34 protein-coding genes and 2 pseudogenes (1 of these 36 running past the window's edge) are annotated in these 57,671 nt (G+C 71.4%); 26 read left to right on the top strand and 10 right to left on the bottom strand.

What is annotated here, in order from left to right:
• The 7 genes from ACFVVA_RS32225 to ACFVVA_RS32195 all read right to left on the bottom strand — a co-directional run.
• Positions 1 to 2,704, bottom strand: the 5' portion of a protein-coding gene (locus tag ACFVVA_RS32225; RefSeq protein ID WP_387694287.1) for an SDR family NAD(P)-dependent oxidoreductase. The gene continues 2,696 nt to the left of window position 1, outside the view; 2,704 of the gene's 5,400 nt are visible here — the first part of the coding sequence; its start codon is at positions 2,702 to 2,704; its stop codon lies off the left edge, out of view.
• Positions 2,704 to 7,254, bottom strand: a complete 4,551-nt coding sequence (locus ACFVVA_RS32220) for an SDR family NAD(P)-dependent oxidoreductase (RefSeq protein WP_387694286.1) — start codon at positions 7,252 to 7,254, stop codon at positions 2,704 to 2,706. Before ACFVVA_RS32220 ends, ACFVVA_RS32225 begins: the two co-directional genes overlap by 1 nt.
• Complete coding sequence (locus ACFVVA_RS32215) at positions 7,251 to 11,867, bottom strand: SDR family NAD(P)-dependent oxidoreductase (RefSeq protein WP_387694285.1); 4,617 nt, start codon at positions 11,865 to 11,867, stop codon at positions 7,251 to 7,253. The genes ACFVVA_RS32220 and ACFVVA_RS32215 overlap by 4 nt, the downstream gene beginning before the upstream one ends.
• Positions 11,860 to 14,400, bottom strand: coding sequence for an amino acid adenylation domain-containing protein (locus ACFVVA_RS32210; protein ID WP_387694284.1), 2,541 nt, complete (start codon positions 14,398 to 14,400; stop codon positions 11,860 to 11,862). Before ACFVVA_RS32210 ends, ACFVVA_RS32215 begins: the two co-directional genes overlap by 8 nt.
• A gap of 65 nt (positions 14,401 to 14,465) precedes the next feature.
• Positions 14,466 to 15,038, bottom strand: a complete 573-nt coding sequence (locus ACFVVA_RS32205) for a class I SAM-dependent methyltransferase (protein WP_387694283.1) — start codon at positions 15,036 to 15,038, stop codon at positions 14,466 to 14,468.
• A gap of 320 nt (positions 15,039 to 15,358) precedes the next feature.
• Complete coding sequence (locus ACFVVA_RS32200; protein ID WP_387694282.1) at positions 15,359 to 17,350, bottom strand: carbamoyltransferase C-terminal domain-containing protein; 1,992 nt, start codon at positions 17,348 to 17,350, stop codon at positions 15,359 to 15,361.
• Between the two features lie 327 nt (positions 17,351 to 17,677).
• Positions 17,678 to 17,890 (bottom strand): acyl carrier protein, encoded by a 213-nt coding sequence (locus ACFVVA_RS32195; protein ID WP_387694281.1) that lies wholly within the window; start codon positions 17,888 to 17,890, stop codon positions 17,678 to 17,680.
• A 316-nt stretch (positions 17,891 to 18,206) separates the two neighbouring features.
• On the opposite strand from ACFVVA_RS32195, the gene ACFVVA_RS32190 reads away from it, so the two are divergent.
• From ACFVVA_RS32190 to ACFVVA_RS32100, 19 genes and pseudogenes are all read left to right on the top strand, one after another.
• Positions 18,207 to 19,130, top strand: coding sequence for a TauD/TfdA dioxygenase family protein (locus tag ACFVVA_RS32190; protein ID WP_387694280.1), 924 nt, complete (start codon positions 18,207 to 18,209; stop codon positions 19,128 to 19,130).
• A 277-nt stretch (positions 19,131 to 19,407) separates the two neighbouring features.
• Positions 19,408 to 20,481, top strand: coding sequence for a pyridoxal-phosphate dependent enzyme (locus tag ACFVVA_RS32185; RefSeq protein ID WP_387694279.1), 1,074 nt, complete (start codon positions 19,408 to 19,410; stop codon positions 20,479 to 20,481).
• A gap of 75 nt (positions 20,482 to 20,556) precedes the next feature.
• Positions 20,557 to 21,699 carry an acyl-CoA dehydrogenase family protein gene (locus ACFVVA_RS32180; protein ID WP_387694278.1) on the top strand — a complete coding sequence of 381 codons (1,143 nt, stop codon included), beginning with the start codon at positions 20,557 to 20,559 and terminating at the stop codon, positions 21,697 to 21,699.
• Positions 21,700 to 21,719: 20 nt separating this feature from the next.
• Positions 21,720 to 22,985 (top strand): condensation domain-containing protein, encoded by a 1,266-nt coding sequence (locus tag ACFVVA_RS32175; RefSeq protein WP_387694277.1) that lies wholly within the window; start codon positions 21,720 to 21,722, stop codon positions 22,983 to 22,985.
• 210 nt (positions 22,986 to 23,195) lie between these two features.
• Positions 23,196 to 24,932 carry an ABC transporter transmembrane domain-containing protein gene (locus ACFVVA_RS32170; RefSeq protein WP_387694276.1) on the top strand — a complete coding sequence of 579 codons (1,737 nt, stop codon included), beginning with the start codon at positions 23,196 to 23,198 and terminating at the stop codon, positions 24,930 to 24,932.
• On the top strand, positions 24,929 to 26,686 hold the full coding sequence (locus tag ACFVVA_RS32165; protein WP_387694275.1) for an ABC transporter ATP-binding protein: 1,758 nt from the start codon (positions 24,929 to 24,931) through the stop codon (positions 26,684 to 26,686). Before ACFVVA_RS32170 ends, ACFVVA_RS32165 begins: the two co-directional genes overlap by 4 nt.
• 49 nt (positions 26,687 to 26,735) lie before the next feature.
• Complete coding sequence (locus tag ACFVVA_RS32160; RefSeq protein WP_387694274.1) at positions 26,736 to 27,509, top strand: thioesterase II family protein; 774 nt, start codon at positions 26,736 to 26,738, stop codon at positions 27,507 to 27,509.
• A 32-nt stretch (positions 27,510 to 27,541) separates the two neighbouring features.
• Positions 27,542 to 29,209: a non-ribosomal peptide synthetase gene (locus ACFVVA_RS32155; RefSeq protein ID WP_387694273.1), complete on the top strand. Its 1,668-nt coding sequence runs from the start codon at positions 27,542 to 27,544 to the stop codon at positions 29,207 to 29,209.
• A complete protein-coding gene (locus tag ACFVVA_RS32150) occupies positions 29,206 to 29,901 on the top strand; it encodes a thioesterase II family protein (protein WP_387694272.1) in 696 nt (231 codons plus the stop codon). The genes ACFVVA_RS32155 and ACFVVA_RS32150 overlap by 4 nt, the downstream gene beginning before the upstream one ends.
• An 82-nt stretch (positions 29,902 to 29,983) precedes the next feature.
• Positions 29,984 to 31,180, top strand: a complete 1,197-nt coding sequence (locus ACFVVA_RS32145) for a cytochrome P450 (protein ID WP_387694271.1) — start codon at positions 29,984 to 29,986, stop codon at positions 31,178 to 31,180.
• Positions 31,181 to 31,214: 34 nt separating this feature from the next.
• On the top strand, positions 31,215 to 31,397 hold the full coding sequence (locus ACFVVA_RS32140) for a hypothetical protein (protein WP_387694270.1): 183 nt from the start codon (positions 31,215 to 31,217) through the stop codon (positions 31,395 to 31,397).
• Positions 31,397 to 33,109: an amino acid adenylation domain-containing protein gene (locus ACFVVA_RS32135; protein ID WP_387694269.1), complete on the top strand. Its 1,713-nt coding sequence runs from the start codon at positions 31,397 to 31,399 to the stop codon at positions 33,107 to 33,109. Before ACFVVA_RS32140 ends, ACFVVA_RS32135 begins: the two co-directional genes overlap by 1 nt.
• Positions 33,110 to 33,135: 26 nt before the next feature.
• Complete coding sequence (locus tag ACFVVA_RS32130) at positions 33,136 to 33,837, top strand: hypothetical protein (protein ID WP_387694268.1); 702 nt, start codon at positions 33,136 to 33,138, stop codon at positions 33,835 to 33,837.
• Positions 33,838 to 33,913: 76 nt separating this feature from the next.
• Positions 33,914 to 34,579, top strand: a complete 666-nt coding sequence (locus tag ACFVVA_RS32125) for a 4'-phosphopantetheinyl transferase (protein ID WP_387694267.1) — start codon at positions 33,914 to 33,916, stop codon at positions 34,577 to 34,579.
• Positions 34,580 to 34,637: 58 nt separating this feature from the next.
• The gene (locus tag ACFVVA_RS32120) at positions 34,638 to 36,026 is read left to right on the top strand and encodes a condensation domain-containing protein (RefSeq protein WP_387694266.1); all 1,389 of its coding nucleotides are present in this window, start codon (positions 34,638 to 34,640) and stop codon (positions 36,024 to 36,026) included.
• 36 nt (positions 36,027 to 36,062) lie between these two features.
• Positions 36,063 to 36,278, top strand: coding sequence for an MbtH family NRPS accessory protein (locus tag ACFVVA_RS32115; RefSeq protein WP_053690741.1), 216 nt, complete (start codon positions 36,063 to 36,065; stop codon positions 36,276 to 36,278).
• A complete protein-coding gene (locus ACFVVA_RS32110) occupies positions 36,275 to 37,027 on the top strand; it encodes a thioesterase II family protein (RefSeq protein ID WP_387694265.1) in 753 nt (250 codons plus the stop codon). The genes ACFVVA_RS32115 and ACFVVA_RS32110 overlap by 4 nt, the downstream gene beginning before the upstream one ends.
• A 57-nt stretch (positions 37,028 to 37,084) precedes the next feature.
• Positions 37,085 to 40,510, top strand: coding sequence for an amino acid adenylation domain-containing protein (locus ACFVVA_RS32105; protein WP_387694264.1), 3,426 nt, complete (start codon positions 37,085 to 37,087; stop codon positions 40,508 to 40,510).
• Positions 40,511 to 40,687: 177 nt separating this feature from the next.
• Positions 40,688 to 43,348, top strand: a pseudogene (locus tag ACFVVA_RS32100) (amino acid adenylation domain-containing protein); the annotation flags it as partial.
• Between the two features lie 282 nt (positions 43,349 to 43,630).
• Here the strand turns inward: ACFVVA_RS32100 and ACFVVA_RS32095 are convergent.
• Both ACFVVA_RS32095 and ACFVVA_RS32090 read right to left on the bottom strand, forming a co-directional pair.
• Complete coding sequence (locus ACFVVA_RS32095) at positions 43,631 to 44,935, bottom strand: condensation domain-containing protein (RefSeq protein WP_387694263.1); 1,305 nt, start codon at positions 44,933 to 44,935, stop codon at positions 43,631 to 43,633.
• Positions 44,932 to 46,137: a MalY/PatB family protein gene (locus tag ACFVVA_RS32090; protein ID WP_387694262.1), complete on the bottom strand. Its 1,206-nt coding sequence runs from the start codon at positions 46,135 to 46,137 to the stop codon at positions 44,932 to 44,934. Before ACFVVA_RS32090 ends, ACFVVA_RS32095 begins: the two co-directional genes overlap by 4 nt.
• 609 nt (positions 46,138 to 46,746) lie before the next feature.
• On the opposite strand from ACFVVA_RS32090, the gene ACFVVA_RS32085 reads away from it, so the two are divergent.
• The 4 genes from ACFVVA_RS32085 (at position 46,747) to ACFVVA_RS32070 (ending at position 54,756) form a co-directional block, all read left to right on the top strand.
• Positions 46,747 to 49,059 (top strand): amino acid adenylation domain-containing protein, encoded by a 2,313-nt coding sequence (locus ACFVVA_RS32085; RefSeq protein WP_387694261.1) that lies wholly within the window; start codon positions 46,747 to 46,749, stop codon positions 49,057 to 49,059.
• Positions 49,060 to 49,617: 558 nt separating this feature from the next.
• Entirely contained in the window at positions 49,618 to 51,585 is a 1,968-nt protein-coding gene (locus ACFVVA_RS32080; RefSeq protein ID WP_387694260.1) for a B12-binding domain-containing radical SAM protein, read from the top strand.
• A 739-nt stretch (positions 51,586 to 52,324) separates the two neighbouring features.
• The gene (locus ACFVVA_RS32075) at positions 52,325 to 54,124 is read left to right on the top strand and encodes an acyltransferase (protein ID WP_387694259.1); all 1,800 of its coding nucleotides are present in this window, start codon (positions 52,325 to 52,327) and stop codon (positions 54,122 to 54,124) included.
• A complete protein-coding gene (locus ACFVVA_RS32070; protein ID WP_387694258.1) occupies positions 54,124 to 54,756 on the top strand; it encodes a hypothetical protein in 633 nt (210 codons plus the stop codon). The genes ACFVVA_RS32075 and ACFVVA_RS32070 overlap by 1 nt, the downstream gene beginning before the upstream one ends.
• Before the next feature lie 853 nt (positions 54,757 to 55,609).
• Here ACFVVA_RS32070 and ACFVVA_RS32065 read toward each other — a convergent pair.
• Positions 55,610 to 55,747 (bottom strand): hypothetical protein, encoded by a 138-nt coding sequence (locus ACFVVA_RS32065; RefSeq protein WP_387694257.1) that lies wholly within the window; start codon positions 55,745 to 55,747, stop codon positions 55,610 to 55,612.
• Positions 55,748 to 55,871: 124 nt separating this feature from the next.
• Here ACFVVA_RS32065 and ACFVVA_RS32060 point away from each other — a divergent pair, with 124 nt between their 5' ends.
• The 3 genes and pseudogenes from ACFVVA_RS32060 to ACFVVA_RS32050 form a co-directional block, all read left to right on the top strand.
• On the top strand, positions 55,872 to 56,309 hold the full coding sequence (locus ACFVVA_RS32060; protein WP_387694256.1) for a hypothetical protein: 438 nt from the start codon (positions 55,872 to 55,874) through the stop codon (positions 56,307 to 56,309).
• A gap of 25 nt (positions 56,310 to 56,334) precedes the next feature.
• On the top strand, positions 56,335 to 56,625 hold the full coding sequence (locus ACFVVA_RS32055) for a hypothetical protein (RefSeq protein ID WP_387694255.1): 291 nt from the start codon (positions 56,335 to 56,337) through the stop codon (positions 56,623 to 56,625).
• 718 nt (positions 56,626 to 57,343) lie between these two features.
• Positions 57,344 to 57,671: pseudogene (locus ACFVVA_RS32050) on the top strand (hypothetical protein); the annotation flags it as partial.

Below are 57,671 nucleotides of genomic sequence, written 5' to 3'. Positions count from 1 at the left end.
GGAGCAGGACCTGGTCCAGCAACGGGTGCGGGCCGGGCGTGCGCCGGACCGCCGCCTGCGGGATCCGGGGCTCCAGCCAGTAGCGCTTGCGCTGGAAGGGGTAGGTGGGGAGGGGGATGCGGCGGCGCTGCTGCTGGGCGAAGTAGGCGGCCCAGCTGGGCCGGGCGCCGGTGAGCCAGAGGTTGCCGAGGGTGCGCTGGATGATCTCGGTGGCGGTACGGCGGTCGCGCTTGTGGGGGAGCGAGGCGAGAGCCGTGGCCTCGATGCCCGCACTGGTGAGGATGCGCCGGGCGAGGCTGCTGAACGTCTGGCCGGGGCCGACTTCGAGCAGGGTGACGTGCGGCTCGGTGGCGGCGGTCCGGACGCCAGCGGAGTACTCGACGCAGGCGCGGACGTGGTTGCCCCAGTAACCCGGGTCCACCGCCTGGCTGTCGGTGATCCACGTGCCGGTGAGGTTGGAGACGAACGGCACCTGCGGAGCACGGCGGTCGACGGCGGCGACGGCGGCGACGAACTCTCCGACCATCGGCTCCATCAGATGGGAGTGGAAGGCGTGGGAGGTGGCGACGGGCTGGGTGGCCCAGCCGTGTTCTTCGGCGAGGGTGGTGAAGGCCTGGATGGCGTCGTGGGGGCCGGAGACGACGCAGTCGCGGGGGCCGTTGTGGGCGGCGAGCGAGAGGCCGTGGGGCAGGGCGGCTTCAATGGTGGAGCGGTCGGCCATGACGTTGAGCATGGCGCCGGGGGCCTGGGCCTGCATGAGGCGGCCGCGCAGGGCGACGAGGCGCAGGGCGTCGGGGAGGGTGAAGACGCCCGCGACGCAGGCGGCGACCCACTCGCCGAGGCTGTGGCCGAGCATGGCGGTGGGGGTGATGCCCCAGGAGTGCCAGAGCCGGGTGAGCGCGTACTCGACGACGAAGAGGGCGGGTTGGGCCCACTGAGTCCGGTCGAGTCGGCTGTCCTCGGTGAAGATCACCTCGCGGATGTCCTGGTCGAGCTGCGGCCTGAGCAGCTCGGCGCACTCGTCGACGCAGGCGCGGAAGACGGCTTCCTGCTCGTACAGGTCACGGGCCATGCCGGAGTGCTGGGAGCCCTGGCCGCTGAAGACGAACACCAGCGGTGTGGCGCCGCCCGTGACGTGACCGGTGACGACGTTGGCCGGGTCCCGTGCCTCCAGAGCGGCCGCGACGGCTTCGGCGGAAGAGCCGGTGACGGTGCGGCGGTGCGGGAACGTGCGGCGGCCGGTGGCCAGGGTGTGGGCGGCGTCGGCGAGGTTGGGGTTCTCGCGGCGCAGGTGTGCGGCCAGCCGGTCGGTGGCCGCTTCGAGTGCCTCGGCCGTACGAGCCGAGAGGACCAGCGTCTCGGTCGGGCGCGGGCCGGCCGGAGAGGGATCGGCGAGCGGGGCCTCCTCCAGGATGAGGTGGGCGTTGCTGCCGCCGAAGCCGAAGGCGCTGATCCCGGCGCGGCGGACGCGACCGTCGGTGCGCGGCCAGGAGCCGGGCTCGGCCTGGACCCGGAAGGGGCTGGTGGCGAAGTCGATGTCGGGGTTGCCGCGGGTGTAGTTCAGCGAGGGCGGCAGCAGCTCGTGCTCGAGTGCGAGCGTGGTCTTGAGCAGGCCCGCGATGCCGGCGGCGGCGTCGAGGTGCCCGACGTTCCCCTTGACCGAGCCGAGGGCCCAGGACCCGGTGTCGCCGAACGCCCGTGACAACGCCTGCACCTCGATCGAGTCACCGATCACGGTGCCACTGCCGTGCGCCTCGACGTAGTCGATGTCCTCGGGGTCGACCTCCGCGGCGGCGAGCGCCTCCGTGATCACCTCGGCCTGACCGCCGACGGTAGGGGCGGTGAAACTCGCCTTGACCCCACCGTCGTTGTTGATCGCCGATCCCTTGATCACGGCGTGGACGGTGTCGCCGTCGGCCAGCGCGTCCTCCAGCCGCTTCAGGGCCACCACGCCGACACCGTTGCCGAAGACCGTGCCCCGGGCGTCCGCGTCGAACGGGCGGATGTGTCCGTCCGGGGAGAGGAAGGCCCCCTCCTGGTACGGGTAGCCGGTGTTCTCCTGCACCTTGTAGGAGACCGCACCCGAAAGGGCCATGTCGCACTCGTAGTTGAGCAGGCTCTGGCAGGCGGAGTGCAGCGCCACCAGCGAGCTGGAGCAGGCGGTCTGGACCGGGAAGCTCGGCCCCCGCAGGTCGAGCTTGTACGACACCCGGCTGGTCAGGAAGGCGAGTTCGAAGCCCAGGCCGACGTTCTCGCCCTTGATCGCCTCGCCCTGCTCCAGGTTGCCGAGGATGTTCCCGAGGTAGGCGGTGGTGCTGGCGCCGCCGAAGACGCCGGTTCTGCCGTCGTACTGGGCGGCGTCGTATCCGGCGTGCTCCAGTGCCTCCCAGGCCGTCTCCAGGAAGAGCCGGTGCTGCGGGTCCATGATCTTCGCCTCGCGGGCGGTGTACCCGAAGAACTCCGCGTCGAACAGGCTGATGCCCTCGAACCTGGGTGCGGCCTTGACGTAGTCGGGCCGGCCGAAGACCTCGGCCGGCACCCCGGCCGCCGTCAGCTCCTCGTCGGTCAGGGCGACGATCGACTCGACGCCGTCGCGCAGGTTCGACCAGAACTCGGTCAGGTCCCCCGCGCCGGGGAAACGCCCCGCCATCCCGATGATCGCGACGCCGTCCCGTTCCGGGAGATCCGTGAACTCATTGGTCATCATTCGCCCCTTGCCGTCCGACGCCGTTGCTGGTGCTGACGCCGGCGCTGCTGCATCTTCTCTCTGCGTTCCTCAAGTGCCTTGAGGCTGCCGCCCGTTGGCTGCTGCTCGGGCTTCTCGACCAGGCCGGCCAGGTGGGCCGCCGTCAGTCCCTCGTACAGGTCACCGAGGGCGAGCTTCGTGCCCAGCCGGGTGTTGATGGTGCTCACCAGCTGGATCGCGATCAGGGAGTTGCCGCCCAGATCGAAGAAACTGTCCTGGATGCCGACCTTCTCGATGCCCAGCAGCTCCTGCCACAGCTCGCAGATCGTGCGCTCGGTGTCGCTGCGCGGTGCCACGAACTCGGTGAGGATGTCCGGGCGTTCGTGCGCGGCGCCACGGGGTGCCGCGGTGGCGTCCTGCTCCAGCGAGAAGGCGTTCTCGAACAGCGCCGAGAGCTCGGCGGGCGACACGATGACCTGCGACTCCGAGACCCGGGCCAGGATCGTGTCGAGGGCCCACAGCCCTTCGGCGGGCGACATGGCGCGCTCGTCCACCTGCTCGGTGCCGGACGGCGCGGCGGTACCGACCGCCATGCCGATCTCCCGCCACGGACCCCAGTCGATCGAGATCACCCGCCGGGTGCGCCCCCGGTCCTGGGCGAAGGCGTCGAGGAAGCAGTTGGCGGCGCAGTAGTCGACCTGGCCGACACTGCCGATGTTCGCACCGTTCGAGCCGAACAGGACCAGGAAGTCCAGCTCCTGGTCCGCCAGCACCTCCTCCAGCACCAGGGTGCCGTGCACCTTCGGGCGCAGGACCTCGGCGGCCGCCTGGAGGTCCTTGAGCTGGATCAGGCCGCCACCGGCGACGCCCGCCGTGTGGAAGGCGCCGTGGATGGCCCCCCACCGCTGGGTGGTCCGCCGGACGGCCTCGCTCATCGCCGCCTGGTCGCTCACGTCGGCCCGGAACACCAGGAGCTCCGCACCTGCGTCCCGCAGGCGGACCAACTCCCGTACGGTATCGGCGAGTCGGCCCTTGCCCGGGTTGCCGGCGAGCCAGGAGTCCCACTCCGCGGCGTCGGGCAGCCGGGTACGCGCGGTGAGCGCGATCCTTGCCCCCGCTGCCGCGAGGTGCCCGGCCAGGGCCAGGCCCAGGCCGCCGGTGCCGCCGGTGACCAGGTAGACACCGTCCTTGCGCACCACCGGCGACTCGTCGAGTCGGGGCAGTGGCTGCGGCAGGTAGTGCTGGGACCAGCGGTGCCCTCCTCGGTGCGCCACCGTTTCCGTACCGGGCTCCGGATCGGCTGCCAACTCGGCCATCAGCTTCCCCAGTTGGGCATGGGTGGGAGCTGCCTGGCAGTCGAGGTCGACGCTGCGGCAGGTGGTGCCCGGCAGCTCGCGGGGCAGCACGCGACACGGGCCCAGCAGGGTGGCCTTCAGCGGCGAGAGCGGCTCGGCGCCGGTGACGTTGTGCAGGCCGTTGCTGAGCACCCAGATCCGGCGCGGCTCGCCGTCCGGGTGCTGGACGAGGGCCTGAGTGAGGCGGATCAGACTCTCGAAACCGTGCTGGAGACTGCCCTCCTCGCCCGGCGCGGTGACGCTCCAGCCGTGCACGATGTGGGTGGGCACGCCGGCAGGGCCGTTCCGCAGGGTGCTGATCAGCCGCTCGTAGCCGGAGCTGTCGGCCGGGTCGATGGCGTAGTGGCCGTCTCCCCGGTCGGACCAGGCGTCGGCCGCCGCCACCACGGTGACGGTGGCACCGGCGGCCCGCAGCTGCTCGGTCACCGCCTCGCCCACACCCAGGCCGTCGGCGAAGACCAGCCAGTGCCGGGTGCAGTCCGGCTGCTCCCCGGCCGGGAGAGGCGCCCGCTGCCAGGACGGGGCGTAGAACCACTGCGTGATGTCGTCGCGGCGCGCCGCGGCACGACCGGTGGCCCGGGCCGTCGTGGCCTGTCGGTCGAGCCAGTAGCGCTTGTGTTGGAAGGGGTAGGTGGGGAGGGGGATGCGGCGGCGTTGTTGGTGGGAGTGGTAGGTGGTCCAGTCGGGTGTGGTGCCGGTGAGCCAGAGGTTGGTGAGGGTGCGTTGGACGGTTTCGGAGGGGGTGCGGGGGTCGTGTTTGTGGGGGAGTGAGTTGAGGGTGGTGGCCTGGGTGGCGGTGTTGGTGAGGATGCGGCGGGCGAGGCTGGTGAGGGTTTGGCCGGGGCCGATTTCGAGGAGGGTGGTGCCCGGTTCGGTGGTGGCGGTTCGGATGCCGGTGGCGTATTCGACGGTGGCGCGGATGTGGTGGCCCCAGTAGGCGGGGTCGGTGGCCTGCTGGTCGGTGATCCAGGTGCCGGTGGTGTTGGAGACGAAGGGGGTGTTCGGTGCCTGGCGGGGCACGCCTGCGACGGCGGTGGTGAATTCCGTGATCACCGGTTCCATGAGGGGGGAGTGGAAGGCGTGGGAGGTGGTGACGGGTTGGGTGGCCCAGCCGTGTTCTTCGGCGAGGGTGGTGAAGGCCTGGATGGCGTCGTGGGGGCCGGAGACGACGCAGTCGCGGGGGCCGTTGTGGGCGGCGAGCGAGAGGTCGTGGGGCAGGGCGGCTTCGACGGTGGAGCGGTCGGCCATCACGTTGAGCATGGCGCCGGGGGCCTGGGCCTGCATGAGGCGGCCGCGCAGGGCGACGAGGCGCAGGGCGTCGGGGAGGGTGAAGACGCCCGCGACGCAGGCGGCGGTCCACTCGCCGAGGCTGTGGCCGAGCATGGCGGTGGGGGTGATGCCCCAGGACTGCCAGAGCCGGGTGAGGGCGTACTCGACGACGAAGAGGGCGGGTTGGGCCCACTGGGTCCGGTCGAGTCGGGGGTCCTGGGTGAAGATCACCTCGCGGATGTCGTCGCCGAGGTGTGGTGCGAGGAGTTCGGCGCATTCGTCGACGCAGGCGCGGAAGGCGGGTTCGTGCTGGTAGAGGTCGTGGGCCATGCCGGTGTGCTGGGAGCCCTGGCCGCTGAACAGGAAGACCAGTGGTGCGGTTTCGCGGGTGGTGTGGCTGGTGGTGACGTGGGCGGGGTCGCGGGTTTCCAGGGCGGTGGCGATGGTGTCGGGGGTGGTGCCGGTGACGGTGCGGCGGTGGGGGAAGGCGCGGCGGCCGGTGGCCAGGGTGTGGGCGGCGTCGGCGAGGTTGGGTTGTTCGCGGCGCAGGTGGGCGGCCAGTCGGTCGGTGGCTTCTTCGAGTGCCTGCGGGGTGCGGGCGGAGAGGACGAGTGTTTCGGTGGGGCGTGTGCCGGCGGGGGAGGCTTCGACGGCCGGCGCTTCTTCGAGGATGAGGTGGGCGTTGTTGCCGCCGAAGCCGAAGGCGCTGATCCCGGCGCGGCGGACGCGGCCGTCGGTGCGCGGCCAGGGGCCGGGCTCGGCCTGCACGTGGAAGGGGCTGGTGGCGAAGTCGATGTCGGGGTTGCCGCGGGTGTAGTTCAGCGAGGCGGGGAGGAGTTCGTGCTTGAGCGCGAGCGTGGTCTTGAGCAGGCTCGCGATGCCGGCGGCGGCGTCGAGGTGGCCGATGTTCCCCTTGACCGAGCCGAGGGCCCAGGACCCGGTGTCGCCGAAGGCCCGTGACAGCGCCTGCACCTCGATCGGGTCGCCCAGCGAGGTGCCCGTGCCGTGCGCCTCGATGTAGTCGATGTCCGTGGGTGCGAGGCCCGCGCCGGCGAGCGCGGCGGAGATGACCGCGGCCTGACCGCCGACGGTCGGTGCCGTGAAGCCGACCTTCACCGCGCCGTCATTGTTGATCGCCGAGCCCCTGATCACGGCGTGGACGGTGTCGCCGTCGGCCAGCGCGTCCTCCAGCCGCTTCAGCGCGACCAGACCGACACCCGTCCCGAAGACCGTGCCCCGGGCGTCCGCGTCGAACGGGCGGACGTGCCCGTCGGGGGACACGAAGGACCCGTCCTGGTGCAGGTAGCCGGTGCCCGGGTTCGGGTCGACGTGGACGCCACCCGCCAGGGCGAGGTCGCACTCCCCGGCGAGCAGGCTCCGGCAGGCGGTGTGGGCGGCGACCAGCGCGGTCGAGCAGGCGGCGCGCAGCGAGACCGCGGGGCCCTTCAGGTCCAGCTTGTACGACACCCGGGAGGCCAGGAAGGCGAGTTCGTTGGCCACCAGGATCTGGGTCTGGCCCAGGGTGTCCACGATCTGCTGGTGCGAGTAGACGTGCTGGACGTAGCGGTTGGCCCCCGCGCCGCCGAAGACACCGGTTCTGCCCTCGTACCGGGCGGCGTCGTAGCCGGCGTGCTCCAGCGCCTCCCAGGCCGTCTCCAGGAAGAGCCGGTGCTGCGGGTCCATCACCTCGGCCTCGCGGGCGGTGTACCCGAAGAACTCCGCGTCGAACAGGTCGCTGCCGGCGAAGGCGGGCGCGGCCTTGACGTAGTTCGGCTGTCCGAAGACCTCGGGCGGTACCCCGGCCGCCGTCAGCTCCTCGTCGGTCAGGGCGACGATCGACTCGACGCCGTCGCGCAGGTTCGACCAGTACTCGGTCAGGTCCTCGGCGCCGGGGAAGCGTCCCGCCATCCCGATGATCGCGACACCACCGCGCGCCGCCGTCACCGCGCCGCCCGGAGGCCGTCGACGAGCGCGCCGAGGGTGCGCACGGTGGGGCCCTCGTAGACGATGGTCAGCGGTACGGCCACCGCCAGCTCCTGACGCAGCCGGTGGACGACCTGCAGGCCGAGCAGTGAACTGCCGCCCAGTTCGAAGAAGTTGTCCTGCACGCCGACACTCTCCAGGCCGAGCAGCTCCTGCCAGATCTCCGCCACCCGGTGTTCGGTCTCGCCGTTCGGGGCGACGAACGGGTTGCGCAGGTTGGGGCGCTCGTGCCGGGCGGCCGGGGTCGGCGCCTCGGCCACCGGGTCGGTCCACAGTTCGTGACGCAACGTCAGATCGCCGGTGGAAGTGATGATCTGCGCCTGGGGCACCGCGTCGAGCAGGGCGTCGAACACCTGCCGGCCCTCGGTCGGGGTGAGTGCCAACTCGCGTACTGCCGCGCCGAGTTCGGAATTCGCCCGGTCCTCCTGGGAGAAGTGCCAGGCCTCCCAGTTGACGCTGGTCCAGGGCAGGGCCGCGCTGTGGTTCCGCTGGGCGAAGGCGTCGAGCGCGGCGTTCGCGGCGGCGTACGCACCGAAGCCGAGTCCGCCGAGCAGCGAGGCGATCGAGGAGCAGATGACGGCGAAGTCCACCTGCTGGTCGGCCAGCACCTCGTGCAGCACCTGCGTGCCGTAGAGCTTGGGGCCGAAGTGCCAGGAGGCCTCCTCCGCGCCCAGGACCGCGACCTCCCGGTGGGCCGCCGTGCCGGTCGTGCCGGCACAGTGCAGCACGCCGTCGATCGGGCCGAACTCCCGCAGGACGCGCTCCTTCAGGGCGAGCATGGCCGTGCGGTCGGAGACGTCCGTGGCGGTCGCCAGCACCTCGGAGCCGAGCGCCTCGATCTCCTGGACGGCACGGATCGCGGACCGGACCGCTTCCGGGTGCTGCGGATCGGCCCAGCTCTCCCGGGGCGGCAGGCCCGTCCGTCCGATCAGTACCAGGCGCACCTCGGCCCGGTCGGCGAGGGCACGGGCCAGCAGCAGGCCGATCTTCCCGAGGCCGCCGGTGACCAGGTACACCCCGCCGGGGCGGACCGGGGACCCGCCCCGGGGGCGCGGCGCGCCGGTCACGTACGTCGGCGCCCAGCGGTGCCGTCCGCGCAGCGCGATGGTGCGCTCGCCGGGCGGGGCGGCGAGGTCGGCCAGTAGCTGGTCGACCAGCCCGGGTACGGCCTGCGGGCCTTCGGGGCGGACGTCGAAGTGGACGCAGCTGAGCGAGGGGTACTCCTGCGGCAGCACCCGGCACAGGCCCTGGACGGTCGCCTTCGGCGGGCAGAGCGGCTCGTCCCCGAGGACGGCGTGCACCTCGGAGGACAGCACGTCCCAGCGCTGCCGCTGCGTCATCAGCTCGGCCTCGGTGGCCTGGGCCCAGTGGACCAGGCTGTCGAAGGAGCGGTGCAGCAGGGCCCGGACGTCCTCGGGCGCGGTGGCCCGGTCGGCGTCGTCGCCGACGCTCCAGCAGTGCACCACCCGACCGGGCAGCGGCCCCTCGGCGCGCAGCGCCTCGGCGAGCCGGTCGAAGTGCTCCGGCCGGGCGGGGTCGAGGACGTACTCGCGCTCGCTCCTGCGGTGCCACTCGGCTCCCCGTGAGACCGTGCGCACGGTGGCGCCGAGACCTTCGAGGCGGTCGGCGAGGTGGCGGCCGACACCGGTCTCGTCCGCGAAGACGAGCCAGCGCTCGTCGGCCGGGCCGACCTCGGCGGGCCGCGGTGCGCCGGCCAGCCGCTGCCAGGACGGCGTGTAGAACCACTGGGGCAGGTCGCCGCGCCGCTGCTGGGCCGAGCCGCTGCCGGGCTGGGCGGTGCCGGGTTCGAGCCAGTAGGTGCGCCGCTCGAAGGGGTAGGTGGGGAGCGGTACCCGCCGGGCGCCGGCCGTGGCCGGGAAGGGGCGCTCCCGGCCGGCGAGCCAGAGACGTCCGGCGGCCCGCAGGAGTGCGGTGCGGTCGCTCTGCCCGAGGAAGGCGCCGGGGAGGGACGGGAGGACGACCCGGTCGGTGCCGGCGGCGGCGGGGTGCTGGATGGCCCCGGGGGTCAGGGCCGGCGCGGGGCCGATCTCGACGATCGCGATGTCCGGGACGGACCACAGGGTGGCCAGGCCGTCCGCGAACCGCACGCTCTCCCGTACGTGCCGGGCCCAGTACTCGGGGCTGGTGGCCTCGTCGTCGGTGATCCAGGTGCCGGTCAGGTTGGAGACGAACGGCACGGCCGGGGCGTTCAGCCGGACCGAGCGGACCAGTTCGGCGTAGCGCTCGACGACCGGGTCCATCATCGGGGAGTGGAAGGCGAAGCGGGTGGTCAGCCGGCGGGTGGCGATGCCGGCGGCCAGCAGTTCGCCGGCCACCCGCTCGATGCCCTCGACGGTGCCGGAGAGCACGCAGGTCTGCGGACCGTTGATCGCGGCGAGGCAGACGTCCGCGTCGGTGTACCGTGCGACGGCCTCCTCGGAGAGCGGTACGGCGAGCATCGCGCCCTCGCCCTGCTCCTCGATCAGCCGGGCGCGCTCCGCGACCAGGCGCAGGGCGTCGGGCAGCGAGAAGACCCCGGCCGCACAGGCCGCGACGTACTCGCCCAGGCTGTGACCGATCATCACCTCGGGCTCGACCCCCCGGGCGGCCCAGAGCCTGACCAGGGCGTACTCGAGGGCGAACACCGCGGGGTAGCCGAGGCGCGGCTGGTCCAGCGGGTGCTCGCTGCGCTCCGGCTGGAGCAGCAGCCTGCTGAAGTCGAAGGGCTGCCCGGGGGCGGCGTCCGCGGACTCGTCGACGGTGAAGACGAGTTCGCGGATGTCCGTGCCGAGCAGCGGCTCGAGCAGTCCGGCGCACTCGTCCATCGCTGCCCTGAACTCCGGCTCCTGGGCGTAGAGTTCGCGCGCCATGCCGGGGAACTGGGAGCCGAAGCCGGTGAACATGAAGGCCACCGGCCGGTGCGGGGCCTCGGGCGCGGTCGCGGTGAGCAGCCGACCGTCGTCGCGGGCGTCGAGCGCCGCCAGCGCCTCCTCGGTGCCGCCGGCCACCAGCATCCGTCGGTACGGGAACGCCCGGCGGCCCTGCTGGAGGGTGAACGCGACATCGGCCAGCGGGAGTTCGGGGTGCGCCCGGAGGTGGTCGTGCAGCTGGTCGGTGGCCGCCTCCAGGGCCTCCGGGCTCTTCGCGGAGAGCACCAGCAGCTGCTCGGCGCCGTCGGCCGGCCGGGATTCGCGCGGCAGCTCCGGGGCCTGTTCGAGGATGACGTGGGCGTTGGTGCCGCCGAGGCCGAAGGAGCTGACCCCGGCGCGGCGCGGGCCGTCGCCCTCGGGCCAGGGCAGCAGCTCGGTGTTGACGTAGAACGGGCTGCCGGCCAGGTCGATCCGCGGGTTGGGCCGCTCGAAGTGCAGGGTGGGCGGCAGCTGCCCGTGCTCCACCGCTAGCACGGTCTTGATCAGGCCGGCGACCCCGGCGGCCGAGTCGAGGTGGCCGATGTTGGTCTTGGCGGAGCCGAGGGCGCAACTGCGCTCCCCGACCCCGGAGTAGGCCGAGGCGAGTGCGGAGAACTCGATCGGGTCGCCCAGGACGGTGGCCGTCCCGTGCAGCTCGATGTAGCCGATGCTCTCGGCCGGCACGTCCGCGTTCGCCAGCGCGGTGGAGACGACGGCGGACTGGGTGGCGGCGCCGGGCGCGCTGAAGCCGGCCCGGCGGGAGCCGTCGTTGTTCAGCGCGGAGCCCTTGATGACCGCGTGGATGTGGTCGTTGTCGGTGATCGCGTCCTTGAGGCGCTTGAGCACCACCATCCCGACGCCGTCGCCGCCCACCGTCCCCCGGGCGCGGGCGTCGAAGGTGCGGCAGTAGCCGTCCGGCGAGAAGATGCCGTCCGGGCGGTAGACGTAGCCCTTGCTCCTGGTCCCGTCGACGGCGACGCCGCCGGCCAGTGCGGTGTCGCACTGGTAGGCCAGCAGCGCCTGGCACGCCTCGACCACGGCGACCAGTGACGTGGAGCAGGCGGACTGGATGTTGAGGGCGGGGCCCTCCAGACCGAGCTTGTAGGAGACCCGGCTGGCGAGGAAGTCCGGCCGGTTGCCGATCACCGTCTGCTTGTCGCCGAGGATCTGCGCGGCGCCGGGCTGGGAGGCGATGTTGAAGAGCAGGTAGGTGTTGTTGCCCGCGCCCGCGTAGACGCCGACCAGGCCGTCCTGGCGACCGGCGTCGTATCCGGAGCTCTCCAGGGCGGCCCAGGCGCATTCGAGCAGGACCCGGTGCTGCGGGTCCATGAGTTCGGCCTCGCGCGGGGAGTAGCCGAAGAAGGCGGCGTCGAACTTCTCGCTGTCCGCCAGCGGGTAGCCCGCGCCGACGAAGTTCGGGTCGGCCAGGGTGGCGGCGTCCACGCCCCGGGCGGCGAGCTCCTCGTCCTCGAAGCGGGTGACGGAGCAGACGCCCGCCTTGAGGTTGCTCCAGTACTCCTCGACCGTCCGGGCGCCGGGGAAGCGGCCGGCCATGCCGACGACGGCGATGTCCAGACTGTCGTCGAACTCGGAGAAGCCGTCGGCCTGTTCGGAGTCCGGCTCGGCGTCCACGGTGGGGTCGGGCTCGGGGGAGTGCTCACTCATGGTGACCTCGCTTCGCTTGCAGCTGCTGCTGGCGGCGCTTCAGCAGGGCGTTCTGCTGAGTGCTCCTGCCGCGGGTGGCGGCCGGTGCCGCCCCCTGCCTCTGCTGCGAGAGCAGCTCGGCCTGGGCCCGGACGGTGGTGTGCTGGAACAGGTCGAGCAGGTCGACCTCCCGGCCGGTCGCCGCCCGGAGCCGGTGGTGCAGCCCGACCATGAGCAGGGAGTGCCCGCCGATGTCGAAGAAGTTCTGGTCGGTGCCGACCGCTTCGGTGCGGAGGACCTCCTGCCACACCTGCGCCACCAGTCGCTCCAGTTCGTTCCGCGGTGGCAGTGGCGCGGTGGCGGGCTCGGCGGGCCGGGGCAGCCTGCCGCGGTCGACCTTGCCGTGCCCGGAGAGCGGCAGCCGGTCCAGCGTCACCATCGCCTGCGGCACCATGTGCGGGGAGAGCCGCTCCCGCAGGTGGCGCTCCAGCCCGGCGGTGCTGAACCCGGGGCCGTGCGGCTCGATGTAGGCGACCACCCGCCGGTCGCCGGGGACGTCCTCGCGGACGACGGCGATGGCGTGGCGCACCTCGGGGTGGCTCTTCAGCGCGGCCTCGATCTCGCCCAGGGCGACCCGGAAGCCGCGGATCTTGATCTGGTCGTCGCGCCGGCCGAGGAAGGCGATCGTCCCGTCGGCCAGGCGGCGGACGATGTCGCCGGTGCGGTAGAGGCGGGAGCCCGGCCCGCCGCCGAGGGTGTCCGGGACGAAGGCCGCCGCGGTGAGGTCCTCCCGGCGGTGGTAGCCGCGGGCGAGGTTGCCGCCGCCGATCAGCAGCTCTCCGACGACGCCGACGGGCGTGGGCCGGCCCGCCGCGTCCACCACGTGGGCCCGGGTGCCCGGGAGCGGAACGCCGATCGGCGCGGTCTCCCACTCCGCCTCCGGGTGGTCGGCCACGGCGAGGGTCAGCACACCGACGGTGGTCTCGGTCGGACCGTAGTGGTTGAAGACCCGGCAGTGCGGGACGAGGCGCTGGAGGGCGCGCAGCCAGCGCCAGTCGGAGGCCTCGCCGCCGATGACCAGCAGGCGGCGCGGCAGGAGCTCGGCGAAGCGCGGCGAGGTCTGGAGGGCCCGGAGGTGGGAGGGCGCGATCTTCAGGCAGTCGACCCCCCGGGTCTGCACCCAGTCGGCCAGCCTCTCCGCGTCCAGCGCGACGTCACGGGAGATCAGCTGGACCTCGCCGCCCGTGCACAGCGGCGGGGCGAAGGCCGTGACGCTGGAGTCCACCGTCAGCGGCTGCACCATCGCGTAGCTGAGCGGCCCGTCGATGCCGAGCCGCCGGACGACGGCGCGGGTGTAGCCGACGAGCTGGCGGTGCTCGATCACCACGCCCTTGGGTTTGCCGGTGGAGCCGGAGGTGTAGAGCAGGTACGCGGCGTCCCCCGGGGCCGAGTGCCCGGCCGGCGGGTCCTCGTCCGGCCGGCCGGCCAGCACGGTCAGCCCGGCGTCGAGCTCGACCACCCGGTGTCCGGTGTCGAGCGGGGCGGTCGCCACCACGATCCGCACGGCCGCGTCGGCGAGGATGCCGTTCCGCCGCTCGGCCGGGTCGTTCGGGTCCACCGGTACGTACGCGCCACCGGCCTTGAGGATGCCGAGCACGGCCACCATCAGCCGTACGTCGCGATCGGCGCACAGGCCCACCGTCACCTCGGGGCCGACGCCGCTCTCGCGCAGCAGGTGGGCCAACTGGTTGGCCCGGGAGTTCAGTTCGCGGTAGCTGAGGGCGGCGCCCTCGGAACGGACGGCGATCGCTTCGGGGGTGCGGGCGGCCTGCTCCTCGAAGAGCCGGTGGAAGCACCGGTCCGCCGGCTCGCCCGGGACGCCGTTCAGCGCCTCGATGACGCGCTCCTCCCCGGCGGTGAGCAGGGGCAGCTCGGCCACCGACCGGTCCGGATCGGCCGTCGCGCCTTCGAGCAGCCGGAGCAGGTGGTCCACCGCGCGGCGGGCGGTGGCCGGGTCCAGGACGTCGGTGGCGAACACCAGCTGACCGGTCAGTTCGCCGTCGACGTGGCAGAGTTGGAGATCCAGGTCGCAGGAGGTGGTCTCGGGCACGGGACGCGGTTCCGGCCGGAAGGAGAAACCCGGCCAGAGGTGGACGGCCGCGCCGGTGCGGACCTCTTCGGCCGCCGCCAGCGCGGCGCCCGCCCGCCGGACCAGGTCCCGGAAGCTCCCGCCGGCCTCGACGCGGACCGGCGTGGTCACCCCGGCGCCGTTGGTCACCCCGACCGCGAGCTCGGCCTGTCCGCAGTACCGGTGCAGCAGGGCCAGGTGGAGGGCGAAGGCCGCCGCCGGGAGCCCGCCTCCGCAGGCTTCACCCAGCTGCCGCAGGGCGGCGCTCGCCCCGGCGGGGACGACGAGGGGGACCGAGCCGGCCCGGTGGTCGCGCCGGGCCGGAGGCGTCCGGTCCAACGGGAGCTCCGGGGCGGCGGGCAGCTCGACGGGGCGCCCTTCGGCATCGGGGCCGGGCACGGGAGGTGCGGGGTGGCGCAGTGTCATGAGGGTTGCCTCGAGGAGTCTGGGGGCAGGACGTACGTCACCCGTCTCGCCGGAACGGGCCACGGCTACGCGGATCGCTTGGTGCAGAGGTAGACCTGGTTACGGCGGTGGTCGGCGGGGACGTCGATGATCTCGACCGTCTCCGAGAGCGAGTGCAGCAGCGCCTCGAACGGGCCGGCGGCGTAGCGGTTGAGCCAGATGTAGCCGTCGGCCGTCTCGCGCCGCAGCAGCACCTCGGTCTCCCGCGGCACCTGGAACATGCAGATCACCACGGTGCGGCGGGAGACCCGGAACAGTTCGCGGACGGCGGTCTCGTAGTACGGCAGGCTCTCCAGCACGTGCCGGCAGTTCACCACGTCGAACGAGCCTTCGGGGAAGGTGAGGTCGGTGACGCTCATCTGCTCCCACCGCGCCTCGGGGTGGAGCGCGCGGCAGTCGTCGATGGCGGCCTCGTTGATGTCGATGCCGGTGTAGTCGACCTCCAGGCCCGCCGTCAGCAGGTGGCGGTAGGTGACCCCGGAGATGACACCGCAGTCGAGCAGTTCGAACGGCTCCTCGCCGTGCAGTGCCGCGATCCGCTCGGTCACGACCGCGTGCGAGGGGTGCCCGGCCCGGGACTCCTCGCCCATGTGAGCCATGTCAGAGGTGTGCGCCCAGAGCGATCTCGTATTCACTGCGTTGATCCTCCGTACTGCTGGAGCGGAGCCGGTCATGACGGCACGGCCGTCCGGACGGTGGCTGGTGGGAGAGTGCCGGGCGCGCGGGAGGCCGCCGGACCAGGGCCGTCGGGCGGCGGACGGCCCGGAGGGCGGACGGGGGACGGTCCGGAGGGCCGTTCCAGGGCTTCCGCGGGCGCGGCACCCGGTTCCCTGGCACCGTCCGGACCGGGAGAATCCCGGGAGCCGGCGGTGCGCGCGTGACATCCGTCCCGTCCCGGCGCACGGGAACCGATGTCACATCAGAAAGCCGCGCCTTCCTGGGACTCGGTGTCGAAGACGGCGTCCGGGCCGAACATCCGGGCGTGCTTCGCCGCGGCGAGGGCCAGCGTGCCGCTTGCGTCGCGGGCGCTCGCGACCTCGGCCAGTTGGTTGACCACGGCGGGCTTCGCCAACGTCTGATCGCGCAGCTCGGGGGAGCGGGACATCAGGACCATGGCCGCGGTGGTGTAGCCCGACTCGGCCCAGGACTCCCAGATCGCGTCGCGGTCCTGCTCCTGGCCCGCGAAGAGCTCCTCGCGGCGATCGTGCCGGCGCGTGGGAACCGGGCTCCGGCCGGCGGCCTCCGTGCGCAACCGGACGCGGCGGCCCGCGATGTAGGCGACGGCAGCGCCCTTGCGGATGGCGAAGTTCAGGGCCTGGGCCGCCGTGTCCACCACCGGCTCGCCCTTGTCGTTCAGGGAGGTGTTGCACACCATCGGCACCCCGGTGGCTTGCCGGAACGCTTCGATCGCCCGGTGGAGCAGGGGGTTGGTCTGGGCGGACAGGGTCTGACGCCGGGCCGAATCGTCGAGATGGAGGATGGCCGGGACCAGCCGGCGCTTGGACTCGGTCACGTACGCCGTCTCGAGCATGTAGGGCGAGGGCCAGGGGTCCTCGAACCACTCGCCGCTGTACTCCTCCAGGACGATCGGGGCCACGGGGCGCCACCACTGCCGGCTCTTCCAGTCGTTCAGCAGCTCCTTCGACCGGGGTGAGCGGGGATCGGCGAGGATGCTCCGGTGGCCCAGTGCGCGCGGACCGATCTCGGCCGCTCCGTCCGCCCACACCAGCGGTCCGGTGGAGAGGTCCTCGACGAACCGGGCCTCGGTGAATTCCTCGACGTCCTCGATGAAGTCGTCGAAGTGCTGCAGCGCGCTCTCGACGTCGGTGAGCTCGGAGCCGTGGTAGGCGGACTCGAGCCGGAAGCCACCGCCCGGGAGCAGCCCCTCGCCGAGGAGGCCGAGGAGGCCGATCCCGAGGGACTGGCCGGAGTCGTTCGCGCTCGGCGGCGTGAGCAGGCCCTTGAACCCGTAGCGGCGCAGGAGGAAGGAGTTGGTCGGACAGTTGAGGGCGAAGCCCCCGCTCAGGGAGAGGTACGCCTGGCGCGGGTCCACCCCTGCCGACTCGAGCAGCCGGTCGACGTTGCGCACCATGACGAGCTCGCAGGCCGTCTGGACGATCTTCATGACCGCGGACTGCAGGTGCTCCTGGCGGGTGAAGCGGCTGTCCAGCTCCATGGACGGCAACTGGGACTCGGCCGCACGAATCACGGCCTGGACGAAGGGAAGTGTGTCGACCAGCGGTACGCGCCGGCCTCCGAACAGCTCCAGCTCCCGCACCGCCGCCTCGGTGTCGAAGGCGATTTCGGTGGGGCAGGCCGACGCCAGGGCCATCAGGGTGCCCGGCTCCCTGCCGAACTCCGAGGACGCGGCGTCGTAGATCGGGGCCGGGGATTCGACCGGAGCGAAGTCGACGTCGCCCTTGGCGGACACGCAGCCGGTGTACCAGTACTTCTTGCCCGTCCGGTCGAGGCCGAAGTCGGGCCGGCCGTCCAGGGCCAGTCCGATGATGGTCTCGCTGCGGAACACCTCGGAGTCGAGGAGCAGTCCGCTGTAGAGGTGGGCGAGGCTGTGGACCGGGAAGTCCTCGGTGCCCGCCGGTAGCTTGATGTCGGCGTGGTGCGGCAGGCCGGGCGTGCCCCAGGACAGGCTCACGTCCTCCGGGGAGAGCCCCTCGGCCGCGAGCAGTTCGGTCAGCACCTTGTTGTAGCGGCCGACGGTGAAGAGCGGCCAGAAGTGGTGCTTCTGTCCGCTGACGCGCTCGAGCTCCCAGACTCTGACGAGTTCGACCCGCGAGTCGTGACTGCGCCAGAGCGCGATGTTCTGATCATGGCGCGGTGCGATGACGGATAAGCTGCCGGGCGGGGAGATGTAGCTCGACAGGAAGTACTTCGCGGCTGGGTAGGCGGTCACGATGTCTCTTTCGGCGGTTGGACAGTGGCTGCTGGCTCTTCGGGCCGGACGGTCCTGGAAACGGCCCGCGTAGGCGGTCGCGAGGCTGCCAGGGCCGGCTCGGCCGGGCGTCGGTGTCCACCGGCGACGTCAGGTGCGACAGACTGTCCCGGCCGGGTGCGATCGGGCCTCGAGCCGGAGCTCCGGCGGCGGCCTGCACGGGGACTTCGACCTTCTACGAGGCCTCGGGACGGGGACGGCGGGGACGGACTCCGACCCCGCATCCTCGTGTGGATGCGCCGGCCCCGGGGCGAGCGACGGGATCGCTCGGGTCCGTCCGCGGCGGGACTACTTCGAAGCGGGGATCCGCTCCTCGACGAGCTGGACCAGTTCACCGACGTTGGCCACGGTGAACATGTCGACGACGTCCAGATCGACGTCGAACGTGCTCTGGATCGAGACCATCAGGCGGAGCAGCGACACGGAGGTGGCTCCGAGGTCGTCGAAAGTGCTGTCCAGTGCGACTTCAAGGGGGGCGAATACTTCGGAAATCACCGACATCAAGTCGTCGGACTGTGCGTTCGACATTTTGTGTTCCAGATCTCTTGCATTCGAGGTCTATGCAGGTAATTGACCCTATGGTCTTGCTGAGACATCGTCAAGTCTCTTTTTCCGGTTGGGAGATGGTTGATGTCCAGATTGTGTCGCGTTGGGTCAGGTGGGCGAGATTGGTGTGAAACGGGCGTAGTGAAGCAACAGTTTGTCAAGTCGGCGCGCTTTCCCTGGTCGAAGGCTCGACAGGACGTGGGTACCCTGGGGTAGGGTGACCGACGTTTGATCGCACAGGCACTCACCGCTGGGGGATCTGGTGTCAGAAATGACTTTTCGGCCTCTCACGCCTATCACTGGCGCGGAGGTGGAAGGCGTCGATCTCGCGGCGGAGCTGTCGCCGGCCGTAGTGGCCCGCCTTCGCGAGGCCCTGGTGCGTCACAAAGTTCTCGTTTTCCGGAATCAGCCGATGAGTGACGCGCAACAGGTTGAACTCACCAATGCTCTGGGTGGTGCCACTGCGGCACATCCCATCGTGAACGGTCTGAGCGAAGCCCCCGCCGTATTGCGGACCGCGCTGTCGGAGGAGCGACGGGCGCTGGTCGAGGCCGAGGCCGGCCTCAGTCATCCGTTGAAGGGAACGACACCGCGGCGCCTGCGGACCGAATGGCATGTCGACAGCACCTTCGTGGTCAATCCGAACGCCATCACCATTCTGCGCGGTGTCGAGATTCCACCGGTCGGCGGCGACACTCTCTTCGCCGATCTGGAAGCGCTCTACGAAGGATTGTCGTCCTCCCTGCGGGGGTACGTCGACACCTTGCAGGCGATACACTCCCGACACGTCCCGACGGCGGCGCCCCGCTTCGACGGCAAGCCGGCCGGCCCCTTCGCGGCCGTCCACCCGCTGGTGCGGGTGCACCCCGAGACCGGTGCGCGCAGCCTGCTCGTCAGTGCCGTCTTCCTCCAGGCCATCCGCGGTCTCAAGCCCCGCGAGAGCGCGGCCCTGCTGGACTTCCTCCTCGACGAGCTCGCCGGGCGGGACGAGATCCACGCCCGGGTCCGCTGGGAGCAGGACACCCTCGTCATGTGGGACAACCGCTCCGTGGCCCATGCCGGTCCGGTGGACGGCCTGATGTTCCAGGAGGAGCGGATCGTTCACCGCACCACCGTCGTCGGCGACGTGCCCCGCGGGCCCGACGGCTTCGTGTCGCGTGCCCTCATGGGAGGCCGGTGCGAAGCGCTGGCCTGAGAGGCCGCGCCGTGACGCCACGGCGATCAGGCGGTCCATGCAGGTCAACTCGGTCATATGAAGATGTACTGGCATCGTGGCTCCGGCACAGATTCGGGTCAGTCGGTCCATTCTCCGGTAACTTCTGTGGGGGAAAAGCAAAATGCCGGTCGTCGACCACTGTGCAACAGCCGAAGCGCCACCCAGGTACCGCCTGTTATGCGTCGACTGCGGCTGGGAATCCGATCCGGAATTCCGGCTCCGATGTCCCCGGTGTTCGGGTGCGCTCGATCCCAGGATGAACCTGGAGAACGTCACCGAGCGTGACGGCGACCGGCCTGAGCTGACCTACCTGGACTTCCTTCCGGTCGAATCCGAGCACTTACTCGACGCGAGCATCAGTGTGCGGACCCCCTGCCGTCCGGCCGCGCGCCTCGGAGCGGTCATCGGTCTGCCCCGCCTCTGGGTGAAGGACGAGTCCCAGCAGCCGACCGGGACCACCAAGGACCGGCTGGCCTCCGTGGTCCTGGCCGTGTTCCGGCAGTTCGGGATCAAGGAGTTCGTCGCCTCCAGCACCGGGAACAGCTCCACCGCGCTGGCCCGCGCCGTGCGGAGGGACCCCTCGATGCGGGCACACTTCTTCTGCGGCCGTGACTTCACCGGCGACCACGACATCGAGACCGGCGACCGGGTGTCCCTCACCGTGGTGGACGGCAACTACGCACAAGCCACCCGGGCGGCCCAGGAGTTCGCAGCCCGGAACGGGCTGGTCTGGGAGGGCGGGTTCTTCAACTGGGCCCGTCGCGAGGGCCTGAAGCTCACCTACCTGGAAGCCTTCGACGCCATGGACGACAAGCCCGACGTCGTCGTCCAGGCCATCAGCAGCGGCATGGGGATGATGGCCGTACGCAAGGGCGTGGCAGAGTACCTCGCCTGCGGCCGGCTCACCTCCTCGCCCCGCTTCGTGATGGTCCAGCAGGACACCTGCGCGCCGATGGCCGTGGCCTGGCGGGAGGGACGGGCCGAGCTCACCGAGGACGACGTCATCGAGCACCCGACAGGTCTGGCCCGGGCCATCCTGCTCGGCGACGGCCGGGCCACCTATCCCTACATGCGGGACATCGCCACCGAGAGCGGTGGCTCCATCGTCTCGGTGAGCCAGGACGAACTGGTCCAGGCCCGTACGATGCTCCGCGAGCTGGAGGGGCTGGACGTCTGCCACTCCTCGGCCGCGACCATCGCCGCGCTGCGCAACGAGGCCGCGGCCCGGCGGATCACCCCGGACCAGGTCGTCCTGGTCAACCTGACCGGTCGTGAGCGGTACACCGCCGCCGACGCCGGACCGGCCCTCGCCGCCGCCACCGCCGGCTGAGCCTCCCTCTTCCGAGCCGGATGCCACCGCTCCCACCGGAGTGATGTGCCCGCCCTCACGTTCGCAAGGAATGCGTTGATACTCAGTCACCTCACCCCGCAGCAGGCCGAGCGCCACGCCGAGTTCCGTGCCTTCGCCGACCGCGTCCTGGTCCCGCAGGCGGACCGCTGCGACCGCGAGCAAGCGGTCTCCCGGGAGACCGTCGCCGACCTGGCCGGGCAGGGCTACCTCGGCGCGCCCGTCCCGAAGGAGTTCGGCGGCCTCGGCATGGACTGGGTCGAATACGGACTGCTCACCGAGGAACTGGGCCGAGGCTGCCAGTCGATCCGCAACCTCGTGGCCGTGGAGGACATGGTCGCCCACTCGATCCACAGGTGGGGAACGCAGGAGCAGAAGCAGCGGTGGCTTCCCCGGATCACCTCGGGCCGAACGCTGGCGGCCTTCGCCCTGACCGAGCCGGACGTCGGCAGTGACGCCGCCGCCGTCGGGACCACGGCGACGGCCGACGGCGCCGATGTCGTCCTGCGCGGCACCAAGAAGTGGATCAGCTTCGCGCAGATCGCGGACCTCTTCCTGGTCTTCGCCGCGTTCGACGGGCAGCACACCGCCTTCCTGGTGGAGCGGGACACTCCCGGCCTGTCGGTGGAGCCGATCGAGGGCCTGCTCGGCCTGCGCGGCTCGATGCTCGGCCGAATCACCTTCGACGACTGCCGGATCCCGGCCGCCAACCTGATCGGGCGTCCCGGCCTCGGCCTCACCTTCGTCGCCTCCAGCGCCCTCGACCTCGGCCGCTACAGCACCGCCTGGGGCTCGGTCGGTCTGGCTCAGACCTGCCTGGAGGCCTCGACGCAGTACGCCGGCCGCCGCACCCAGTACGGCACCGAGATCCGCAACCACCAGCTGGTCCAGCAGCTGCTGGCCGACATGCTCACCGACACCGTCACGGCCCGGCTGCTCTGCTACCACGCCGGGGTGAGCAAGGAGCGCGGCGAGACGGAGTCCGTCAACCACACCCTGCTGGCGAAGTACCGGACCTCGACGATCGCCGTCAAGGCGGCCGCCGACGCGGTGCAGATCCACGGTGCCCAGGGCATCGGGGCGGAGGCTTCCGTTCAGCGCCACTACCGGGACGCCAAGGTGATGGAGATCATCGAGGGCACGACGCAGATCCAGCAGACCATGCTCGGTCAGTTCGCCGTCCGGGCGGCCCGGCTGTGAGCGAGCTCCGGACGGGGGCGGTGACATACGGTCAGCTGTCGGTCCTGCGTTCGCTGGAGACACACGGCCCCGACCATCGGGCGGTCGCCAATCTGGTCAGTGTCTGGGAGGTGCCGTTCGGCCTCGGCGCGGCCCAAGTCATGGACGCCTGGCTCCAGTTGGTGGAGAAACACGACTCGCTGCGGACCACCTACGACCTGAGCGGCCCGACGCCGGCCCAGACGGTCCACCCGTACCGCCCGTCCCGGGTGGCCGCGCGGGAGCTGGCCGAGGACAGCTTCGCGGCGGCCCTGCGGCTGGGCGGCGAGGCGGCCGTCGAGCCGATCGACATCGAGACCGAGTTGCCGTGGCGCGCGTTCGTCACCACTCACCAGGGGGATGCGCTCCACCTGGTCACCGTGATCCACCACGTGGCGGCCGACAACGGTGCGCTGCGGGTGCTGGAGGAGCAACTCGGCGTCCTCCTGGAGGGCGGGGCGCTCGGGCCGGTGGTGCAGCCGCTGGACATGGCGCGGGAGCAGCAGGAGGAACCGGGCACCCGGAGCGTCCGGCACTGGACCGAGGCCTGGAGCCGGCTCGTCCCGGCGGACCGGGATCCGGCGGACGCCACCGAGCGACGCCGGGCGTCGCTCTACAGCCCGGAGGGACTGACCGCCGCGCAGGAGCTCTCCGACCGGCTGAAGATCTCGGTCCAGTCGGTGGTGCTCGGCGTCGGCGCGCTCGCGCTGTCCCGGCTCAAGCGCACCGAGCGGATGACCTTCGCGCTGATGGCCGCCAACCGGCTCACCACCCGGTGGGTGCCGCTGGTCGGCTCGCTCAACCAGTTCGCCCCGGTGACCGTCACGGTCGACGAGGAGGCCCACCCGCTGGAGTACCTGCGGGCCTGCTACGTCCAGTCCATGGCGGCGTACATGAACGGCTGCTACGACGTCGACGCACTGAAGGAGAGTCTCCGGGAGGCCGGCCTGCCGGAGACGGACCCCACCGCCTTCGCCAAGCACTACAACTTCCTCGGCGAGGTGGACGCCGAGCCGGCCGCCGGGTCCTCCCTGCGCACCGGGATCGAGTGGCGTTCTTCCACCCAGCGGTCGGGGCCGAACTTCCACCTGGCCGTGGCCACGGGGAAGGGAATCCTCATCGGAGTGGGCGCGAGCCGCGATTATCTCGAAGGAAATCTCCCGGCCGTTCTCGCGGCGTCGATCGAGGCCGGTCTGATCAATATGTCCAAGGGGTTCGAGAACTCCCTGGCAGAAGTTTCACTGGAAAATACTTGGCGAATTCTCTGAAGGCAGAAGAATGCGGGGAGAAACGCTTCTTCTCCCCGCACTTCGGCATCCCTGGGCCTGGTCGAACCAGTTCTAGAAGCCTGCGCAGATTCCCCGAAGCTGCTTCTTCATCATGACCACCTCCCGTCCGTGGCGACTATAGCCACAGGCGGTCGGGAGGTGGAAGGAAAATCTGGATATGGCCCAGGAAAGATGGTTAGGATTTCACTCATGACGGATTCGTACGCCGATCCGGGAACCCCGGACCACCGAAGTGCCGCGCGTTACCTGTGGTGGCTGACCATGAGTCAGCGCCGACGGGTGACGGGCGGCGCGGTGATCGGCACCCTCTGGATGGTCGGCCTGCTGCTGCCGCCGTACCTCATGCAGCGTGCCATCGACGACGGGCTCCAGCAGGGGAAGACCGGCGTCCTGGTCGCCTGGGTGGCCGCACTGGTCGGCGCCGCGCTGCTCAACGCATGGCTCGGCATCATGCGCCACCGCATCATGACCCGGGTCCGGATGGACGCCACCTTCCGGACCATCAAGGTCGTGGTCGCGCACTCCACCCGGCTGGGTGCCGAACTGCCCCGCAAGGTGACGGCCGGCGAGGTGGCCAGCATCGGCGTGGGCGACGTCGCGCAGATGAGCCAGACACTGACGATCACCGGCCCGGGCGTCGGCGCTGTCGTCGCGTACATCGTGGCGGCCGCGCTGCTGCTGTCGGTCTCCGTCACGCTCGCCCTCGTGGTCCTGCTGGGAGTGCCGCTGCTCGCGGTCGTGGTCGGACCGCTGCTGGAACGCCTCCAGGGCGCGGAGTCCAAGTACCGCGCGCAGCAGGGGGCGCTGACCGCCCGGCTCGGGGACATCGTCGGCGGCATGCGCGTACTCAACGGCATCGGCGGCAAGGACATGCTGGCCGGCCGCTACCTGCGCGGATCGCAGGACCTGCAGGCCGAGGGCTACCGGGTCGGCGCCGTCACCAGCTGGATCCAAGCGCTCTCGGTCGGACTGCCCGCCCTCTTCCTCGCGTTGGTGACCTGGCTGGCCGCCCGGATGGCGGCCGAGGGCACCATCACGATCGGCACGCTGGTCGCCGTCTACGGCTACGTCGCCGTCCTGGTCGTACCGGTCTCCAACTTCATCGAGGGCGGATACGACCTCACCAGGGGTCTGGTCGCCGCTCGACGGGTCGTCCGGATGCTCGACCTGAAGCCCGCCTTCGAAGACGCCGCAACACTGCGGCCGGCCCATGACGAGCCGTCGGCACTGCACGACGCCGACACCGGTGTGGAACTGGCCCCGGGCCGGCTGACCGCGATCGTGAGCGCTCGCCCGGCCGAATCCGCGGCCGTGGTCGACCGGCTCGGCCGGTACAGCGCATCCGCCGCGACCTGGGGCGGCGTGCCGCTCGCCGAGATCGCCCTGGCCGAGATCCGCAGGCGGATCGTGGTGGCTGACAACGACGCCGACTTCTTCTCCGGCGCGCTGCGCACCGTGGTCGACGGCCGGTCCGAGCACACCGGCCCGTCCATCGCCCAGGCCGTCGCGGACGCCGCGGCGGAGGACATCGTGCAGGCACTGCCCGACGGCCTGGACACCATGATCCAGGCCCAGGGCAGCAACCTCTCCGGCGGTCAGCGCCAACGGCTGCGGATGGTCCGTGCCCTGCTGGCGGACCCGGAGGTGCTCCTGCTGGTCGAACCCACCTCCGCCGTGGACGCCCACACCGAGGCCGCCATGGCCGCCGGCCTGCGCCGGGCGCGCACCGGGCGCACCACCGCCCTCACCTCGACCTCCCCCGTCCTCCTGGAGCAGGCCGACACCGTCTGCTACCTCGTCGACGGCCGTCTGGCGGCGGCCGGCCCGCACCAGGAACTGCTCGCGACAGAGCCCGGCTACCGCGCGCTGGTGGCTCGCGGCGAAACCGCCACCGAGTCCACGCCCGCCGAGGAGGCCGTCCGATGACCGCTCAGACCCAGACCGACCCCGGACGGCTCCCGATCGCCGGTCCCGCCGAGGTCCGCCGGGCCGCCGTGCGCCTGATGGGGCAGGACGGCCGTGCCGTCGCCGCGATGCTGACCCTCAACGGACTGGCCGCGGCCGCCGGTCTGGGCGGCCCCTGGCTGCTGGGCCGGATCATCGACGACGTCCGGGGCGGCGCCGGCACCGGACACGTCGACCGACTCGCCCTCGGCATCCTCTGCTTCGCGCTCGCGCAGCTGCTCCTCGGACGCTTCGCCCGCTACGCCGCCCACCGCTTCGGCGAGCGGACCCTGGCACGGATCCGAGAGCGGTTCGTCGACCGCTCCCTCGCCCTGCCCGCTTCGGTGGCCGAACGCGCCGGCGTCGGCGACCTGCTGACGCGCGGCACCGCCGACGTCGCCACCGTCGGCTCCACCCTGCGCGACGCCGGGCCGGAGGTCTCCGTGGCGCTCGTCCAGATCCTCCTGATCCTGGTCGCCATGCTCGCGGTCAACCCGCTGCTCGGCATCTGCGGGCTGCTCTGCCTCTCCGGGATCTGGTTCGCCAGCCGCTGGTACCTGCGCCGCGCACACACGGGTTACCTCGCCGAAGGCGCCGCCAACTCCGCGCTGATCGAGATCCTCACCTCCACCGCGACGGGGGCCCGCACCGTCGAGGCCCTGGGTCTCCAGGACCGCCGCATCGCCGCCACGGCCGAGGCGGTCGAGCACTGCCGGGCCACCCGCACCTACACCCTCAGCCTGCGCACCGTGCTCTTCCCCGTGGTCGAGTTCTCGTACATCGCCCCGGTCGCCGGCATCCTGCTGCTCGGCGCCGCCCTGCGCGACACCGGCGCGGTCACCACCGGCGCGGTGGTCGCCTGCGCCCTCTACTTCTGGAAGCTCTCCGAGCCGCTGGACAAGATCCTGCTCTGGCTCGACCAACTCCAGCGCAGCAACGCCTCCTTCGCCCGGGTCGAGGGCCTCGGCCGGATGGACGCCCCGGCCGTGACCGGCGGCGGCCGGCCCGAGGACGACCGGATCGACGTGGTCGACGTCCGGTACGCCTACCAGGGCGAGCGGGACGTCCTGCACGGCGTCGACCTCACCGTCCGTCCGGGCGAGCGGCTGGCGATCGTCGGCCCGTCCGGAGCCGGCAAGTCCACGCTGGGCCGGCTGCTGGCCGGGGCGGAGACGCCCCGCACCGGACGGGTGACCGTGGGGAAGGTGCCCGTCGCCGAGCTCGACCCGGCCCAGCTGCGCCGACACGTCGTCCTGGTCTCCCAGGAGCACCACGTCTTCCTCGGCACCGTCCGGGACAACCTCCTGATCGCCGCGCCCGCCGCGACCGACCAGGACCTGCACGCGGTGCTGGCCGCCGTCGACATCGACTGGGTGGACGAGCTGCCGGACGGGCTGGACACCGAACTCGGTGCCGGCGGGCTCCGCCCGAACGCCCAGCAGGCCCAGCAACTCGCCCTGGCCCGGGTGGTCCTGGCCGATCCGCACACGCTGATCCTGGACGAGGCCACCTCCCTGCTCGACCCGACCACGGCCCGGCACACCGAGCGCTCGCTGGCGGCCGTGCTCAAGGAACGCACCGTGATCGCCATCGCCCACCGCCTGCACACCGCCCGCGACGCGGACCGGATCGCGGTCATGGACGGCGGCCGGGTGACCGAACTGGGCAGTCACGACGAGCTGTTGGCGGCCGGCGGCGGCTACGCCGCGCTCTGGAAGTCCTGGCACGGCGCCTGAGCGCGCCCCGGCCCTCCCGACCCCTCCCGACCCGTAGGAGCGGAACCCCATGCACCCGGCACCACCGCAGACCGCCCAGAACTGGGTCCGGCCGATTCCCGGCCGGACCGAGCCCGGCGCCCTCCGGCTCTTCTGCTTCCCGTACGCCGGGGCAGGCGCCTCGGTCTTCCGGGGGTGGGGCGCCGGACTCCCGGAAGGAGTGGAGGCATTCGCCGTACAGCTCCCGGGTCGGGAGGACCGGTTCTTCGACCGGCCGATCGCGGACCTGGAAGAGCTGCTGGACGTCCTCCTCCCCGCCCTGCTCCCGTACCTGGACCGGCCGTTCGCCTTCTTCGGGCACAGCATGGGCGCCATCGTCAGCTGGGAGCTCGCCCGCAGGCTGCAGCGTGAGCAGGGGCTGGAGCCGGTCCGGATCACCGTGTCCGGCTGCCGGGCGCTACCGGCCCACGAATCCAGGAAGCCGAGTGAACTCGACCTCTCCGACGAGGAGCTGATCAACGAGCTCCGCCGTCTCAACGGCACGCCGGAGGTGTTGCTGCAGAACCCGGACTTCGCCGCCTTCATCCTGCCGACCTTCCGGGCCGACCTCTCGCTGTTCGCCGGCTACGTCTACCGGCCGGGCGAGCTGCTCACCTGCCCCGTCTCGGCCTTCGGCGGTGACGCGGACCCCAGGGTCGCCGAGGAGCACCTCCAGGGCTGGGCCGAGCTGACCACCGGCCGGACCGAGGTGGAGGTCTTCCCCGGCGGCCACCTCTTCCTCAACGACGAACGGGAGGCCGTGCTCCGGAGCGTGTCCCGGGCGCTCCCGGCCGTCGGCCACTGACCAGTACTTCGTTTCGAACCCAGGGGGCTCGCGTGGAGACAGTGTGGAATGTCGTCCAGGCTCAGGTGGAGCGGACGCCCGAGGCCGTGGCCGCGCGGACGGCACGCACCTACACCTACCGTGACGTCGCCGCGCTGGCCGCAGACCTCGGCGAGCGGATAGCGGCGAAGGTCCGGCCGGGCTCCGTCGTGGCGCTCGACGCGTCCAGCCGGTTCAGCGGGGCCGTCGGCATCCTCGCCGCGAACGCCGCGGGCTGCGCCGTGCTGCCGCTCGACCGGCAGAGCCCGCCGGCCAGGCGGGCCCGGGTCCTCGACGACGCCCGCCCCGCCCTGCTGCTGCGCGAGCTGGCCGAGGGCGAGTTCGCCCTGGAGGGGAACGGACTGCCGTCGCCGCCGAGGGAACCGGACCTGGGCGAGATCGCCTACATCCTGTACACCTCCGGCTCGACCGGGCAGCCCAAGGGCGTGATGGTGGGCCACGAGGCCCTGATCGACCGCCTCGCCGCCCTGGCCGAGCGGCCGGGGCTGGCGGCCGGCGAGAGCGTGCTGGCGATGGCCGCGCTGTCCTTCGACATCTCGCTGGTGGAGCTGCTCCTTCCACTGACCGTGGGGGCCTCCTTCACGGTGGTCCCGGAGGAGACCAGGGCGGATCCGCTCGCCTTCGCGGAGCTGGTGGCGGAGGCCGCGCCGGACGTCGTCCAGGCCACCCCCAGCTTCTGGCGGATGCTCACGGCCTCCGCCTGGAAGGGTGCGCCCGGCAGCCGGCTGTGGACCGGCGGAGAGACGCTCACCCCGAGCCTCGCCCGGGAGCTGCTGCCGCGGTGCGGTGAACTCTGGAACGTGTACGGCCCGACCGAGGGAGTCCTCTGGTCCACGGCGGCGCGGGTCCACTCCGCCGAGCGGATCTCGCTCGGCGAGCCGGTGGCCGGGGTGGGCCTGCTCACCGACGAGAGCGGTGAACTCCTGCTCTACGGGGAGGGGCTGGCGCACGGCTACCTCAACCGGGAGGAGCTGACGGCTGAGCGTTTCCTGCACAGCGACACCCCCGACGGCCGCCGCCGCGTCTACCGCACCGGGGACCGGGTCGCACGGGGGCCGGACGGCGCACTGACGTTCCTCGGCCGCCTGGACAGCCAGGTCAAACTGCGCGGACACCGGATCGAGCTGGGCGAGGTGGAGGCCGTCCTGGAGGAGCACCCGGAGGTCTCGCAGGCCGTCGTGCTGGTCCAGGACGCCGACCGGCCCGACACCGCGGCGCTGGTGGCCTTCGTGGTACAGCGCGCCGAGGCGGACCTCCGGGGCTGGTTGAAGGACCGGCTGCCGTCGAGCCACCACCCCGCCAGGATCACCGCCCTGTCCGCGCTGCCCCGCACCACCACGGGAAAGGTGGACCGGATCGGGCTGGCGGCCGGCCCGGCCGCCGGCGATCGGGCGGTGCAGGCCGCCGAAACGCCCGCCGCAGCGCCCCCGGGGGACGTCCGGGCACTCGTGGCCGAGGCGTGGCGGCAGACGCTCGCCGCGGACTCCGTCGACGAGGACACCAACTTCTTCGACGCCGGCGGCAATTCGGTCCTCCTGACGGTGCTCCAGAAGCGGCTCGCCGACGGCCTCGACATCCGGGTGCCGATCAAGGAGATCTTCCGGCACCCGACCGTCGCCTCGCTGACCGACCACATCCTCCGTACGGAGACGCCCGAGTGAACCTCTACTGCATTCCTTACGCCGGGTGCTCGGCACGCGTCTACGACCCGTGGCAGCGGCACCTGCCGGACCGCGTCACCGTCGTGCCGCTGGAGCTCCCCGGCCGGGGCTCACGCTGCGTGGAGGAGCCGATCGACGAGCTGGCAGCCCTGCTCGCGGACCTGTACCAGCAGCTCGACCCGACCTCGCCGTACGTGCTGTTCGGCCACAGCTACGGAGCTGTGATCGCCTTCGAGCTGACCAAGCTGCTCCGCTCCAAGGGCGCTCCGGAGCCGTCGGCGCTGCTGGTCTCGGCCAGCCGCGCACCCCGGCTGCCGGCCGTCGACGCGGACAGCCACCGACTCTCCGACGCCGAACTCGTCGAGCGACTGGCCGCGTTGGGCGGGACTCCGAAGGAGCTGCTGGAGAACGAGGAGCTGATGGAGATCTACCTCCCCGTCATCCGCGCCGACTACCGGATCATCGGCGAGTACGGCACCGGCACCCCGGGCACGGTCGGCTGCCCGGTCGTGGCGTTCTACGGGGACACGGACGACGAGGCGGACCGGTCCTCGGTCGAGGCGTGGGCGGACTACACCGACGGCCCCTTCCGAGTCGAGGAAATCCGCGGCGACCACTTCTTCCTGCACTCCGCCGAGCGTGAGCTCGTGGCCGCCGTCGAGGCGGTCTGTACGAAGGGGGAGCCGTGCTGAGTCCGGCCGCCGCACCGGTGACCCCCGGCCAGTTGTCGGTCGCCCCGTCGCGCCGGGTCGACCAGAACCCGGAGAGTGCCAAGTGACCGTGACACAGGCCCCACGCTGCCCCTACCGCGACGACGACCGTCCGGCGGCCGACCCCTGCGCGGACTACCTCCCGCTGCGGGAGGAGGAGCCGGTCCGCTGGGACGAGGACCTGGAGGTGTGGATCGTCTCCGGGTTCCGCGAGACGACGGCCCTGCTGCGGCACCCCGCTCTGTCGGCCGCCTGGCCGCAGCGGGGCACCACCACCCTGCACCGGGAGGGAGAGGGCGGGGAGCGGGCCGCAGAGGTCGTGCGCAGGTGGTTCATGTTCAACGACGACCCCGAGCACGCGGCGGCCCGCCGGGTCGTCGCGCCGCTCTTCGCGGCCGACCGGCTCGCCGCGATGCGTCCCGTCGTCGAAGAGCTCGTCGACGAGCTCCTGGCGGGGCGCACCGACGGGCTGGAGGTGATGGCGGAACTCGCCGTCCCGCTCTCCAGTCGGGTCATCTGCCGGATCCTGGGCCTGCCCGGGGAGGTCGCGCCCCGGCTGCACGACTGGGCGCCCGACATCGCGGCGCTGCTGATGGCGGACTACCTGCCGGAGGTCAGGACCAGGGGTCATCGCGCCCTGCGGGAAATCGCGGACGTGGTGGACGAGGCCCTGCGCTCGGAGGTCCGCGAGGGCACCGGGCTCCGGCTGCTGCGCGACGCCCGCCAGAGGGGCGTCATCGAGGCCGCCGACGTCTGGGCCACGGCGAGCCTGCTGATCTACGCCGGGTACGAGACCACCTCGACCTTCATCGGCAAGGCCGTTCGGGCCGCGCTGCACGCCGATGCCTGGGCCGACCTGCGAAGCGGTGAACCGGGCCCGGTGGTCGACGAGCTGCTCCGTTTCGACACCTCGGTCCAGCAGGTGGCCCGGGTGGCCACCGCGCCGGTGGAGGCGGCCGGTCACCTGATCGCGGAGGGGGATCTCGTCCTGCTGATGCTCGGCGTGGCCAACCGCGACCCGGCCGTCTTCGCCGACCCGGACCTCCTGGACTACGACCGCGAGATCAGGCGGCACCTCACCTTCGGCTTCGGCGCGCACTACTGCCTGGGGGCGGGGCTGGCGCGGATGGAGTCCGAGATCGTACTGGAGCGCCTCGCCGGCAGGTGGGCGGATCTCGCCCTCGACGGGCCGCCGGTGACGAGGCAGCACTTCGGCGTGACCCTCCTGGAACGCCTGGCCGTGCGCGGCACGGCCTCCTGACGGCCGACCGCACATCCCCGAAAGGAGAGTTGGGATGACACGAGTGACGAGCGGCTCCCCGGAGTCGGCGGACAGCCTCATCGGCGGTGACCGGGTGTCGCGGCACCACCTCCGCCGGTTCCTCGCCCACCAGGACCACCGGGGCGACAGGGACGTGGTGGAGCGCGCCGCCCGGGCGGACCGGGAACTGCTTGCCGGGGACAGGAGTGGTCTGTGATGCGGGGCATCGTGAACGAACCGACGGTGGTCCGGATGCTCGGCGCGATCGTCGACGCGCATCCGGACGCGGTTGCGGTCGAGTGCGGCGAGCAGAAGCTCACCTACCGCCAGTTCTGGGACGCGGCCGCCGCGGTGGCCGGACGCATACGGCAGGCCGAGGGCCACCGGAGCGGTTGCCTCGTCGGCCTGCTCTTCGAGCGCGGCATCGAGGGCATCGTGGCGCAGCTCGGAAGCTGGCTCGCGGGTGCCGCGTACCTGCCGCTCGACCCGGCACTGCCGGACGGCCGGGTCGAGGCGATCCTGCACGACGCCCGGCCGGTGGCCGTGCTCGCGCAGGAGGGGCTCGCCGGACGGGTGCCCGCGGGTGTTCCGGTACTCGACAGCACCGGGGCGGCCCCGGCCCCGGCGCCGGTGCCGCCGGGCCCGCCGGCCTACGTCATCTACACCTCCGGTTCGACCGGTACGCCCAAGGGCGTCGAGGTCGGCCACGCGGGCCTGGCGAACCTGGTGTCCTGGCACCGGGAGACCTACGGCACCCGGCCCGGGGTACGGGTCGCGGCCTTCGCCGGGCTGGGGTTCGACGCCACGGTCTGGGAGGTCTGGGCGGCTCTCGCGAGCGGGGCGACGCTGGTGCTGCCGACCGAGCGGCTGATCGTCGACAGCGCGGTGATCGCCGAGTTCATCGAGCGGAGCGCCATCACGCACTGCTTCCTGAGCACCCCGCTCGCCGAGCAGCTGTTCGCCCTCCCGGCCCCGCCCGTCGGCCTGGCCGTCCTGCTGACCGGCGGGGACCGTCTTCGGGTGAGCCCGCCGGCCGGCTTCCCCGCCGCGGTCTTCAACCACTACGGGCCGACCGAGGCCACCGTGGTGACCACCGCCAGCGCGGACCTGCGCCGCTGCCCCACCGAGGGCGCGCCGGTGATCGGACGCCCCATCGCCGGCGCGAAGGTCCGGCTGGTGGATGCCGACGGGGCCGAGGTCGCCGAGCCCGGTGTGCCCGGGGAACTGCTGATCGGAGGCGACGTCCTGGCCTTCGGCTACCGGGGCGACCCGGAGCTCACCGGCCGCAGGTTCGTCGCCGACCAGGACGGGAACCGCTGGTACTCCTCCGGCGACCTCTGCCGCTGGACGGCCGACGGCGAGCTGGAGTTCGTCGAGCGGCGGGACGCCCAGGTCAGCATCCGCGGCCACCGGGTGGAGCCGGCCGAGGTCGAGCAGGAGATCCTGGCCGTTCCCGGAGTGGACCAGGCGGCCGTCGTCCACGTGCCGGACCAGGACGGCGGATCGCTGCGCGCCTTCTTCTGCGGCGAGGCCGAGCCGGGCGACATCCGCGCCGCGCTGACCGGTCGGCTGCCCGCGTACATGCTCCCCGCCGGGCTGCACCGGCTCGTCGCGATGCCGCTGACACCCAACGGCAAGATCGACCGGAAGGCCCTGCCGGACACTCCGGCCGCAGCCGCGGCCGAGCCCTCGACCCTCGGCGCCACCGAGGCGCGGATCGCCGAGATCTGGTCCGAGCTGACCGGGAACGTCCCCCGCTCCGGGGACAGCTTCTTCGAGATCGGTGGGCACTCGCTGATCGCCGCCCGGGCGGTGTCCCGGACGCGTGAGCAGTTCGGCATCAAGATCGGGCTGCAGGCCATCTTCAACCATCCGGTCCTCGCGGACTTCTCCGCCGAGGTCGACGAAGCCGTCAGGAGTGCAGAGTGATGCAGGACCAACGGCCCCTCGTGATAATGGAGTTCGGGAACGAGGTGCCCCGGAGGACCTTCGGCGCCATCCTGCCCGACGGCTGGCGGGAGCGGACCCTCAGGATCGACCCGTTGCACTACCCCGGCCTCGCCGACGGAGTCGTCGGGACGGCCGAGCAGGCAGCCCACTGGGCCGGGCGGATCACCGCCGCCGGGCCGCTCCCGGTCGCGGTGCTGGCCTACTGTTCGGCCGTCGGCCTGGCCTCGGCGCTCGTGGAGGCGCTGCCCGGGCCGGACGTCCCGCTCATCGTGCTCGACCCGGCACCGGCCGATCCCAAGACTCCTCAGGAACTGCTGGACGACCTCGCCCTGGCCATGGACGAGTCCGCCGAGGTGCCCACGATCACCGGCATGCCGCCCGGTGACGCGCTCACCCTGGCCGGCTCCTTCCTGCTCTCGGTGATCACCGGCTGCTCGCCCGGGCTCGACGAGGAGATCCTGGTCGAACTGACCGAGGGGCAGCGGGCCTGGCTCAGCTTCACCCTGACCGCGGCGGTGCCCCCGCAGGCCCCGCCGGCTCCCACCCACGTCCTGCTGAGCGAGGCGCTCGACTGGCCGGGCCCCGGGGCGGTGCACCGGGTCGACGTGACGGCGGAGGAGCTGTTCCGCGCGCCCGCCGTGAAGGACCTGCTCACCGACCTGCTGGCCACCGGGGAGAAGGAGGAGCCGTGCAGCCCGCCCGCGTAGAGCGTGACGCCGTCGACATACCCGCCACGGAAGCGGTGGACGCCGTGACGGCCGAACCCGACGGGGCCGCCTCGTGATGACCCTCCTGCCGCCCGGCGTGGAGGCCGAGGAGGCGTACGGTGATCTGCCCGACGTCCCGCTGCAGCCGGGGGAGGCCGAGGCGGTCGCCCGGTCACCGGTCGCCAGGCGCCGCGAGTTCGCCACCGTCAGGCACTGCGCCCGAACCGCCCTCGGCCGGCTCGGCATCCCCCCGGCCCCGATCCTCCGGGGCACGGCGGGGGCACCGCGGTGGCCGTGCGGCGTGGTCGGCAGCATGACCCACTGCCCGGGCTACCGGGCGGCCGTGGTCGCCCGGGCCGGGGCATACCGCTCCCTCGGCATCGACGCGGAGGTCCACCGGCCGCTGCCCGACGGGGGCCTGCGCCTGATCACGTCGCACGCCGAACGGCGCCACCTCGCGGAGCTCCTCCGCCGGGACGCGCAGGTGCACTGGGGCACGCTGCTCTTCGCCGTCAAGGAGAGCGTCTACAAGGCGTGGTACCCCCTGGGCGGCACCGTGCTCGACTTCGCCGACGCCGAAGTCGTCCTCGACCCGGAGAACGGGACCTTCACCGCCCGGCTGACGGCTTCGGAGGCGACGGCCGACGGGGCCGGCCCGGTCTTCTTCGAGGGGCGGTGGCGGGTGGCGGACGGGCTGGTCCAGGCCGCGAGCGCCGTTCCGGGTCGGCCGTGCACGTCCTGAACCGGTCGCGTCGGTCCGGGTGTCCCGTAAACCATTGATGTGAGGATTGGCTGGCCAAGTGGAAGACCCCGACGATTTCGAGGGTGACAGGGCCTGGTTCGAACTGTGGAACGGCCAAAGGGGGTTGTGGCTCCAGCATCAGCTGGACGAGGGCCGGGAGGAATCCAACCTTCCGTACTGGCAGCACTTGTACGAGGCGGTGGACATCGTCGCCGTACGCCGTGCCGCCGCCTTCCTGATGGACCGGCACCAAGCGCTGCGGCTGTCCTTCCGGGACACTCCGGAGGGTCCGCGCCAGCGTGTCCTGCCCGGGTTCGACCTGGACGTGCCGCTCGTCGACCTGACCGGCGAGGCCGATCCGACGGCCGAACTGAATCGGCGCGTCCGGGCCGAGAACGCGACCCCCTTCGACGAACTCGCCACCCCGCCGGTGCGGCTCAAGGTGTTCAAGCTGGCCGCCGACCACCACTGCCTCCACGTGAACGTGCACCACATCATCGCGGACGGCACCAGCATGGGCATCCTCATACGCGAACTGCTGCTCTGCTACCGAGCCTTCGCCGCGGACGGAGAGCCGCAGCTGCCCCCGCTCCCGACGACCTACGACGCCTTCGTGCGGGGGCGGCGGGAGTGGCTGGCGAGCGACCGGAGCAAGGCCATGGAGGTGTACTGGCTCGACCAGCTGGCCGCCCCGCTGCCGCGGCTGCGCATCGGGGACTACGACGCTCCCGCCGACGCGGTGGTGAACGAGACGCTGGAGTTCGACGTCGAGGCCGACACGGCCGCAGGGGTGGCGGCACTGGTCAAGAAGCTGCGCGTCACGCCGCACATCCTGCTGCTCAGCGCCTACGCGGTCGCGTTGCGGGACATCAGCGCCGACGACGACATCGTGGTCTGCGTCCCGTTCTCCGGCCGGGACACCATGGAGTTGAACGGCATGTTCGGCAGTTTCGTCAACCCGCTCTCCGTCCGGGTGCGGATGTCGGGTGCGGACCCCTTCGAGGAGGTCGTGCGCCGGACCAGGGCCGTGAGCATCGGCGCCTACGCGCACAGCCGCTATCCGTTCACCCTGCTGCTCGAGAAGCTCGATGCGGAATCCCGACCCGGCCGGAACCCGGTCTTCTCGACCTCCTTCCAGTTCGCGGACTTCCTGCCCCCGGCCCGGCAGACCTCGCAGCTCGACCTCTGCCTGTTCGGCAAGCCGGACGGCGACCGGCTCGGTCTGCGGCTCAACTACAACTCCCGACGGCTGGCGAAGTCCGAGGCCGAGGAGGTCCGGTCGGCCTTCCTGGCCGTCCTGCGGACGGTCGTCGAGGACGCGACGGTCCCGCTGGCCGCCCTGGCGGAGCCGCTGGCGCGGGCCCGGCGGGCGGCGCGGACCGTACCCGCCGGCCGTCGCCGGCTGGGCGCCCTGCGAGCCTCCCGGCCCGGGACACCGAACGCCTGAGCCGGTATCGCGCCATCTCACCGAAAGGAAGGGCCCATGGACGGACAGCGTGACGACGACGGCTATGTCGTCGTGATCAACTCCGAGGAGCAGTACTCCATCTGGCCGCAGGGCCGCGAGCTGCCCGCCGGCTGGCGGGAGACGGGCGAGCGGGGCTCGAAGGAGGCCTGTCTCGCGCACGTCGACGAGGTGTGGACGGACATGCGTCCGCTGACCCTGCGCCGGGAGATGGCGGGCGGGACCGGCCGATGAGGGTGGCGGTCAGGCCGCTCGCCGAGCGGCCGCAGGCGGCCACGCGGCTGTTCTGCTTCCCGTACGCCGGCGGCGGCGCCTCGGTCTTCCGCGGCTGGGCCGCCGCCCTGCCCGCCGACATCGAACCGTGGTCGGTACAACTTCCGGGCAGAGAAGACCAGTTGGGCGCCCAGCCGTTCGACCGGATGGGCTCGGTGCTCAACGCCCTGGTGCCCTCGGTCATCCAGCACCTGGACCGTCCCTTCGCCTTCTTCGGGCACAGCATGGGCGCCCTGGTGGCCTGGAACCTCACCCGCACCCTGCAGCGGATGGAGATCGGCTCACCCACCCGGCTGTTCGTCTCGGGGTGCGTACCGCCCCAGGCCCGGGAGGAGACCGCGCACCACGCCGGCCCGGAGAAGGAACTGATCGGGAAACTGCGCTCCTGGTCCGCGACACCGGAAGCGGTTCTGGCGGACCCGGAACTGATGCGCCTGATGCTCCCGGTGATCCGGGCCGACCTCGCGGTGATCGAGACCTACCGGTTCACCGACGGGCCGCTGCTGACCTGCCCGGTCACGGCGTTCGGCGGGACCGAGGACGATCCCGCGGGCATCGCGGCGATGCCGCGCTGGGGCGAGCTCACGGCCGGCGGCTTCGACCTGCGGATGTTTCCCGGCGGCCACTTCTTCCTGCACTCCGCCCGTCCGGCCGTGCTCGCCGAGATCGCCGGGCGGCTCGCCGCCGTGCCCCGGCAGAGCGGTCACTGACCCGAAGCCCTTCGAAACAAACCCATCCTCTCGATCGACGGATTTAGGTGGAACGACATGTCGCAGCGGTCCGTGATGGACGTCGTCTCGGATGTGTGGACGGCTGTCCTGCACACCGAGATATCCGGTCCTGACGCCAACTTCTTCGCGCTGGGCGGAAACTCACTGCAAGGTGCCAGGGCGATCAGCCGGCTGCGCGAGGAGCTGGGCATCCGGATTCCGCTCAGCGTGCTCTTCGACGCACAGACCCTCGTCGAGCTGACCGCGGCCATCGAGGCGATGCGGGAGACGGAGCCCGGGACGGAACAGACCATCGAGCCGTTCGACGGGCGCTCGGGCGAGGTCTTCCACGCGCCCACCTCGTTCACCCAGCAGCGGCTGTGGGTCGACGAGCACATCCAGGGTCCGAGCTCCCGCTACAACATCCCGATGGCGCACGAGCTCGTGGGCCCGCTCGACATCACGGCCCTGGGGCAGGCCGTCCAGGCGCTGGTCGACCGGCACGAGGTCTTCCGCACCACCATCGAGGCGGTCGACGGCATCCCCGAGCAGGTGATTCAGGCCAAGGCCGAATTGCCGCTGACCGTGGTCGACCTCCGGGACGAGCCGGAGGAGAAGCAGGAGCAGGTCCTGGCCGGCCTGCTCCTCGACTCCGCCCAGCGGCCGTTCGACGTGGAGCGGGGGCCGCTGCTCCGGGTCGAGCTGTACCGGCTGGACGAGGACTGGCACGTCCTGCTCATCAACCTGCACCACATCATCACCGACGTGCACTCCTTCGAACTCGCCATGGCCGAGCTGCTGGAGCTCTACGCCGCCGCCGCCGACGGCGGGATCCCGGCGGCCGCGAAGCCGCCGGTGCAGTACGCCGACTACGCCGCCTGGCAGCGGCGCACGGTCACCGGGACCGCGCTCGAACGCCAACTGGACCACTGGAAGGACCGGCTGCGCGGCCCGCTCCCCGTGCTGGACCTTCCGACCGACCTGCCGCCCCGGGAGACCGGCACGAGCCAGGGGGCGTCGGTGGACATCGAGCTGCCCCGAGCGGTGTCGCGCAGGATCCGCGAGCTGTCCAGGGAGCACAACGCCACTCCGTTCATGACCATGTTCACGCTGCTCAACGTGCTGCTCAGCCGGTACAGCGGCCAGACGGACATCGTGGTCGGCATCCCCAGCGCCAACCGTGATCTGCCGGAGCTCGAGTCCATGCTCGGGTGCTTCCTCAACACCCTCGCCGTGCGCAGCGACCTGTCCGGCGACCCGACGCTGGCCGAGCTGCTCGGCCGGGTCCGGGGCAGGGTCCTGGAGGCCTTCGCCCACCAGGACGTCCCCTACGAGCGGGTGGTCAACGCGGTCTCGACCGACCGTTCCTCCCGGCAGGGGCCGTTCCGGGTCATGCTGGCCTACCAGCACGCGGTCCCGGCGCCGGAGCTGGCCGGGATCACCGTCAACGACGTCGAGTTGGGCCTGAACCTGAAGGCGGTCAAGTTCGACCTGGTGTTCCGGGTCGTCGAGACCGAATTCACCTACCGCCTCGCGGTCGACTACAACACCGACCTGTTCCTCGAGGACAAGGCCTGGCGCATCCTCGACCACCTGGCCGTGCTCGCGGCCGACGCGGTGGCCGCTCCCGCCAAGCGCCTCTCCCAGCTCACCATCCTTCCCGAGGAGGAGCGCCGTCAGCTCGAGGAGTGGTCCACCGCCCGCTGCGGTCCTTACCCCACGGACCTCTTCCTGCACCGGCTGTTCGAGGCACAGGCGCTCAGGACCCCGGACGCGGACGCGGTGGAGAGCGGCGACGAGCGGGTCAGCTACCACGAACTCGACCGCAGAGCCTCCCGGTTGGCCGACGAGTTGACGGCGCGCGGCATCGGCACCGACGATCTGGTCGGCCTGTGCGCGGACCCGTCGGTGGACCTCATCGTCGGCATCCTCGGCATCCTGAAGTCCGGTGCCGCCTACGTGCCGATCGACCCGCTCGCCCCCGTCGACCGGATGTCGTACGCCGTCGCGGACAGCGGGATGAGGATCCTGGTCACCACCCCGGAACTGCGGGACCAGCTGCCGACGGCCGTCCTGGAGAGCGTGGACGTGGTGAGCACCGCGCAGGACGGCGCGCAGGACGGCGCCCGGGGCGGCGTCCCGGGGTCCGCGCTGCACCCCTCGCAGCTGGTGTACCTGATGTACACGTCCGGGACCACCGGCCGGCCCAAGGGCGTCGGCCTGCCGCACACCGCGATCACCCCGTGGATCCAGTGGGCCCAGGACATCCGCCCGATCGGGCCCGGCACCCGGGTGGTGCACAACCTCTCCTACCACTTCGACTGGTCCGTCGAGCAGATGTTCCACGCACTGACCGCAGGCGCCTGCCTGGTCATGCTGCCCCGCGAGGTCAAGGCTGACGGCCGGGCCACCGCCCGGTTCATCAACGAGCGGTCGATCCACATGCTGTACCTGACGCCGACCCAGATGCGCGGCATCACCGACGCCGGCCTCGACATGCCGACGCTGCGGCACGTGTCCATGGGCGGCGAGAACCTGGACGCCGACCTGGTCGCGCGGACCCGTGCGGTCGTCTCCGCCGGGTGCGAGATCTGGAACGAGTACGGGCCGACGGAGACCGCGGGCGCGGCCCTGGTCGGCCGGATGGGCGACGAGCCGCTGGAGCGCAGCTCCATGCCGCTGGGTGAGCTGATCGCCAACGCCTCCTGCGCGGTGGTCGACCGCTGGGGGAACCCGCAGCCCATCGGTGTGCCCGGCGAGCTCTGGATCGGCGGTGACGGCGTCGCCCGCGGCTACCGCAACCAGCCCGCCCTGACCGCCGACCGGTTCGCCCCGGACCCGGCCCGGCCCGACCGACGCCTCTACCGCACGGGCGACCTGGTGCGCCGCCTGCCCAACGGGGAGATGGAGTTCCTGGGCCGGGTCGACAACCAGGTCAAGATCCGCGGCGTGCGGGTCGAGCTGGAGGAGATCGAATCGGTGCTGCGCGGTCACCCGGAGGTGGCGAACGCCGTGATGGTCCTGGAGCCCGACCAGCGGCTGGTCGCCCACGTGGTCAGGACACCGGGCAGCGGGCTCGACGAGGCCGCGCTCCGTGCCCACCTCGCCCCGAAGCTGCCCATCGTCATGCAGCCGGCCGTCTTCATGTGGCTCGAAGCCATGCCGCTCTCCCCGACCGGCAAGGTGGACCGCGGGCGGCTGCCCCGACCCGAGCCGATTCCCGTGCTCGCGACGGCCGTGACGCCGCCGAGCACGGAGACGGAGCGCACCGTCGCGGCGGCCTGGGCGGAGGTGCTCGGGTTCGCCGAGGTGGACGTGCGGGCCAACTTCTTCGAGGCCGGCGGGGACTCGTTCTCCCTGCTGGCGGTCGTCAGCCGACTGCGGGCCGAACTCGAGCTGGACATTCCGGTGCGCGCCCTGGTCGACACGCCGACCGTCGAGACGCTGGCCGCGCACATCGAGGCACTGCGCCGGGCGGCCTGACATCCGCCCCTCCGAGCCGTGGCGGTCGCGGAACGGCGAGAGCCGAGTCCCCGGCGAGCCATACGCCCCTGCGCCTGCGCCGCGGGGCGACGAATCCTCCTCGGCCCCGTCGGTGCCTGTCCCGGTCCGGCGGTCAGTTCGACAACGATGGGAAGTGACGTCATGAGCGACACCGCGGCTCACGACATGGCGGCAGAGACTCTGCCCGAGCTGTTCGCGGCCCAGGTGGCCCGCACCCCCGACGCCGTCGCGCTCGTCGGCGCCGATGCATCCCTCACGTACGCCGAGCTGGATGCCAGGGCCGGCCGACTGGCGCGGTCGCTCATGGCCAAGGGGGCGGGGCCCGAAACGGTCGTGGCGGTCGCGGTGCCGCGATCCGTGGAACTGCTGGTCGCCCTCCACGCGGTGCACAGGGCCGGGGCCGCCTACCTTCCGGTCGATCCGCTGCTGCCCGCCGAGCGTGTACGGGAGATGACCGAGGACGCACGGCCCGTGCTGATGCTCGACAGCGAGGACGTCCGGCGGATGTCGGAGGAGGGCGCGCCCGGGGCGGACGAGACCGGATGGCCCTCGCCGCACCCGTCGAGCACCGCCTACGTCATCTTCACCTCCGGATCCACCGGCCGGCCCAAGGGGGTGGCCGTGTCCCACGAGGCCATCGTCAACCGCCTGCGCTGGATGCAGGCGGAGTATCCGCTGGGCCACGACGACCACGTCCTGCAGAAGACCCCCGCCGGATTCGACGTCTCCGTGTGGGAGTTCTTCTGGCCGCTGTGCGTCGGCGCGCGCCTCGTCCTGGCCGGGCCGGACGAGCACCGGGATCCCACCCGGATCGCCGAGCTGATCCGGGCGGAGCGGATCACGACCGTGCATTTCGTCCCGTCCATGCTGCGTCACTTCCTCGAAGGGCCGGCGGCGGCCCAATGTGATTCGCTGCGCCGGGTGTTCGCGAGCGGCGAGGCGCTCTCGGCCGATCTTCGGTCACGGTTCTTCCGCCTCCTGGACGCCGAACTGCACAACCTCTACGGGCCCACCGAGGCCGCGGTGGACGTGTCCCACTGGCGCTGCGGCCCCGGCGACCCACCCGGCCCGGTGCCGATCGGCGCCCCGGTGCGCAACACCCGGCTGTACGTTCTGGACGAGCGGCTGAACCAGGCCGCGCCCGGTGCGGCCGGCGAGCTCTACATCGCGGGTGTCCAGCTGGCCCGGGGGTACGTCAACCGGCCGGGGCTGACGGCGGAGCGGTTCGTCCCCGATCCCTACGGCCCCGAAGGCAGCCGGATGTACCGAACCGGGGATCTCGCCCGGCGGGACCCCGACGGGGTCCTGCACTACCTGGGCCGCGACGACCACCAGGTCAAGGTGGGGGGCGTGCGCGTCGAACTCGGCGAGATCGAAGCGACGTTGGCCCGGCACGCCGCGGTCGCCGACGCGGTGGTGGCCGCGAGGCCCGACGAGGCCGGCGGGACGCGGCTGACCGCCTACCTCGTACCCGACCCCGTCGAGGCCGCCGCGCTGCGGAACCTGTGCCGCCTCGAAGAAGCCGGGCTCCTCGACCGGAAGGACCTGCAGACGCTACCGAACGGCATGGCCGTCGTCGCGCCCAACCGGTCGGAGGCGGACTTCCTGTACCGCGAGATCTTCGAGGAGGGCGAGTATCTGCGGCACGGGATCACGCTGCCCGACACCGGGGCCTGCGTCTTCGACGTGGGCGCGCACATCGGGTTCTTCTCGCTCGCGGTGGCCCGCTCCCGTCCCGGCAGCGTGGTCCACGCGTTCGAGCCGATTCCGCAGCTGTTCCGCATGCTCGAACTCAACACCCGGCTGCACGGGGTCGACGCCAGGCTGTTCCCGTGCGGCCTCGCCGAAGAGGCGGGTACGGCGTCCTTCACCTACTATCCGCAGCTTTCGATAATGTCGGGGCGATTCGGCGACATCGCCGAGGAGCGCGGTGTCCTGGAGGCCTTCGTCCGCAACGAGCAGCCGATGCGGGAAGCCCTTCCGCACAGCGGCGCGGCGGATCTCGACAGTCTGCTCACGGAGCGGCTGCAGCACACCGACGTGACCTGCGAGCTGCGCACGCTGTCGGACGTCATCGACGAGACCGGTGTGGAACGGATCGACCTGCTCAAGATCGATGCGGAGAAGAGCGAACACGCGGTGCTTCTGGGGCTCCGCGAGGAGCACTGGAACCTGGTCCGCCAGCTGGTCATCGAAGCGCACAACACCCCGGGCCGGATCGACTGGATCCGGGGCCAACTGGAGGAGCGGGGGTACCGGGTCACCGTCGACGGGCTGGCGATGCTCGCGGAGACCGGGCTGGTCACCCTCTACGCGGTCCGCGGCGGGCAGCCGGCCCCCGGTGGCGGGGACAGTGCCGCACCGGCGCACCGCGGGTCGGGTTGGTCGTCCCCGGATCCGTACGTCGAGGACGTGCGGCGGGAAGCGGAGCTCCGGCTCCCGCCGCAGATGGTTCCGGACCACTTCGTGATCGTCGACGCGCTTCCCCTGACGGCCAACGGCAAGCTCGACCGGGCGGCACTGCCCGCGCCCCGGCGCCGACCGACCGGGAGAGCGGCCGCTCCGCGCGACACGACCGAGGCGCTGCTCCGCTCCCTGTTCGCCGACGTGCTCGCCGCACCCGACATGGGGATCCATGACGACTTCTTCCGCCTGGGCGGCAACTCGTTCGACGCGATCCGCCTGGTGGCCCGGATCCGTGAGGCGCTGGGTGTCGCAGTGACCGTCCCGAGCCTGTTCAAGGCCCCGACCGTGGCCGCCTTCGCCGAACTGCTGGCCCATGGACCCGACGGAGCCCCGTTCCCGCTCGACGCATGACCCTTCCGCTTCGACCGACACGGCAACCGAGGAGCCGGGCCGCCGCACCGAGGGACTCCGAACACGTCCGCCGGGCCGTCGGATCCGTCACGGTCCCCTTCGGGACCTGCGGCGAGCCCGGCAACGCCCGGGCCGGCGGACAGTCCTGCCCCTGCTGAACCGCCGCTCCCGTCCGGGCACCCGGACGGGAGCGGCTCGCGGCACGGCGGACCCCTGGAAGCTGCCGGGGACGGTGGACCCCGGCTCCCTGACCGGCCTACGGCAGGCGCATCGACGTGATGGTCATGCGGGAGCTTCCGAGGAGAAGGAGCGAGGCGTGGCCGACGTCGTGGCCGGCGGGGCGATCTCGGCGAGACGGCTGTCGAAGGCGCGCAGCAGATCAGGGAGCCGTTGCGGCCAGGAACCGGTCAGCGGAGCCTGGACGACGCATTTCAGGGTCCCGTCGGGCAGTTCGCACACCTGGAGCTGGACCTCGGCGACCGCGCCGACCGGCGGCACCGGAACGCTGTGCATCCTCACCGGACCGGCCGGATGCTCGACGCGCCGCCAGTTCTCGAAGGCGAACAGCGCCTGGTAGACGGGCATCCGACCACCGGGGACCGTCTGCACGGCCCGGACGATCTCGTAGCGGGGCAGCGCGGAGCCCAGGATGCTCTCCCGCACGGCAGCCCAGACCCGCTCGACCACCCCGGGTGCGGACAGCTCGGGCATCCGCACCGGCAGGATGTCGATCAGGCAGCCGAGTTCGTCCGCCTGCCCGGCCGAGCGGGTGGCCACCGGTGTGCCGACGCAGAAGTCGGAGCCGCCGGTGATCTCGGCCAGAGCCCGGCCGTACGCGGCCAGCAGCACCGCGAACGGTGAGCAGGCGCTGCGCCTGGCCTGGTCGCGCACCGCCTGCCAGGTGCTGGGCGGACAGGTGGTTCGGAGCTCGGCCGACCCACCTGCGGCGAGCTCGTGCTGGTTCGGCGCCGGGCTGCCGTCCGGGGTGGGCAGGTCGGCCGCCCCGGTCAGCAGGGCGCGCCAGTGCGTGGTGAGTTCGGCGTGCTGCGCCGGCGTGAGCTCCGCGGCCTCCGCTCGTTCCAGCACGGGCAGATCGGTCGCGACGCCGTCGACGGCCCGTGCGTAGGCGCGCGCCAGATCGGCGGCGAACACCTCCTGGGAGAGGCCGTCGAAAGCGATGTGATGGACCGCCAGGAAGACGGTGGCGCCCTGTGCGTCCGGGGCGACGGCGGCCCTGTGGACGCGGCCCGCGGCGAGATCGAAGGTGTCAGCGTTCAGCAGGGTGGCGGCCGCCTCCTCGAAGCCGGTGCCGGGCCCGAGGCGCAGCAGCGGCTCCGCGACCGGCTCCGCGAGGACCTTGCGGACCACCTGCTCGTGCTCGAAGACGAAGGCGGTGCGCAGCGCCTCCTGGCGGCGCGCCACTGCCGACAGCGCCGCGTCGAGGGCGGGGAGATCGAGCGGGCCGTGGACGCGGACCTGGGCGAGGATCCAGCCGGCGGGGCTCGCCGGGTCGATCTGGTCGGCGAGCCAGAACTGCATCTCCAGGGCGGAGGCCGGCTGAACCCGCACCGTCGCGTGGTCAGTCACAGGAAAGCTCCTTGTCCGTGCCGTCGCAACGCGGCGCTCATGCGTTCCAGGGTCTCTTCCAGGACCTGCGGGGACGTGCCGAAATTGAGCCGTACGAATCCATCGCCGCCGGCTCCGAAGGCCGGACCGGAGAAGAGGAGCACCTTGGCCTCGTCGCGGAAGAAGGGCATGGGGTCCGGGCCGATCCCCAGCTGCCGGCAGTCGAGCCAGGCAAGGAAAGTGGCCTCCGGAGTCCGACATCGGATCCTCTCCGGGAGCCGCTCGGCCAGCAGCCGCCGGTTCCGGTCCAGGATGGCCAGCACTTCGTCCAGCCAGGCATCGCCCGAGGTCCAGGCGGCCTTCAGGGCCTCGACCGCGAGCACTCCCACTTGGCCGAAAAGCAGCCCGCGCCGGGCGTCGACGGCATCCCGTACGGCCCGCGGTCCTATGTGCGCCAGCGCGCAGCGGATCCCGGCGAGGTTGAACGCCTTGCTCCCCGAGGTGAGGGTGACGGTGCGGGCGGCGATTTCCGGGCTGAGCGAGGCGAAGGGAACATGCCGGTGCGGGGCATGGGTCAGATCCGCGTGCACCTCGTCGGAGATCACCAACAGGTCGAACCTGAGCACGAGTTCCGCGAGCGACTCCAGCTCGTCACGGCGGAACACCCGGCCGGTGGGGTTGTGGGGGTTGACGAGGAAGAGCACACGGCAGCGCCCCGAGCCCTCGTCCGCCGCGGTCCGCTCCATGAGCGCGGGATCGAACTCCCACCCGCCCTCGCCCTCCTGGAGCGGAACGGTCAGCGCCCTGCGGCCGATCCTCTCGATGACATCGACGAACGGCGGGCAAGCGGGGGTGTGCAGAAGTACCGCATCGCCGGGGTCGGTGGCGACCTGGAGCGTCGCGAGCATCGCCTGGTTGATGTCCGTGAACAGCCGGACGTGCGTGGGATCGGGCCTGTGGCCGTACCGGTGCCGCGTCCGCTCGGCGAACACCTCGCCGAGCGGGCCGCCGCGGCTCTCGTCGAACCACGGGGGGTAGCCGAGATCGCCGTCGGCGCGGCGCAGCAGGGCCTGGCGTATCGCGGGTGCGGTCGGAAAGTCCATGTCCGCGACCCAGGAGGCCAGCATGCCGTCGCCCGCGGTGGCCCACTTCTCCCCGTCCCGCTGTGACAGACGGCTCAGTTCGAGGGAGTCGAGAGCAGTTGACGAAGTGTCGGCCTTCATAGTCCTGTTCCGTGTTGGTTCGATGGCACAGCGTTGTGCGGACCAATGCCGGTGCGGTGCCGCACGACGGAGAGGAGGCCGGTACGGAAAGCCCGCGACAGGAAACCGATCGCCCGGCAGACCTCCTGCGGGCCCCCGGCCCTCCAGTCGCATCCCCATAACCCTGTTGGTCTACACGGGAGTTCCCCGAGTACGTCATGCTTGCCCTACGGGGGGGAGCACACAAGGTTATGCGCCAGCCTTCGACCGCGAACGTGTGACGTCGGCCACATTGCGGCGTTCGCGACCCGCCGATACTGTCGCCAACAGCGCCTTCCTCAGCCCGGATTGGACGCTGAGGCTGGTCGCTCGCAAAGCTTGGAGCCTCCTGGCCCGGCAGTCGGTGCGCACATGCGCCCATCCGATATTCACAGTCGAATTACATCTGCGATGTCGAGAATCTGTGACAGGAGACAGGAATTGCCCTCCCATGCTGCCCAAATCCCTGCGGACCGGCCGCGTGGCGTCGACGCACCCCGTTGCACGGGGGTAGTACGCCGAGACATTCCCGGTCTTTACGCCGGCGCCGTCAGGGATGTGGCGGCGTCCTGCGCGACCGCCCCGGAGAGTGTGCTGCTCGCCGGCTTCGCCGCGCTGGTGTACCGGTATTCCGGCCAGAACCAGGTCGAGTTCCACGTGCGCCGCGAAGGAGGTGAGGACTCGCTGCTCCGCTTCTCCGTCACCGGGGAGAGCACGCTCCGCGGACTGACCGGTGCGGCCGGTGCCGCGGCGGCCCCCGGGAAGGAGCCCGCGCGCATCGGCGTACGTTTCGGTGCGGATCGGGCCGGCGGGGGAGATCGGCCGTACGAGGTCGAGCTCGTGCTGCCCGCGGCCGGGGCGGCGTCCCGGCCGGCCGCTCTCCACTTCGACGAGCGGCTCTTCGACACGGCGACCGGCGACCGGCTGCTCGCCCACTTCCAGAACCTGCTCGAGGACGGCGCGAACCGGCCGGACCGGGCGCTGGCGGATCTCGTGCTTCTCACCGGGCCCGAGGTGCACCGGATCCTCGTGGAATGGAACGACACCGCTGTCCAGCTGCCCCGCGAGGAGAGCTGTCTGCACGAGGCGTTCGAGGAGCGGGCCGCGCGGTCCCCGGAGGCCGTCGCCGTGATCCAAGGAGCGACCCGGCTGACGTTCCAGGAGATCAACGTCGCGGCGAACCGGCTGGCACATCATCTGAGGGACCTGGGCGTCGGCCCCGACGACCGCGTCGGCCTCTACCTCGAGCACTCGCCCGATCTGCTGATCTCGATGCTCGCGGTACTCAAGGCCGGCGGGGCCTATGTGCCACTCGACCCCGGCTATCCGCAGGCCAGGGTGTCCACCATGATCGCCGGTGCTTCCTGCGTGGCCCTGATCAGCCACAGCGAGCTCGCTGCCGCTCTGACCGGGGAGGACTCCGTACGGCAGGAACTCCTGGTCCTATTGGACCGCGAGACCGCCGCCCTGTCCGCCCGGCCCGATCACGATCCGAAGCCCCAGGCCGGGCCGGACAACCTCTGCTACGTGATCCACACGTCCGGTTCCACCGGAAAGCCGAAGCCGATCGCGCTGCGCCACCGGGGCGTGACGAACAACGTCGAGGATCTCAACTCCCGCTTCGCCGTGGGCATCGGCGACAGTGTCCTCGGCCTGTCGTCCCCGAGTTTCGACATGTCGGTCTACGAATTCCTCGGGATGACGGCGGCAGGCGGCACGCTCGTCCTTCCCGCGCCCGGCCGGGCCAAGGATCCGGCGCACTGGGCCGAGCTGGCGGCGGACCACGGCGTCACGGTGTGGAACACCGCGCCGGCGCTGCTGGAACTGGTACTCGATCATGTCGAGCGCGGCGGGGGTGGCGGGCCCTCACCGGTGAACGCACTGCGGCTGATCATGGTCGCCGGAGACTGGATCCCGCTGAAGCTGCCCGGACGCGCCCGCGGAGCCGCGCCCGATGCCAGGTTCATCTCCCTCGGTGGGGCCACCGAGGCCTCGATCTATTCGACGATATTCGAGGTCGAGGCCACCGACCCCACCTGGAGGAGCATTCCGTACGGGCGCCCGATGGCCAATCAGCGCACCTACATCCTGGACGAGTCGCTTCAACCCGTTCCGCCGGGTGTGACGGGCGAGTTGTACCTTGCCGGCGTCGGCCTCGCGCTCGGCTACCTGGACCAGCCCGCCTTCACCGCCGAGCGGTTCGTCGAGTGGACGTACGGCACGGTGGCCGGCGAGCGGCTGTATCGCACCGGCGACCTGGCGAGGTTCGGTGCCGACGGACTGATCGAACTGATCGGCCGGACCGACCTCCAGGTGAAGATTCACGGGCTGCGGGTGGAGCTGACCGAGATCGAGTCCGTACTCCGCGACCATCCTCAGGTCAAAGAAGCGGCGGTGACCGCACAGCCCGATGCCGTCGGCGTCCCGGTCCTGGTCGGGTATGCCGTGCCGCGCGACGGTGAGGTCCTGGACCCGGAGGACATCCGCAGGACCCTCGCGGCCAGTCTTCCGGCGCACATGGTTCCCGGCACTGTGCTCGTGCTGCCGGCCATGCCGCTGAGCCCCAACGGGAAGCTGGACCGCAAGTCGCTTCCCACGGCCCCCTCGCCGCACGAGGAGCGCCGTGGCGGCACCGTGCCCGTGGGTGCCGAGCCCAGCGGTCCGTGGGAGAAGCGGATCGCCGCGGCATGGCAGGACGTTCTGGGTATCGATGCGATCCGGCGTGACGACGACTTCTTCGCCCTGGGCGGCGACTCGATGACGGCCATGCGCAGCATGGCGCAGGTGCCCGAGCTGACGTTGGTGGCTCTGCACCGCCATCCGACGCTGCAGAGCCTGGCCGCGTATCTTCAGGCCACGGCCGCTCCGCCCGGGGCGGGGAACGCCGACGCCTGCTCGGTCTGACGGACCGGGCAGGAACCGCAGCACACCGGCGGTGGCCGGCCGTGCGGGCCGGATGCCCGGGCGTCCGTCCCGCGGGTACCAGCCCGCGAAGTCCTCGTCGCACCACGGCCCGTCCCGCCGGTCTCCCACCCGCATCGCCGTCGTACCGCCCGGGTTGCCCGCCCGCGGCCGCCTGTGAGTTCTTCGACGCGGGCCCGGAACCGCCCGGCTCGGTCGGCCGGTTCGCGTTCGCGGAAAACCCCGGCCGAAATCCTTGGCCGGCGCGCACGTAAATGACCGAGGACATGAAATTTTGAAGACACGACCCAGTAGGGTCGAGTAAGATCACGGGTGAGTTCGAGGTCGTTCCGGGCGGGCCCTCGATCGAAGAGCCGCTGGACCGCCACAAGAAAAGCGCGGCCAGGCTTTGAGAATGTCCCAATCCATGACGGATCGGGATGTGTGTTTTCGGGAGAACAGAAGGACGGAAATGTCCATCGATGGCCCGCCGGAGTAATTGCGTCATCGATGTCCGTGTTCGGGGACAAGATCCTGGAAGAACCAGAATCCGGAGGACCGATGGCCACGCACGCTATTCAGAAGATAGATTCGGGGCGCGGTGGCATTCAGATGCACCGCCCGGGGGAAGTGTCCGATCCGGACGCGTTCCGGGAACGGCGTCTGACGCGCAGGCGCCGGCTGTTGGACGACCTGGCGAGTGCGAGAACGGACACCCGCTATTTCCCTGTGCTGTCGGTACTGGCGCCCGTCATGACCCAATCCGAGGGTGAAATCACCTATCCGGGCGACCCGATGTGTCTCTACACGGCGCTGAGCGCTGCCGTGCACCGTGCTGTGGCGGACGCCGGCCCGCTGGAGGACGCCGTGCACTACAGCGACCTCGCGCCCGAGTGGACCCGGTTCCCGTCCAAGGAGTACCGGCTCTCCGCCAGTGACGACGGATACCGGGCCTACGGCACGTCACCCAACACCGACCAGACGGTGTTCGACCCCCGGGTCTGGGACGACGCGGCGCGCACGAGATGGCTGCGGCTGCTGCGCGAGGTCCGGCCCAGGGTCGTGCTCATCAGCTCCGTGTCACCCGCGCACCGCTACGCGCTCGACATCGCGAGGCTGGTCAAGCGCGAGGTCCCGGATGCCTTCGTCATCCTCGGAGGCCGTCATGTGGACGAGACCGTCACCTGCACCCCCGACGGCCAGGCCCTCGTGTGCGAACCCAGCAGCACGGTGACAGTCATCCAGGAGGGCAAGGCTCCCCAAGTGGTCGACGCCGTCGTCGGCGGCGAGGCCTACTTCGCCGTGGACCTGCTCATGCGGGCCCTCGCCCTTGCCACCGATCTCGACCGGCGCTGGGTGGACCGTGACCAGGTCCTGCCGTGCCTGCAGGGGCTGCTCGCCGAAGAGGGTCCCGTGCCCGGCACGTCGGTCGTCGTCCTGGCGGCGGGGGAGACCTTCGACGCCGTTCCGCTCCGCGGCCGAACGATCGACCTCGCGTCCTTACCCTCGCCGTACGAGGCATTCGCGATCCGATCCCGATTCCCCATCTTCACTCGCCCCGGGACGGGGGAGGTGATGCGCACCGCGCACTTCATGGTGTCCAACGCCTGTCCGTACCGATGTAACTTCTGCTCCGAGTCGTCGCAACTCGGCACCGGGCTCAAGCGGTTCAAGAACGATGCGACAGGTGCTGCGGCGGAGCGGGTCTGTGAATACGTCGGCTACGGCGCCGAGTCGCTCTTCTTCGACGACTCCGTCTTCTGGAGCGGTCGGTACCGGGACATCGAGAACTTCTGCGAGGAGCTCGGCCGGATCCGCCGGGACGAGAGCGGCTCACTCGAACCGCGGTACCGCAGATTCGTTCGCGAGGAAGACGATGTCCAGCGGCTGCGCGACCTCCAGTGGGGTGCTCAGCTGACCGTCGACACCCTCGTCGCGCTGCATTCGGCCGAAGAATCGTCAAAAATCCTGCGAAAGATGAAGGATGCCGGATGCAGCTACATCTACATCGGCATCGAGAGCATGTCGACGCAAGTCATGAACAACATTCACAAGAATATCCGCCGGGACGAACGGAAGCCCTGGAGGGAAAAGGTCAGGGAAGCTGCGGCCCTTGTCAAGGCGCAGGGCCTGCAACTGGGAACCTCCGTTCTCTTCGGCCTCGACGGTGAGACGCGGGACAGTATCGACGAGACCATCCACGAAGTGGGCCGTCTCATCGACGACAAGCTGATCGATCTGGCCAGCCCGAACATACTCACCTACCACCCCGCGACACCGGTCACGCGCCAGCACGGCATGCAGGACCAACTCGACTACCACTCCCCGCGCATCGACAACCGGAAGCCCTATATTTATTTCGAGGAAGCTTTTCCCGGTGTCGTCTCCGTCCTCCTCACCGAGGACGACATCTGGCACATTCACAGGGAGACCGAGAAACGCTGGGGCGGGGCCCGCAATGACGCCGCCGCAGTTCCTGTCCAGGAAGAGCAGTCCGACAGTCCCCAGCATGTCCCCGCCGGACCATGACGACATCTGACAGGCGCCCAGAGGCTCCGGACATGACTCACAGGACCTGCCCATGGGGATGCACGACTCGATCGCTGCTGTAGGACAACACCGGCGAGGCGGCCCTGCGGACACCGCACCCGCTGGTCCTCGACGACGCGCAGCGCCTGCCGGCACCATGCCTGGAGTGCCTGTGCCGCCGCCTGGTCCAGGACCTCGATGCCCCAACCACCCTGGTCCTGGCCGGAACAGCCGGCACCGAGGCCGTACGACGCGTCCCGGAACTGGCCTCCCGCGTCCTGGCCCGCCGCCACATCCCCCCGCTGACGCCGGCCCAGGCCCTGGCCGTCCTCCCGGCGTTCCACCCCCTGTGGGCACGGATACCGCCACGCGAACTCGCGCGAACCGGCGGCCAGGGCGCCCGAGGGAACTTCCGCACCTACGCCCAGCTCACCGCGCACATCATCGACACCGTACTGACCGACCCGCTCGCCTGCTCCGGCAGCGCCTTGCTCGCCAGGGCCTGGCGCCGCCTCAAGGGCGCATGAGTGGAGCGCCGAAACCCGGGGCGCCCCGCCCCGAGAGCCATCGACCATCAGGGCAGCCCCCGCTGACATCTCCTGCGGAAACCTCACCCGCGGGCACTGGTGAGGCCCGCCGTATCGCCAAGCGTCAATGAGCCGCCCACCCAACCACCCGACCCGGCGACCCCATCCATGCTTAATGGAAAAATTCCATTAAGCATGGATAGAATGCTTGCATGACGCTCAGTACGTTGGAGACTCTGCGGCTCACCGTCGCCGCGCTGCGACAGCGCACGGGGGAGAACCAGCGCGAGCTGGCCGCCGCACTCGGGCTGACCCAGGACAAGGTCAGCCGCCGTCAGTCCGGCGCCCAGCCCTGGTCCCTGGACGAGGTCGACGCCCTTGCCCGCCACTGGGGCATGGGACCACTCGACCTGCTCGCCGGGCCGACCCACGCCGCCCAGTCCCTCACCTGGTCCCCCGGCACCGCCGCCCCGCCCCCGTCAGCGCCGACCACCTTCGCGCCCACCCCGCCCACCCTGGCCGCCGACGTGCCGCCGGCGCCAATCGCCGTCCCTGGCGCGCCCACCCCGCCCACCCAGGTGCCCCCCACCGCTGTTCCGGCCACCTCGGTCGCTTCGGTCGCTGCCCCCGCCCCCGTCCCGGCCGGGGTCACGACGGACTACGACCGGGGCCCGGACGGAGCCCCCGCCCTCCACCCCCCTGCACCGTGCGAGCGGTGCGGCCGGCCGGTGGCCTACCGGATCGGCGGCCGCCCGCTCCACCTCGGCGGCTGGTGCGCCCCCGGGGCCATCCCGGCCTCCGGCCCCGCGACTTCGGCGGCCCTGCCCGACCAAGCCACCGTCCAGCAGCCGCCCTCCACCGCCGTCCCCGGCACCCCGACCGCTGGCGTGGACCAGGCCGTCGCCGTCCCGGCCACCCCCGCCGACGCCGTGCCCACGGCTCCGGCCTCGGCGTCGTCCGCCGCGCCGTCCGCTGCTCCCCGTTCGGGCCCGACGGCCCGCAGCCGTGAGTACGCCGGTACCGGTCGGGAGTTGGGCTTCTACCTCGACATGATCACGACGGCGGTCGAGGAGGCCCTGGAGGAGCACGACGGGGACACCGAGGCGGCGGGCGCGGCGCTGGAGAAGAAGGCCATTCCGAACGGAATGGACCTCTTCGACAAGACCCGCGTGGGCGCGGTGTACGAGCACACTGTCTACCCTGAGCGCCTGGAATTCCTGAGCAAGAAGTCCCGGAACGGCGCCGACGATATCTGGGAGGGCCGCCACAAATGGGAGAACGGCCCGCTGATGGCGCGGCTGAAGGCCGGCGCCGACCCGGTGACGGTGGACGTCCTGGACACCAACGCCGCCTACTGCTCCGCCCTCAAGACGCACCTGCCGATCGGCGCGCTCCAGCACCGCCCGGACGGCGGCTGGGACCCGAAACGCTCCGGCGTCTACCTGCTGCCCAAGCGTCCCACCTGGGAGCACCCGCACCTGCCCGACCCGATCGGCAACCGCCACGAAGCCGGGCCCGTGCTCCTGGACGAGGCCACCGTGCGGCTGCTGATCCGCTGCCACAAGCTCGGCCTCACCGACGCCCCGCACATCACCGAGGCCTGGACCTCCGGAGCCACCGAGGGCCTGCTGGAGAAGTTCCGCCGCGTCCTCACCATCGCCCGCGAAAACGCCATCCGCGACGGTGACACCGTCACCGAAAAGTACATCAAGGCCATCTACGCGAAATTCGCCTCCACCATCGGAGAATCCGCCTACAACCGCGACCTGCGCCGCCCCGACTGGATGCACATCATCCGCTCCCAAGCCTTCGCGAATCTCTGGTACAAATCCCAGCGCGCCCACAAGGCCGGACTGACGATCGTCGCGCTGCGCGGCACCGACGAACTCCATGTCACCGGCGGCGAATGGCGAAAGGGCGCAGGTGGTGTTTTCGAAGAGGGCCGCCTGACGACACAGTTGAAACTCAAGGACCAGTACACCCTGCCCCGCACCCGGAACCGGAGCGCCTGATGTCGACCGACGGCTGGAAGAACTTCGGCCGCTACGGCGCCGACCGCGACCGCGGAAACGTCCACGGGAAAATCGCCCTCGGCCGGGCCCTGGAGGACGCCGTGGAGCGCATGATCATCGACGGCGGCATCAAGTCCCCGCCGTCCACCCGCCGGGGCCTGACCGCCCGCATGCGCTACCTGATGACCCACAAGGGCGGCCACCAGGCCCTCGCCGACGCTCTCGCCGACGCCGGCAGCACCGCCAACCCGGCCACCCTGCGCGCCTGGAAGAACGGCACCCGCACCCCCCGCCGCGTCAACACCGAGGCCATCGACACCGCCTACTGGACCCTCAGGGCCCGCAACGTCCTGGCCAACCCCCAGCTCCTCAAGGACCACCTGAACAACGCCGGCCGCGGCACCCGCATGGAGATCCACCCCATCAACCAGCAGGTGGTTGACGAACCCCGCCGCCGCGACAACATCCGCCTGCGAAGCCTCCAGGTCCGCTACGTCTGGGACGACGCCGTCGACGCCCTCACCACCGGCGACATCGGAAAAATGGAAGAGATCTGGGACGACGTCATCGCCGACCTCGACTCCGACTGGGGCGCCTACACCTACGTCTCCCACATCGGCCTCGGCGCCTGACACCAGGCACCCAATGCAGGTTCCGCGTCTCCATGCGCAACGGTCGCGCCGGATGCGCACTCGATGCGCAATTCTGGGCCTGCGTGCGCAATGGATCTCGTGACCAGCGTCGATGCCGAAGGCAGTCCATCGTCAGACCACGGCGCCCCCGAGGGATTGCGTATCCCCGGCCGACCGGACGACTGCGCATCGAGCCCGGATTCCGGTGTTTCCGCTGGAACCAGTGCGCACGGAGTCGCGGGCCCAGCACCCAGCAGGCCCCGACGCCCGTTCCTGGGCGTGGGGGCCTGCTGGGTGCTGGGCCCGGTCGGCGGGATGGCATGTTCGCGGCCGAAAAATCCCAGCTCACAGCCCTGGCCACCCGCCGACCAGCGGGTCTGGCATTCCCCGCACGGCGGCCCCACCACAGCACCACCGGGCCGCCGAGCAGAGCAGCCGCGCCACGCCACCCGGCGCTGCTGGCCTCCCACCGGCCGGGCCCCGCGGAACACCCCCCTGCTCCCCGGGATCCGGCCGGGCTGCGCTCCGTTCCTGGACGCTCGGACGGAAGGCGCGGGTCTACGGGGCGGTGTGCCTGCGGCGGCGGGCTCGGGCGGCCTGCTGCATTTCGGCCTCGGCCAGGTGCCGACGGCCGGCGGCAAGGTCTCGGCGGACCTGTTCTTCCACGGCGGTGAACGCCTTGTAGTAGGTCTCGTCGTACGTCGTCCACCCCCCGGCGGCCGACGGTGCGCCTCGTCCCGTTCTTCGGTCCCGACGTCATCTGCCACCGATGCCTCCCGACGTGCTCGCGCGACCCCCCTTCACCGTCGTCCGGCCGGGGAGTAAGCGCATACGGGAGAGGGCCGACCGGCGGTCAGGCCGCCGGCTCCTGAGTGGTGTCCGGGCGGGCGGCCTGCTTGAGCTTCATCGCGGCCTTGTGCCGGTTCTCGGCATCGCCCCAGTACGAGTGGGAGTACAGCTCGGCGCCGACCGCGCCCCGCTTCTCGGCCATTCCAACCTCGCCGCCACCTGCTACGTCCTGTCCGCACACCCGGAGAAGAAGAACGGCCCCATCGCCCCGTAGAGCTACGACCGTGGGGACCGACAGGGCAGCGAGGCGGCGGCGGACCGTGAGCGTGAGCAGCAGCCACTACGTCGAGTGGCACCTGCCTGGCTATGACCCGATCCTGGAGCTGGGCGTGGCGCCCGCGTGGCTCCAGGTCAGCGAGCAGATTCCGACTACAGCACAGGGAACGATCATGGCCAACGTCACATGCTTTTCGGTCCACCCAGAACAACAGTCCATCCCACCCGACGGGACGGTCTTTTTCTCGGTAGGCCCGGATGATCGTCTCGGCGGCGCCGCGATCACGGCCACTGTCCAGGCAGGCTCAGGCTCGGGAAGGACCGTGTTTGCCGAGGTGATACAGATGGCCACGCGGAGTCAGATCGACTTTCCTGGACCTGCGACGAGCCACTTCCTCGACATCGTCGTCAGGAACAACGGTCACGTCAGCGACGACGCCGCGACCATCGACTTCTACGACGTTTTCATCACCTCTATCACTCCGTAGCTCGCTCCGGCGGTGGTTTCAGATAGTGGCACCACCGGGCCGCCGGCCAGCGCAGCCACAACTGCGAGCCGCGCTGCGGGCCGGCTACGGCTACCCCGGCGACGCCGAGCGCCTGGACGCCGAACTCGCCGAGCAGCTGCTGCGCCGCGTGTCGGTCGACCAGGTCGACCAGGTCCCCGCCGTCGTGGACCTGGTCGCCGTCGCCGAGATCGTCGCCGCCTACCGCGGCCGCGTGCTGCTCGCCGCCGACCCGGAGACATCCGACGCCGTCGACCAGGCCGTCGCCGACCTGCTGGCGCGGCAGGGCGCCGAGTGACCGACCAGCACCAGCGGCCGGACCCGGCAGTCGCCGTGGGTCACCGACCGCGCCGCCCGGCGCGCCAAGGAGCTCGGCGCCACCACGGCACTGGAAGCGCTGCGCGCCCAACTCGCACACCGGCCGCGGCTCGGCCGCCCGATCCGCACCGTCACCGAGGGCGGCCAGCAGGTCGCGCTGTACTCCACCCGGATCGAGGGCGACCGGGCCGAAGGCCGGCCCGCGCTCAACGTCGTGCACGCCTACGCCCCCGCCCCGCCCTGGCCGCCGACGTGCGGATCGCAGCCGTCGTCCCCGAAGGCCCGCCGCACCCGTAGAGCCGGGCCGGCGGGCCGCGCCCGCTACGCTGCTGCCGGTGCCCGCCGGACCCGAGACGCGCACTCACGGGCCATCACCGGCGGGCGACGTCGCGCCGCCGTCGGCCTGGGACAATGTTGAGACGCACCCTGTCCCAGCCCGCCCGGTATGCCCGATTCGCTAGGACAGTCTCACCCTAAAACCCCAGGTCATGACGCTCTGCGTCCGGACCTGGGACAAGGGTGGGACAGCCGACCGCAACCGGCCGGTGACCCGTCTCACCGAAGTTTGACTGGTCTCAGCGGACTTTGACCGGTGGCGGTTTGTCTCAGCGGAGTTCGGTTGCGGTGCGCGAGGGTGTCGTGGGCATCTCGGCTTCGGTTGAAGAGGAGCTGTCGGAGGCGGTTCGTAGGGTGCCCGCGTGAACATCGATGATCTTTCTTGGCAGGCGCGCCACCACGGTGGCGTCTACCCGCGAATGGTGCGGACCTTTCTCGACCTCGGGCAGGTGGAACTGCTGGTCCGGGCGGCGCAGGAGCGTGGGGACTGGAACTGCGCGGAGGCCGCGGCCCGGGAGTTGTGCGCGGCCGGCGAGTTCGATCGGGCGCTGGCGCTGGTGGGACCGTTTGCGGAGATTGGCTGGCGGTCCGCCGTGTGGGTCACCGCCGAGATCATGATCCACCGGGGCGAGGGTGACGAGGCTCTCGCGATGGTGCGCCCGGACGAGGCCGAGCTGGGAGACGGCCACG

Source organism: Kitasatospora sp. NPDC058048 (assembly GCF_042885555.1).
Taxonomy (GTDB): domain Bacteria; phylum Actinomycetota; class Actinomycetes; order Streptomycetales; family Streptomycetaceae; genus Kitasatospora; species Kitasatospora lactacystinica.
This window is presented reverse-complemented; position numbering and strand designations above follow the sequence as displayed.

Excerpts from the sequence above, each read along its gene's own strand:
- ACFVVA_RS32210 (WP_387694284.1), bottom strand. The coding sequence starts at position 14,400 with ATGACACTGCGCCACCCCGCACCTCCCGTGCCCGGCCCCGATGCCGAA.
- ACFVVA_RS32065 (WP_387694257.1), bottom strand. The coding sequence starts at position 55,747 with ATGGCCGAGAAGCGGGGCGCGGTCGGCGCCGAGCTGTACTCCCACTCG.
- ACFVVA_RS32075 (WP_387694259.1), top strand. The coding sequence starts at position 52,325 with ATGACGCTCAGTACGTTGGAGACTCTGCGGCTCACCGTCGCCGCGCTG.
- ACFVVA_RS32130 (WP_387694268.1), top strand. The coding sequence starts at position 33,136 with ATGGAGTTCGGGAACGAGGTGCCCCGGAGGACCTTCGGCGCCATCCTG.
- ACFVVA_RS32115 (WP_053690741.1), top strand. The coding sequence starts at position 36,063 with ATGGACGGACAGCGTGACGACGACGGCTATGTCGTCGTGATCAACTCC.
- ACFVVA_RS32215 (WP_387694285.1), bottom strand. The coding sequence starts at position 11,867 with ATGAGTGAGCACTCCCCCGAGCCCGACCCCACCGTGGACGCCGAGCCG.
- ACFVVA_RS32125 (WP_387694267.1), top strand. The coding sequence starts at position 33,914 with ATGACCCTCCTGCCGCCCGGCGTGGAGGCCGAGGAGGCGTACGGTGAT.
- ACFVVA_RS32090 (WP_387694262.1), bottom strand. The coding sequence starts at position 46,137 with ATGAAGGCCGACACTTCGTCAACTGCTCTCGACTCCCTCGAACTGAGC.
- ACFVVA_RS32170 (WP_387694276.1), top strand. The coding sequence starts at position 23,196 with ATGACGGATTCGTACGCCGATCCGGGAACCCCGGACCACCGAAGTGCC.
- ACFVVA_RS32190 (WP_387694280.1), top strand. The coding sequence starts at position 18,207 with ATGACTTTTCGGCCTCTCACGCCTATCACTGGCGCGGAGGTGGAAGGC.
- ACFVVA_RS32135 (WP_387694269.1), top strand. The coding sequence starts at position 31,397 with ATGCGGGGCATCGTGAACGAACCGACGGTGGTCCGGATGCTCGGCGCG.
- ACFVVA_RS32070 (WP_387694258.1), top strand. The coding sequence starts at position 54,124 with ATGTCGACCGACGGCTGGAAGAACTTCGGCCGCTACGGCGCCGACCGC.
- ACFVVA_RS32160 (WP_387694274.1), top strand. The coding sequence starts at position 26,736 with ATGCACCCGGCACCACCGCAGACCGCCCAGAACTGGGTCCGGCCGATT.
- ACFVVA_RS32105 (WP_387694264.1), top strand. The coding sequence starts at position 37,085 with ATGTCGCAGCGGTCCGTGATGGACGTCGTCTCGGATGTGTGGACGGCT.
- ACFVVA_RS32110 (WP_387694265.1), top strand. The coding sequence starts at position 36,275 with ATGAGGGTGGCGGTCAGGCCGCTCGCCGAGCGGCCGCAGGCGGCCACG.
- ACFVVA_RS32140 (WP_387694270.1), top strand. The coding sequence starts at position 31,215 with ATGACACGAGTGACGAGCGGCTCCCCGGAGTCGGCGGACAGCCTCATC.
- ACFVVA_RS32165 (WP_387694275.1), top strand. The coding sequence starts at position 24,929 with ATGACCGCTCAGACCCAGACCGACCCCGGACGGCTCCCGATCGCCGGT.
- ACFVVA_RS32185 (WP_387694279.1), top strand. The coding sequence starts at position 19,408 with ATGAACCTGGAGAACGTCACCGAGCGTGACGGCGACCGGCCTGAGCTG.
- ACFVVA_RS32205 (WP_387694283.1), bottom strand. The coding sequence starts at position 15,038 with ATGGCTCACATGGGCGAGGAGTCCCGGGCCGGGCACCCCTCGCACGCG.
- ACFVVA_RS32080 (WP_387694260.1), top strand. The coding sequence starts at position 49,618 with ATGGCCACGCACGCTATTCAGAAGATAGATTCGGGGCGCGGTGGCATT.
- ACFVVA_RS32195 (WP_387694281.1), bottom strand. The coding sequence starts at position 17,890 with ATGTCGGTGATTTCCGAAGTATTCGCCCCCCTTGAAGTCGCACTGGAC.